Source organism: Thiothrix fructosivorans (assembly GCF_017349355.1).
Lineage (GTDB): Bacteria > Pseudomonadota > Gammaproteobacteria > Thiotrichales > Thiotrichaceae > Thiothrix > Thiothrix fructosivorans.
This window is the reverse complement of sequence record NZ_JAFMPM010000005.1, coordinates 288,358-346,028: the sequence shown is the minus strand read 5'-3', so window position 1 is coordinate 346,028 and position 57,671 is coordinate 288,358. Positions and strand designations below refer to the sequence as shown.

Genomic DNA, 57,671 nt, shown 5'->3' with positions numbered 1-57,671 from the left:
AGCGCGGGCGAACGCTGGGAACTGCAACTCAAAGGCGCGGGGTCAACCCCCTATTCCCGCCGCGCTGACGGACGTGCCGTCTTGCGTTCTTCCGTGCGGGAATTCCTGTGCAGCGAAGCCATGCACCACCTCGGCCTTCCCACCACTCGCGCCCTCAGCCTCGTCGCCACGGGTGATGGTGTGGTGCGCGATATGTTCTACGACGGTAATGCGCAAGTTGAACCGGGGGCAATCGTCTGTCGCGTCGCCCCCTCCTTTACGCGCTTTGGCAATTTTGAACTGCCCGCCTCACGCGGCGACATCGGTTTGCTGGAACAATTAGTGGATTTCACCATTGCACGCGATTACCCCGAACTGCACGGCGATATGCAGGAAAAACGTGGGCAATGGTTCTTAGAAATTTGCCGCCGCACAGCGGTAATGATTGCACATTGGATGCGCGTCGGCTTCGTGCATGGCGTGATGAATACGGACAATATGTCGATTCTCGGCTTGACCATCGACTACGGCCCTTACGGCTGGCTGGAAGATTACGACCCGCTGTGGACACCAAATACCACCGATGCGCAAGGCAAACGCTACAGTTATGGGCAACAACCCTACATCGGTCACTGGAATCTGACGCGGTTGCGGGATGCACTTGCCCCCGTGATCAGCGATGCCAGCGTGTTACAAGCGGGTTCGCAAGTGTATGCAGACACGTATAGCGAAACCTTCGGCACAATGCTGGCGGCTAAATTTGGCATACAGGAATTGTCGGATGATGACGCGCCGTGGATCAACCGTGCCTTTGAATTGCTACATATTTCAGAAGTCGATATGACGTTGTTTTTCCGCAACCTTGCCGACATTGACCCGCAAAACCCGACACTCGCACCGCTATACCCTGCGTTCTATCGTGATGATTTATGGCAGAAACACGCGAGCGAGTGGGAACAATGGTTGCAGCAATACAGCGACCGCTTGCGGCAAGATAACCTACCTGTTGCGCAACGGCAGCAACGCATGAATGCCGTCAATCCACGCTTTGTGCTGCGCAATTACCTTGCTCAACAAGCGATTGATCGCGCCACTGACGGGGATAATGGCATGTTGTGGGAATTACTAGACGTGTTGCGCCGCCCCTATGCGGAGCAGCCGACTAACGCGCTGTTTGCCGAAAAACGCCCAGAATGGGCACGGCATAAGGCTGGCTGTTCCATGTTATCGTGCAGTTCATAAACACACGCAAGGTCACTTATTTTGCCGCAGGCTTGCGCATCGGAATCGCGCAGAAAGTGGTACATTGTTTGTTATTGCCGACATTCACTTCTAAACCCGCCACCCCCTTAGGTGGCGCTGGCGGTTTAGCCTGGACGCGAATGCTAGCCGCAGGCGGCGGCACAACTTCTTTCGTGGGTGCAGCTTCAGACGGAACTTCCGTTTGTTGCTGGAAAGGGTTGAGATTGGAAATGGTATCTGACACTGCATCAGGCAGTAACGAACATCCCGACAACGACACGCTGACAGCCAATGCCAGCGAACACCAAAACACATGACGCATATCTTGTTTCATCTTAAGTTTCCTGAATTTATCGATGCAATAGGGGCTTTGCTACACAATTTTTCAGGATTGTATCATTAAAGAGACAAGAAAGCCGTTGATTTTATTAATATGTGGCTATAAACATACAACCACTAGGTTTTAGGCTCAAACTGATCCGGGCGCACGGGCGGATTGAGTTCTCCATCCGCTAAATCAATATCCACCTGCTCGCCCTGCTGATTCAGCAACGGCAGCTCGTAATCGTTCCAACCACGCACGCCCGTCTTCATGGAATACACCTGTTGGTAGCCCATCCCATGCAGGGTTAGCGCCGCTAATGCCGTGCGATTGCCCGAACGGCAGACTAATACCACCGGCTTATCCCGCGCTTGCACCAAGGCGGGAATGGTATCGGAATAGCCCCAATCGCACGATGCCTCCAGAATCCCGCGCGGCACATGCAGGGAATCGGCAATATGCCCTGCGTTATATTCATCCGCCTCACGAATATCGACAATCAGTAAATCGGGATGCTGAGTGCGCATCTCCTCCACATCCCACGGCATCAACTCGTGGATTTGAGGCAACGCAGCAGCAACCAGCGCCGCAAAGGTTTTCTGGGACATAAGTGTTTCAATCATCTAAATCAAAGGGAAGAAGTCTTAATGTTCGGCGTTAGCGGCTTCTGAACGAATGCCGTGTTCGACCGCCATGACAGCCGCTGTAATTCGCGAACTAACGTTTAACTTACGCAGGATCGCTTTTACATGCAGCTTGACCGTACCATCAGAAATGCCGAGATTACGCGCAATCACTTTATTGCTTTGCCCTTCAGCTAATAACATGAGGATTTCGTATTCACGCGGGGTCAATTCAGAAAACGGGTTGGCAAGTTTCTCATCATTACCCCGCGCATCCCCACCCTGCACAACGCGGGCGAGTACGGGGGCAAGTTCAGGAGCAACCACGGTTTTGCCTGCGACAATTTCACGTAATGCCACGACTAATTCATCGGGTTCAATGTCTTTGAGCAAGTAACCCCGCGCCCCACTCCGCAAGGCTTCCACCAAATCATTTTCATTACTGCTAGTCGTCAACATCACCACCCGCAGGCTTGGGTGATTCTTGCGTAATTGCCGCAATACACTCAAACCATCCATTTGTGGCATTCGCATATCCAGCAATACGATGTCAGGCGCGAGATTCGCTGCCGCTATTAACCCCTCATCACCACTACCAACGGCAGCCACGACGCGAATACCGCGCCGCGTCAGTAAGTCTTCCAAACCTGCACGGAACAGGGTGTGATCATCAATCAGCAATACTTTTTCATTCATGTGGAGTCGCTTGTTACTGTGGTCATTCAGGCAGGTCACACACCAAATAAGTCAGAAAGCTTCTTAGTTGGCGGTGCTTCGAAGTTTAGTTGTATCAGTGTACCCTCACCCGGCTCACTTTCAAACTGTATCTCACCACCGATCTTTTCCGCCCGCTCCTGCATAATGCGTAAACCGATGTGTTCACCCGTCGTCGGGTTGGGTTCGGGCAGTGGGTCAGGCAAACCAATGCCATCATCTTCCACCAGAATGCTGCACCGCCCTTCTTCATTACTGTGCAACAGCAAGCGCACGGTGGACGCCTGACTGTGTTTACGGATATTGGTGAGTGATTCCTGCACAATGCGAATCACTTCCAGCTCTACCTCTCGGGACAAATCTTTCAATGCCCAATTGTGGTAGAAGAATACTTCCAACCCCGTTTCTAAGCGGAAACGTTCCGTCAAACGTTCCACCGCCCGCAGGATACCCTTGCCATCAATCGGCGCACGGAAATCCGTAATCAGGCTACGTAACTCGGCATAGGCTTCGTCGATGGTATTTTCCAATACCTCCAACTCGTGCCACATATCGGCTTCTGCACCGCGATTGAACGAGTCATCCAGTAGGCGCACTTTGAAACGCAAACTGGCAAGAGTTTGGGCAAGGGAATCGTGCAATTCGTGCGCCATGCGGGTACGTTCTTCCATGATTGAGAGCTTACGCATGTCTTCGTCGCTGTTGGCTTTTTCAATCGCCATGCCCAAATGCTGCCCAATACTCAGCAATAATTCGTCATCTTCGAGCTTGTCGTAACGCCCTTTGCGGATGAATAAATTGTAAACGCCTAACACCTTGTCACGGTATTGCAAAGGAATCGCCAGCATTTCGAGATCTTGATTGCCAATACACAAAGGCTGCCCAATGATCATGTTGCATTTTGCCACATCATTGCGCATCTTGATGTCGCGCTCACCTGCCGCACTGCCGCATAAACAACTGGGTGAAGGCAGTGTCTCTTCGAGTTTAATAGCATTCACATTCAGACCAAGGCTCGACACCAAACGCAAATTACCTTCGCGATCAAACAGACGCACCGTCACGGCTTCCGCTTTGATCACATCTTTGAGGGTTTGCAAAAAACACTTCAGCAAGTCTTCCAGACCATCGGCACGATTCACACAACTCGCCACTTCATACAGGATGCTGAGGTGACGTTTTTTCTGAGCGAGGTACTTTTCTTGCCTATCCATACGCTTTTGCTGCATTCGCGACAGCGCATGGTAATCTTCGGTAATCGCGTTGATTTGCTCACGAATTTTGCGCGAAGGGCAGCTTTTACCGGAAATTAGCATCCGCGCACTCAAATCGCCTTTACGTAAACGAATCGCCCAGCGTGACAATTCCGTGCCAAACCGCGAAAACTCCCGCCAGACCCAATACAGCAACGACAAGACACCAACACCCGCTACGATCCACAAGCCCGTCATCACAGGCGCGACCCAAGCGTAGTTGGCGTGGCTACTGGTTGCCCAGAAATACACTGCCCCAATCACCGTGAAGGTAAAAAACAGCACCAGCAAACTGATTTGTGCTTGCCAAGGCAGATCAATGACCGGGCGACCTTCTTGGCTCGCCCAGTACGTATTGCGGGAGGTAGAAGCAACCGTGTCATCAACCTCCGCTGGCTGTTTCAGCGTGGTGGAAATCGGCAGTTTGACGACGGTTTCTTGCATGGACTTATACCTGTGGAGCGCGGTAGTTTGGATCGTTCGGGTTCACGAATACGAACTCTAGTTTGCCATCAATTTCCACATAGTCCAATGTCATTCCTGCCACCAAAGGTTGGGAAGCAGCATCCACGACTAACACCACGCCTGCGGATTCGATGGTCTGGTCGCCGTCTTTGCTTTGATCATCAAAGCCCATCAGGTAATGGAAACCACCATCTGGCTTCTTTTGGATAGCAATGCGTAACGGCAAGCCAATGGCATTACCTTGTACCGAAGCAGTACGAACCTGGGTAGCGGCGGCGGGAGTAACGGTGATCATGCAGTAGTGTTCCTTTGAGTCTGGCGGATAAATTCAACAAAACGCTGCGCCCAGCGAAATTGCGAGGTGTCGCGCATGTGCGTGTAAGAGGCTAACAAATTGCGGTAGACCCAGCCATCGTGTTGACCGTCGATGCCGGTTCCGCGCCGCATACGGTAGGCGAATTTACCTGTTGCGGTCAAATTCTCAAGGCGCGAGTAGTGGAACTCATGCGCGTTGATGGTGTGCAGCGTGTCACCACCCGGCCACGGCATATCGGCGGTTTCCTGCAATTTCACGTAACCCCTGCCTTGGGGCTTGGGGTGCATGACCGCATCGCCGGGGATCACGCCGACCATATCCGCTTGCTGCCCATTCCAGATGATGCGGCGAGAAAGGTACATCAAGCCACCGCATTCGGCGTAAGTGGGCAAGCCGTTGTCGATGGCGGTGCGGATGGATTCGCGCATGGATGTATTCGCGGCGAGTTGCTGCATGTGGGTTTCGGGGAAACCACCGCCAATGAACAAGCCGTCGATGGCGGGCAAAGCTGTGTCTTGCAGAGTGTTGACGGGAACGAGGGTTCCGCCTGCTTGTTGGAGAGCTTCGAGGTCGCCGGGGTAGTAAAAACCGAAGGCGGGGTCTTGGCAGATACCGATGCGGAGCGGTGGAGAAGTAGGAATGTATGGGGAGGGTGCGATAAATCGCGTCCCTACATCCGCCGTCCGTTCCGCAATCCCCAACAACATCCCTAAATCCACCTGCTCCGCCACCAGCGCCCGAATCCGCGCAATCTGCGCCTCCGCCTCACCGCTCTCATTGCTGGGCATCAACCCCAGATGACGTTCCTCAATCTCCATTTCCGGGTTATTCTGCACCGCCCCCAACACCTTAATGTCGGTGTAATGCTCAACGGACTCACGCAGCTTGCTGGCATGACGCGCCCCACCCACACGGTTGAAGATAATTCCGGCAATATCCACTTCCCGATCAAATGCCTGATAACCCAGCAATAGCGGCGCTACCCCACGGGTCATCCCCCGCGAATCCACCACCAGAATAACGGGCGAACGGGTCAGTTTGGCAATGGCGGCATTGCTGTCAGTACCATCCAGCGCCATACCATCGTACAAGCCCTTATTCGCCTCGATCAGCGCAATATCAGCATCCAGCGAATAATGTTGCACCGTCTGGATAATCTCATCCGACATCATGGTATTGAAATCGAGGTTGTGGCAAGGACGCTGGCTGGCAGCACCAAGCCACAGCGGATCAATGTAATCAGGGCCTTTTTTGAACGGCTGTACCCGCAAGCCTTGAGCGTGCAAAGCAGCGCACAGACCAATCGAAAGCGTGGTCTTGCCTGAGGATTTGTGGGTCGCGGAGATGAAGATTCTTGCCATGCCGATATTCTAACGCAACTCCAGTATATTATTAAATGTTAATACTAGACTTAATCGCTCAGGCTTGCATAAATTCGTACTTTTTCAGCAAGCGGTACACATTGCGCTCACTAATCCCCAGCGTCCGCGCCACCTTGCCGCGATGCCCGTTGAATTTATCCAGCAACAAGTGTAGGTAATGTTTTTCCAGATCGTCCAACGTGGGTATCTGTTCAAAGTCCAAACTCACACCCTTGCTGGCGGGCGCAGCAGTAGTGGATACCACACCATCACTCAACATAATATGCCCCGGCAAAATCCGCGCCGTATCGCCTGACAGGATAATCGCCCGTTCCACCATGTTTTTGAGTTCACGAATATTCCCCGGCCAAGGGTACACCACCAGTTTTGCCAACGCCTCCTCGCTCAAGTGCTTGTTAACCCGCCGCGAAAAGTCGTGGTTATTGATGAAATGCTTCACCAATGCCGGAATATCGTCACTGCGTTGGCGCAACGGCGGCACGTAAATGGTAAAGGCATTCAGGCGGTAAAACAGATCCGCCCGGAACGTGCCTTCCTGCGACATTGCCAGTAAATCGCGGTTGGTGGCGGCAACTACCCGCACATTGGCACTCAAATCACGCGTACCACCCAGCCGCCGGAAGCGTCCGGTTTCCAGCACCCGTAACAACTTGGCTTGGATGGCGGGGGTAATTTCGCCGATTTCATCCAGAAACAGCGTGCCACCTTCGGCACTTTCGATCAGCCCTTTTTTCTGGCGGTCAGCACCGGTAAACGCGCCTTTTTCATGCCCGAACAGTTCCGACTCAAACAGGTTTTCCTGCATGGTGCAGCAATCCAAGGCGACGAAACTGCGGCTGGCGACTTGGCTGCGTTCGTGGATTTCGCGAGCAACCAATTCCTTACCGACCCCGCTTTCGCCCTGAATCAGCACCGTCATCATGCTGGGGGCAACCGCACCAATCATGTTTTCCACCTCCTTCAAGGCAGGGCTTTGCCCGACCATGAAGGACTTGCGCTTTTGCACCTGCTCTTTGAGGTAGAGAAATTCCTGTTTCATGCTGTGCGCGTCCAGCACTTTGCGGATCATCAGTTGCAACTCGTCCAGATTCACCGGCTTGAGCAAGTATTCAGCCGCTCCCGCCTGCATTGCCCCGACCGCCTCCTTGACGCTGCCATAAGCGGTAATAATGATCACCGGGCAATCCCCGACCAATTGCGGCAAAATATCGCGCCCCCGCGCATCCGGTAACTGGCAATCCAGCAACACCAGATGCGGGTCATGCTGTTGCAAATACGCCTGCGCCGCCGCCCACGAATGTACCCCGGTTGCCGCGTGCCCCATCCGGTTGAGCTGCCCCACCATCAGGCGGTTTAGGGTTACGTCGTCGTCAATCACCAATACCAAGGGAATCATGCTGCCTCCTGAGTCACGTTTGGCACGTCATCCGCATCCGGGAAATGCAGCACAAATGCCGTCTTGCCCGCCGCATGTTCAGCCACCTGTATTTGCCCGCCATGTTGTTTGACCAGCGTGCGGGTAATGGTCAGCCCCAGCCCTGTGCCGCGTTGGTCATGGCGACGGCTGAAAAACGGGTCGAAAATATGTGCCAAAATCGCGTCGGGAATACCCGTGCCAGTGTCTTCCACCCGAATCTCAACCGTAGCACCCTGTTTGCGGGTGATGACACGCAATTCGCCGCCCGCTGGCATAGCGTGGAAGGCATTTTGTGCCAAATTCAGGATAATCATACGCACATCGTTATCCGCCGCGAGGATGCGCGGATTGCTTGAATCCAGTTGCAACGCTTCGCCAATCCCCTGTTGTTCACGCTCGAAACGCAACAGCGACAGGGTTTCGCGAATCACACCGTTCACCTCCACCAATTCGGGATGACCGCTGGCAAGCGTGCCAAGCTTCATCAGACGGCGGGTCACGTTGAGGCATTGCTCCACTTGTTCGTCTACCAAATGCAGGTAATCTTTCAGCTCCGTGACATTTTCCTGTGAAGTATCCAGTATCTGGTCGCTGGCTTGCAGCGCAATGCGCACCGATGCCAACGGGTTGTGGATTTCGTGGGCAACACCGGCTGCCAGTTCACCCAGCGAGGCAAGTTTTTGTTCGTGCGAATACTGCACGGCTTTGTCCAGATCGCGTACTGATTCCACCACCAGACATTCTGAGGCAACCGCTTCCCCAGCAACCACGGGTAAACGCGCCGCGTAGACTTCGGTGGATAACAAGGACGTATCCGCCCGATGCAGGGTTTCCATGAATTTCAGGGTTGGTTGTTCGGCACTCAGCATCGCCAGCGGGCAACTACGCAACGATGGCGGGCAAGGCGTGTCGCGCTGGTAAGTGACCTTATAACAGTACTGCTGGCGCAAGGTTTCCGGGCAGGCAACACCACATTGTTCCGCATAAGCACGGTTTGCCAGCACAATCTGGAAATACGGGTCGATCACCCGCACTCCGTCCGGCACTGCATCAATCAAACCTTGCAGGAACTGTTCGCGGCTTTGCAGCACCTGATGGCTGTGTTGCAAGCGTTCTGCCATGTGGTTGAAAGTGCTGGCGAGGTTAGCCATTTCATCCTTGCCACGCACGGGGACGCGGGCGGCGAGATTGCCTTGCGACAAGGCATGGCTGGCGGTATCGAGGCTGCTGATCGGTTGCAACACATAACGCCGCATAAACCACCATGCCGCGCCCGCGCTAAACAGCACTGCAACCGCTCCTGCACCGGTCAACATCAGGATGTTTACCCAACCTTTCTCGCGAATCGGCGCAGCATCGTAATCCACCACCAGAATGCCGTTGACGGGGTGGGATGCGGGATTACCGTGGCATTGCATACATTCCGGCTTGTTCCTGACCGGGTGGAAAGTACGCAGTAATTCACCGCCCGCGTTCGGGGTAAAGAAACGGGTCACAGGTTCGAGCGGCAGGTTCGCGGGAGTGCAGTTCGGGCAAAATTGCTGAATGATGGCGGCTTCCGTTTGCCCCAAACGTTGTGGTTGCGACGCAAAGCGCACCTCACCCGCCGGATTGAGGATCATCACTTCTTTCACCCCCTCCTGCTTACCCAAGTCGCTGATAATATCGCGCAAACCGGGCAAGTCGCGGCGCAACATGGCGCGTTCCAGCGACGACTTCAGCAACAGACTCACCGAATGCGAGGCTTGGGTACGCTCATCCGCAATCTGCGCACTGTAGAAATAGTAAAACATCAGCAAAAAACACACCGACACCAGCCCCAATACCCCAAACAGGAAGACGATAAAGCGGCGGCTCAGGTGTTGCGTAGGCATAGGCACGAAATAACTCCCTATTTTAGTAATAACGAGTGTAGCGCACATTATGACAAAATGTCTCGATCAACTTCTGGCGTGACAAGATGTCATTCACATGATGACATCTTGTCATAAGCTCATGGTCTACAAGATTTAAAATCAACCAGAAAATAACAAATAAATCTTTATTTATTAAATAGTTATGTTTTATTTTCAGCATCTGGCACAGTTCCTGCTATATGGCAAGTGGATGAAGGATATGAGAGAGGAGAGAACTCGACATGCGAATGCACCATTTCCTGTTCGCACTGCTGGCTACTACAGCACAGGCAGGCGAGATTACCTATATCGCAGGCACAAACCCGGCTGAACGTCCCGCCACTGCTCCCGCCATTACTGAGGTCCAGAAAGATGCGGCTTGGTACGCAACCGCGTTAACTGGCGTGGCACAACCTTACCCCGCTTCGCTGCACTTTCTGGAAAATCAGGGCAATTGGTTTAGCCCCTTCACCCATGCTGGCATGACTCCGCCTTACGATCTGCGCGGCTGGCATACCGACAAGTAAAGTTCCAAAACGTAACCGTTAGTTAACCTTTCAATGGAGACTTCAAATGAAACAGTTTGTTAAAAAAACCTTGGCTATGTTGGTCGGTGCGATGCTGCTTTCCCCGTAGTGTTTGCTGAACAACAACAAGGCATGGGCGGCATGTCAGGCATGAACGGGATGTCTGGCATGGGTGGGATGCAAGGCATGAACGGCATGGGTGGCATGCAAGGCATGAACGGGATGTCTGGCATGGGTGGCATGAATGGGATGCAAGGCATGGATGGCATGTCGGGGATGAACGGAATGTCCGGCATGGGCGGTATGAACGGCATGTCTGGGATGAACGGAATGTCCGGCATGGGCGGCATGTCGGGGATGTCTGGTAACAAAGTTTGTACCAAATGGGTTCCTGTTCAAACAGGCATGTCGGGGATGAACGGAATGTCCGGTATGGGTGGCATGTCAGGTATGAACGGAATGTCTGGCATGAATGGCATGAATGGCATGTCGGGGATGAACGGAATGTCCGGCATGGATGGCATGTCAGGTATGAACGGCATGTCCGGCATGGGTGGGATGCAAGGCATGAATGGCATGTCTGGGATGAACGGCATGTCCGGTATGGGTGGGATGCAAGGCATGAATGGCATGTCTGGGATGAACGGCATGGGTGGGATGAACGGAATGTCCGGCATGAACGGAATGTCCGGCATGAATGGTATGTCGGGAATGAGCGGCAACCCAGCAATGGTCTGTGTTGAATGGGCTGATGCCCAAAGTGGGATGTCAGGGATGAACGGAATGGGCGGCATGAATGGCATGTCTGGGATGAACGGCATGTCCGGCATGGGCGGCATGAATGGCATGTCCGGCATGGGCGGCATGAATGGCATGTCAGGTATGAACGGCATGGGCGGCATGAATGGCATGTCTGGGATGAACGGCATGTCAGGTATGAACGGCATGTCTGGGATGCAAGGCATGGATGGTATGAGTGGCATGAACGGAATGTCCGGCATGGGCGGTATGAACGGCATGTCTGGGATGCAAGGTCAAACGTGGACACCACCAGCTAAATAAAAAATTCCCCTCACCCCAGCCTCTCTCCTGCCAAGGGAGAGAGGCTTTTACCAAGGAGTCACATTCATGAATGCAGGTACGGATAAATGGTGGGTCGGCGTACTCGCTCTTGTCATTGCGGTTGTGGGAGGGTTCAGCGTACATTTCATGTCAAACTCCAATAGCGCACCCGCCGCTGAACCCAGCACCGCCACTACAACCACTACAAAAACAACAACAGCAGCACCGCAACCAGAAGCACCCGCGACACCCACAGTAGCCGCCGCGCCCCCAATTACCAGCGATTACCAAAGCGCCCGCTACGACCCCATCCATTTCAAACCTGCCATCGACAAAGCCACGGATGCCGACTGCCTGAAATGCCATCAGGAAGTGTTGGATACCAACACCCGTGACGCTTCCCCCGCAGGTTTAAAAAAGGTCAGCACCCTCGCGTGGTATCAAACCCTCGATACCTACGACGGCGAGCAAATGACCTTCCACCAACGTCACCTGACTGCGCCTTTCATCAAAAAAGTTGCCAATATGAGCTGCACCACCTGCCATCAGGGTAATAACCCCCGCGACGAAGTGTCCGGCACGGCGGCTGACAGCCCAACCGATTTAACCATGCGCAAAATGGTTGACCCGAATACCTGTTTGATGTGCCACGGGCAATTTCCCTACCAGAACATGGGCTTGCCAGGGCCTTGGCATGAAAGCGGTGTCGGCTTCCAGAACAACTGTTTACTCTGCCATGCAGCGATCCGCACCACCCGCCACAAGGTCAATTTCCTCAATGCCGCAGGGATTGAACAAGAAGGTGTTGCCAACAGCGATTCTTGCTACGGCTGCCACGGCGGACGCGCATGGTATCGCACCAGTTTCCCCTACCCCCGCCACGCTTGGCCGGGAGCAGGCGCAACCGTCCCTGAATGGGCGAAAGACCGCCCCACCGAATCCGACCTACGTTTCTTGATTGAAGGGAGCAAGCCATGAGTGAACCAAGCTGGCAAGACAAGCTGAAATCCGCCCTGAAGATGGATCGGCGCAGCTTCCTCAAAACCACCGCAGTCGGTTCTGCCGCCATTGCAGCGGGTGGGCTGACGCTCAAACCCAAGGAAGCCAAGGCGTTTGCGTATGAACCTTACCCACGCGACAACGACCTGACCACAGTCGTCACCAGTTGCGCCCACAATTGCGGGTCGCGCCACATGCTGGTGGCACATAAAAAAGGCGACGTAATCGTGCGCCTTTCCACCGACGATGGGCGTTACCAGAAAGGCGGCGAATTCGGCAAAGATACCTTTGAAGAACCGCAAATGCGTGCCTGTTTACGCGGACGTTCCTACCGTTCGCGCCTGTATTCGCAGGAACGCCTGCTCTACCCCATGATCAGCACTGGCAAGCGTGGCGAAGGCAAATTCAAACGCGCTTCATGGGATGCAGCACTTGATCACGTCGCTGGCAAGATGGAGGAGCTGAAAAGCAAATACGGTCCCACCGCCCTGCTCGATCAGGCTTATGCTGGTGCATCTTATGGCGTGCTGCACAAATCCGACCAGATCGAAGGTTTGCAGGCACGTTTCTTAGGTATGTACGGCTGCCGCACCAGTTCATGGTCAGTGCCGTCGTATGAGGGAACGAAATTCAGCTCCAAACCACCTTCGGTACGATTGAGGATGGCAACGAAGATGACACGTTTGCGCATTCCAAACTGATCATTATGTGGGGCTGGAATCCGGCGTATACCTTCCACGGCGGCAACACCTTCTACTACATGCGCATGGCGAAGCAGAACGGCTGCAAGTTTGTGCTGGTTGACCCGCAATACACCGATTCCGCGTCTGCGTATGATGCGTGGTGGATTCCGATCCGCCCCAATACCGATGCGGCAATGATGGCAGGGATGGCGCACCACATTTTTACCAGCAACCTGCAAGACCAGAACTTCATCAACAAATTTGTGCAGGGCATGGATGCAGGCACAATGCCCGACTGGGCGAAGGACAAGGAAAACTTCAAGGATTACATCCTCGGCAAATACGACAACACCCCGAAAAGCCCGGAATGGGCAGCAGAAATCTGCGGTGTTTCCGCCGACGATATTAAGAAACTGGCGCAATTATACGCCACCACCAAACCCGCCGCGCTCAAAGCCTCATGGGCGCCGGGGCGCAATGCCTATGGCGAACAATACAACCGCATGGCAGCGGCGTTGCAGTCCATGACCGGCAATATCGGCATCCTCGGTGGTTGTGCGGAAGGCATCGGCAAGGCATGGCACGCCGAAGGGGTTGCCTACCCTTACGATGAATTCGCCAATGTGTTTTACGAATCCATCAAATCGGATCGTTGGGCGCACTGCGTGTTGAACTACCCGAATGTGAAGCGCGAGGAAATCGGCTTATGGCCGGGTGGCAAGGCGGGTGATGGAGTGATTCCCAATATTCGCGGCATTTTCTGGCAAGGCTCAGACTGGTTTAACCAGCTCACCAATATCAATAAAGAAATTCAGGCAATCAACAAGCTGGACTTGGTGGTGTGCAATGATTCCACCATTACCCCGTCCGGCTTGTATGCGGATGTGTTGTTCCCTATCGCCACCCATTTTGAACGCCATGACGTGGCGTTGCCGTGGTACAAGGGGCATTACTACATCCACCGCCCTAAAGTGATTGAACCGCTAGGTGAAAGTAAAACCGACCTGCAAATCTACACCGAACTGGCTTACCGGCTAGGCGGTGATCAGTTTGGCAAGCGTTATAATCCCAAAGCCAACCGCGATTACTTCCTATACAACGATGCTGTGGATAACGCTTACCTGCAAGAATGGTGGGAACACAAAGTCATGGCACACCAACACGTTGACATGTCGTGGGCAGAATTCCAGAAATACGGCATCTACAAATTCAAGCTGGATCGCCCCCACGTTGCGTTTCAGGATAACGTGGAAAAAGGCGTGCCGTGGCCTACTGCGTCCGGCAAGATCGAAATCTTTTCGGGACAGTTGGCACAATACGATGACTGGACAAAAACGGCTTACGGCTATGAAATTCCTGCCATCCCCAAATGGATTGAGCCGTTTGAATACTTGGGCGACAAGGAAAAGACCGCCAAACACCCGTTCCATTTAATTTCGCCGCACCCGCGCCACCGTACCCATTCGATTTTCAACAATATCGGCTGGCTGCGCGAAACCTACGAACAGGAAGTCACCATCAACGCTTCCGATGCCAAAAAGCTCGGCATCAAGACGGGCGATACCGTGGAGGTGTTCAATGATCGTGGCAAGGTGGTGGTTCCCGCGTATGTGACCGAACGCTGTATGCCCGGCGTGCTGGTGATCTACGAAGGCGCGTGGCTGGATCTGGATGAAAACGGTATCGACCGTTCCGGCAACCCCGACATGCTGACGCTGGACGAACCCAGCCCCGCTGGTTCGTTTGCCTATAACACGGTGCTGGCAAGTATCCAGAAAACCGACCTTGCACACAAACCCGGTTGGGACAGGCTGGCAACTGCCCGCAGCCATGTGTTCCGGCGTGACCTGTAATCTTTCGAGGAGAATTCCCTATGGCAAACGAGCCAGTACCCAAGAATCCCGTATTACAGGACAAAGCCACCATCAAGGAAGCCATCGTGCGGCACAAAAAAGAGGTTTACACGCCTGTTGTGCCTACCCAGCAGTTGGGTTTCATCCACAATAATGTGGATTGCATTGGTTGCCGCGCTTGCGAAATTGCCTGTAAGGACAAAAACGGTCTAGCACCGGGGCCACGTTTCCGCCGCGTGATGTACGTGGAAGGCGGCACTTACCCAGCGGTGTATGCCTACAAGGTCAATATGTCGTGCAACCATTGCGCCGAACCCGCGTGTTTGCCGACCTGCCCGACGGGGGCGATTTACAAGCGCAAAAAAGATGGCATCGTCGATATTGATTCCAGCCTGTGCATTGGCTGCCGCCGCTGTGAAGCCGCTTGCCCGTATGGTGCGCCGCAATTCATCCCCGAACAGAACATCGTCTCCAAGTGCAATATGTGTGTGGATGAGATTGATGCGGGGCGCAAACCGTATTGCGTGATGGCGTGCATGATGCGGGTGCTCGATATTGGTCCCATCGACAAGCTGCGCGAAGCCACTTACCCCACCAAGGCAATGGCTCCACACGAAAAGGATAAGCTGGTACGTCAGGTCAAAAGCATGGCAGACCCGGAATTGACTAACCCTTCCATCGTGTTTATCGCGCATAGCAATGGGCGGGTGGATGCAGTGGATGCACCCAAAGAACCACCCAAGGAGCCGAAGTAATGCTGGATATAGCCAATGACTTACGGTTGCTGGCGGATTTGCACGCCACGGAATTGACGCGGGAACAGGTTCATTCGGACACCCTGCGCGATGATCTCGCTTGCGACTTCGCCGACATCTACCTCCACGGCAAATTCCACAGTTCGCCGCAAGAATCGGTGTGGCTGGACGATGAGGAACTGGTGTGCCAGCAACCGATGTTCGAGGTACGCGAATGGTATGCGCGGCACGGCTTGGCTGTCCCCAACTGGCGAATCATGGCGGATGACCATCTGGTGAACCAGTTGCTGTTCGTGGCCTTCTTGCTGGAAAAAGCCACTGTGGAGAATAACCCGCAATTGTTGGCAGAAGCCGCCCGCTTTCTGGATGAACACCTATTGCGCTGGCTGTTACCGTTTGCGCAACGGGTGGCGCAACGCTGTGCCACCGCATTTTATGCCGAGTTGGCGCAGGAAACGGCGGTATATGTCGAACATACCCGTGATTTGCTGGCGGAAACGCTCGGTGTACCACGCCTGAGCCATGAAGAAATCGAAGCGCAGTTGCGGGCGCAACAACTGACAGCATCACACCCCCAGCCAGTGAAATTCTACCCCGGCGTTGCGCCAAGCTGGTAAGCCATGAGTTTGTCACCGGGTTGGCTGCAACAATTAAAGCGGGAATGGACGATCCCGGAAGTGATTGCTGAACGTTGCGTCCACAGCCTTTGCGAAGTGGCAAGTTGTGCACGTTGCGTGGAGGCTTGCCCGCGTGAGGCGTGGTCGCTGGATGATGCCAGCCTGAAAATTGATACGGCGCGTTGTGATGGCTGCGGCTTGTGTGTCGTGGCTTGTACTGAGTCGGCGTTAGTGGGGCATAGCCCGGTGGTGGAGGTCACGCCCGTGATCAATCGCCGTCAGTTTTTGCGCAAAGCACTGACGTTTTCCGCCGAGCAAAGCATGGCGCTACCCGTGGCTTTGCCGTTAATTCCCTTCGTACCGACGTTTAGCGTGGCAAAGTGTAATGGCTGTGATGCGTGTGTGCAGCTTTGCCCACATCAGGCGTTGCAATTGGAGAAGCGCGATGATGGGCAAGCCCTTGCTTACCAGATTCAGGCAGAACGTTGCACGGGATGTGGGATTTGTGTGGATGTGTGTGAGCGGGATGCGGTTGAGGTTAGGCCGATGGAGCAGGCGACAAGCGGCGAGGCAATTCCTTTGGTGCAGGCGCGTTGTAAGGCATGTGGCAGCCGTTTTCACTATCCGGCTGATGGCAATCCGGCACGGCAATATTGCCGAATTTGCGCTCAAACTAACCATCATCGGCAGTTGTTTCAGGTGTATTAATCACGACCGCTCCCGAAACTTCCGCCCCGCAAACGCCGCCAACATCCCGCGCAAGATATTCATCTCACTCACCGTCACCCCCGCCCGCCCAAACAGCCGCCGCATCCGCCGCATCAACAAACGCGGGTTTTCCGGGTCAAGAAAGCGCGTATCAATCATCGACTGCTCAAGGTGCGTATAAAACCCCTCCATCGCCTCACCACTCGCCAATGCCTCATCCGCATCAGCAATGCCAGCTTCTGTCGGAGTTGCCATCCGCACCGCCGTCGAACATTCATACGTCAGCACCTGAATCGCCATCGCAATATTCAGCGACAGAAAATCAAACGCCATCGGGATATGCACCAGCGTATTGCAATGATCCAGCTCTTCATTGGTCAAGCCCGTGCGTTCACGCCCAAACACCAGCGCAATTTTCTGCTGCTGCGGCAAATGTTCCGCCACAAACGTGCCGCATTCCCGCGCATCCATCTGCGGCCATTGCAAAGTACGTTCAGAACGCGCACTCGCCCCGATCACGATCTGGCAATCCGCCAGCGCATCCTGCAAAGTCGGCACGATTTTCGCCTGCTCAATAATGTCATTCGCGCCGGATGCCAGCGCAAAGGTTTCCTGTGAAAACGGCTTACGCGGCGATACCAAACGCAAGTCCTTAATCCCCATCACTTTCATGGCACGCGCCGCCGAACCAATATTACCGGGGTGCGAGGTTTCCACCATGACGATGCGCAGGTTTTCCAAGGCAGGTGTGTACATCAGTGTATTGCTCACAGTTCACCGAGATAAGCGGCTTGGACAGCGGGGTCATCCGCAAGGGTCTGGGATGCGCCGCTCAAGGTAATTTCGCCGTGTTCCATCACATAACCGCGCTGGCTAATGCCGAGTGCCAGCCGCACATTCTGTTCCACAAGCAAAATGGTAATACCCTGTTTGGCAATGGTTTGGATAATGCTGTAAATCGTCTGCACCATGATCGGCGCAAGCCCCATGCTGGGTTCGTCGAGCATCAGCAATTTCGGTTTGGAAAGCATCGCACGCGCCAGCGCCAGCATTTGCTGTTCGCCGCCAGACAGCAACCCCGCCTGTTGCTGATGACGTTCCGCCAGCCGAGGTAACAGCGCGTAGATGTCGTTGATTTCGCGCTGCACATTGGCGCGGTCGGTACGGTTGTACGCGCCCATCAGCAGGTTTTCCAACACTGTCATGCGGGTGAAAATACCGCGCCCTTCCGGCACAAGCGCCAAATTCAAGGCCGCAATCTGGTAGGCAGGCATCGCATTCAAGCGTTTGCCATCAAACATCATCTCGCCAGAATGCGCGGGTAACAAACCACTCAAAGTTTTCAGCGTAGTGGTCTTACCCGCACCGTTCGCCCCGATCAGGCACACAGTTTCACCTTGCTGCACCTCAAAGCTAATGCTTTTAACGGCACGAATACTGTCGTAATTAACGCACAGGTTTTGCACGGAAAGCAGGTTCATACAACAACCTCCCCGCCCAAATAGGCCGCAATCACTTTCGGATCGTGGCGCACGACATCGGGCGTACCTTCGGCAATTTTCTGCCCGTAATCCAGCACGACTAAGCGGTCGCAAATACCCATGACCAGTTTCACATCGTGCTCAATCAGCATCAGGGTTAAACCTTCCTCACGCAAACTCACCATCAGGTCACGCAAAGCGTTTTTCTCGTTAGGATTCATGCCAGCGGCAGGTTCGTCGAGTGCCAGCAATTTCGGTTCGCTGGCTAACGCACGCGCAATTTCCAAACGGCGTTGGTCGCCATACGACAAGTTTTTTGCCAACGTGTGGGTATGCTTGCCAATCCCAACGCGGGTGAGCAATTGCTGGGCATAAGCCATGCAATCCCGCTCTTCCTTGCGGTTGTGCGCCGTGTGCAGCAATGCCGCGAGTACGCCGGACGTGGTGCGCGTATGCCGCCCCACCATCACGTTTTCCAGCGCGGTCATATTGTGGAACAAACGGATATTCTGGAAGGTACGTGCAAAACCTGCTTTGAGGATTTCGTGCGGTTTACGCCGATACAAGGACGTACCCACCAAATCAATCGCGCCCGTGTCCGGCTGATACAACCCGGTCAGCGCATTGAACAGCGTGGTTTTACCCGCCCCATTCGGGCCAATCACCCCGAAGATTTCACCCTTACGCACCGTAAAACTGACATCGGTGAGCGCCTTAATACCGCCAAAATGTTTGGAGACATTGGCAACGCGGAGCAAATCGCTCATGTGGCATCCTCCGCCAATTCTTGCCGCCGTAGTTTGGAGGGCAGCAAACCTGCCGGACGCAACAGCATCATCAATACCAACGCAATTCCAAACAACAACATGCGCAAATCTGCCGGATCAATAAATACTTCGCCAAACACAGCCCGCTGCAAATCGCCGGTATAGCGCAAGGCTTCCGGGATCATCGTCACCAGCAACGCGCCTAAAATCACCCCGTAAATATTGCCCATGCCCCCCAGCACAATCATGCTGAGGATCATGATGGATTCCATCAAATTAAAACTTTCCGGGCTAACAAAGCCTTGGAAGCTGGCAAACAAACCGCCGCTCAAACCACCAAAGGTTGCACCCATTGCAAACGCCAATAGCTTGATGTTACGGGTATTGATGCCCGCCGCTGCCGCCGCCATTTCATCTTCACGGATTGCCACCCACGCCCGCCCGATGCGCGAATTTTCTAGCCGCATACACACAAATACCACCAATGCCACAAACAGCAAAAACAGGTAGTAATACAAATGCGGGGAAGAAAACGTGATACCGAAAATTTCTTGCGTCTTGCCCAATGAAAGCCCCGCAATCGTGACCGGCTCAATCTGGGTAATGCCTTGCGGCCCATTGGTAATGTTGACCGGCGCGTTCAAATTATTCAGGAAAATACGGATAATTTCCCCGAAACCCAGCGTCACAATCGCCAAATAATCCCCGCGTAAGCGCAGCGTCGGCGTTCCCAGCAATACCCCAAACAAACCTGCAATCGCAGCCCCCGTGGGCAAAATCACCCAAAACGGCAAATTCAGCCCAAAATGCGGCGAAGCCAGTAATGCCCAACAATACGCCCCCACCGCATAGAACGCGACGTAGCCCAAATCCAACAAGCCCGCGTAACCCACCACGATATTCAGCCCCAAAGCCAACATGATGTAGAGCAACGCAAAATCGAGAATCCGCAGCCACGATTTACCGAGGCTGGCTTCCACCATAAACGGCAGCAATACCAACCCCAGCAATAATAAAACGGCGGTCAGCCAAGCCTTGCCTTTCAAGTAATCAAGCACGTTCAACGCTTCTACTCCCCAGCAAGCCTGATGGTTTCAGTGTTAATACTAAGATCAACACCAAGAAGGCGAAAATATCTTGATAGTGACTTCCCAAGAAACCGCCGGTCAAATCGCCAATATAACCCGCGCCCAAGGCTTCGAGTACCCCCAGCAATAAGCCGCCGAGCATCGCACCCGCAAGGTTGCCGATCCCGCCCAAGACCGCCGCCGAGAAGGCTTTCAAACCCAATAAAAAGCCCATGTAATAATGGGCTTGTCCGTAATTTGCACTGACCATCACACCCGCAATCGCTGCGAGTGCCGAGCCAATAATAAACGTCGAGGAAATCACCGCGTTAACGTTAACCCCCATCAATTGCGCCACTGCTGGCGCTTGCGCGGTTGCCCGCATCGCCCGCCCTAAGCGGGTACGGTTCACCAAGGTCACCAAGCCAAACATAATGACCACGGTCAATACCAGAATGGCAATTTGCACATCGGTAATGGATGCGCCAAACACATTATGCCGCCCTTGCGGCAACAACGTGGTGGGGAACGCAATGTATTGCTTACCCCAAATCAGCATTGCCACATTTTGCAACACAATCGACAGGCCAATCGCGGTAATCAACGGTGCAAGCCGTGGGGCATGACGTAGCGGACGATACGCCACCCGCTCTATCGAATACCCCAGCAACATACACGCAGGTATCGCCACCAGCAGACCTGCTAACACAATCATAATACCCGGCAAATCGGGGGCTACCCCAAACAATGCGCCAATGACCGCCAAAGCAATCATCGACCCCATCATGGTGGTTTCACCGTGGGCAAAATTGATCAATTCCAGAATGCCGTAAACCAATGTGTAGCCAAGCGCAACCAAGGCATACACACTGCCCAGCACTAATCCGTTAACAAGCTGCTGTGCGAAAATATCCATTATGGCTGAACCGTCTCCAATGTTTCCCACTTACCGCCCTTCACGGTGTACAGCGTGATTGGCCCAGAGGTTAAGTCGCCCTTAGCATCAAAACTGATTTTGCCGGTGACACCTTCAAGGCTGGTTTTGCCCAGTTCAGGCAGGTATTTGGTAGGGTCAGTGGAATTGGCGCGTTTCATTGCATCAACCATCACGTAAGCCGCGTCATACGCATACGGTGCATATAACTGGATTTGTCCGTACTTTTCTTCAAACTTCTTTTTGAAATCCGCGCCCTTTGGCATTTTTTCAATCGGCAAACCGGGGATGGAAGCAATCGCACCGTCCGCATCTGCCCCTGCCAACTCAATGAATTTAGGGGTTTGCATCCCGTCACCACCGAGTAATTGTGCCTTCATACCCAGTTGGCGCATTTGCTTGGCAATCGGTGCTGCTTGTGGATCCATCCCGCCGAAGAAAATCACATCAGGCGTTTTACCTTTGATGGACGTCAGAATCGCGCTGAAATCGGTAGCCTTGTCGTTGGTGTGTTCAACCGCAACCACTTCTGCACCGGCTGCTTTAGCGGCTTTTTCAACTTCAGCCGCCAGACCTTGCCCGTAAGCCGTTTGGTCATCGATGATCGCGACTTTCTTGCCCAGTTTTGCGGCATAAGCACCCAATACTTTGCCTTGTTGTTCGTCATTGGTCATGACGCGGAACGCGGTTTTGTAACCTTGGGCGGTGTATTTGATGGCAGTGGCAGAGGGGGAGATTTGTGGAATGTTGTTGTCGGAATAGACCTTTGAGGCGGGGATGGTTGCGCCGGAATTCAAATGTCCGACGACGCCAACGATGCCTTCGTCAATCATGCGCTGCGCAACGATGGTAGCGGTTTTCGGGTCGGCTTGGTCGTCTTCGCTCATGACTTCAAAGGTAACTACTTTGCCGTCAATCGTGGGCTTAGTCGCGTTGATTTCGTCAATCGCCAAGCGCACGCCGTTATCGTTGTCTTTACCGATATGTGCTTGAGGTCCTGTCAGTGGAGAAGATTGACCAATTTTAACGGTGACAGCATCTTCAGCATGGGCAGTCATGCTCAGGCTCAACGCCAAAGCAACACTCAGTGCAAGCAATGTGGATTTCATCTCTCTTTCTCCTTTGATTTATGCGGGTTCTTTGAGCGTAGTCAAAGCGGTTTGATCTTACTATGCCAGACGCAATTGAGCCAATCATCTAATAGCATTAATGTCGCTTCATGATACGGTCTTTTTCACGTCCCCAATCGCGCTCTTTTTCGCTCTCACGTTTGTCGTGTTGTTGTTTGCCTTTGCCTAAGCCGATTTCGAGTTTGACGCGGTTATTTTTCCAATACAACGCCAGCGGCACAACGGCATAACCTTTGCGATCCACCGCGACATTGATTTTAAAAATCTCATTGCCGTGCAGCAGCAATTTACGGGTACGGGTGGACTCTGGGATGATATGCGTGGAGGCGGAGAGCAAGGCGCTAATGTGCGCTCCAAATAAAAACATCTCGCCCTTATCATTAATCACGTAGCTTTCTTTGAGTTGCACACGCCCTTCACGCAGACTTTTGATTTCCCAACCTTGCAAGACCATGCCCGCCTCGTAGGTTTGTTCAATGTAATAGTCGTGGCGTGCCTGTTTGTTCAGGGCAATGGTTTTTTGACCGGGGGTACTTTTCTTTTTGGGTGTCTTTGCCATGATCGTGTTAAAGGTTACGAAAACGTGAAATGATACGCGGGTTTTGCGTCAATTTGCACACCTTTGTCAGCAAGCCGTATGATCGGACGCTTTGTGACGACAGAATAAGGATTTCCTATGCGCCCAAGCTCGCTCAGTTCCATCCTCGATAAAGAATTTCTCGGCACGTTGGCGGGGCATCACACCCCCGTGATGTTGTGGGGTGCACCCGGTGTCGGCAAGTCGCAAATCATTGCACAAGTTGGCGTGCGGCATGGCATACCCGTGATTGACGTGCGCTTGTCGCAGATGGAACCAAGCGACTTACGCGGCATCCCTTTCCGTGACAACGCACTGGTGGAATGGGCAATCCCGTCCATGCTGCCCAATGAGGAACGCCACGGTAAACAAGGCATCCTGTTTCTGGATGAAATCACCTCCGCCGTACCCAGCGTGTCCGCCGCCGCCTACCAGTTGATTTTGGATCGGCGACTCGGCGATTACCGCGTACCGGATGGCTGGGCAATTTTTGCAGCAGGCAATCGCCAAGGCGACCGAGGCGTGACTTACACCATGCCTGCCCCGCTGGCGAACCGCTTTTCACACTTTGAAGTCGATTTAAATCTGGATGACTGGGTAGCATGGGCGTACAAAAATAATATCGACGAACGCATTATCGGCTTTTTGCGCTTCCGCCCCGAACAGTTGTTTAAATTTGATCCGGCACATAATCCGGTCGCGTTTCCGACCCCGCGTTCATGGGAATTTGCGCATCGGGCGTTGCAAAAATTTAGCGATTCACCCGCCTTGTTGCTGGGAACGTTGCAAGCCTGCGTGGGACCTGCTGCGGGGATTGAGCTGAAAGCGTTTGTGGATAGCCTCGATCAAATGCCGGATTTGGATGCGATTTTGCGTGGCGAAGACATCAAAGCGCCCAAGGAAGTGGATTTGCAATACGCGGTCGCGTCGTCGCTAGTGGGTCGGGCGATTCGCGCCAAAGGCACACCGGAAGCCGCCGTGGTTTACGGACATATCCTCAACTACGCCAAGGCATTTCCGTTGAAGGAAATGGGCGTGATGTTGGTGTCGGATATGCTGCGGGCGGTGGGCGATGAGATGTTCGCGATTCCAGCATTTGCGCAGTGGGCGCAATCGATTGGCGACATTATGTTGTACGACTAAAGAAAATCCCCATGCTTTCTTGACCCCACGTAATGAAACTGAAGCCAATCCAGCGTACAGTTAAACGAATAAGTAACTGACTGTGGAGCGTATTGAATGACAACTAACAACCCTCGCTTTATCAGCCTGCTAACGCGGGAAACGCTAGCGCTGGTACTAGCAGGTGGGCGCGGCTCACGTTTATATGAACTGACTGACCGCCGTGCTAAGCCTGCCGTCTATTTCGGGGGGAAATTTCGCATTATTGACTTTCCGCTGTCCAATTGCGTCAACTCCGGTATTCGCAAAATCGGTGTTTTGACCCAATACAAAGCGCATTCCCTGATCCGCCATCTGGTGCATGGCTGGTCGAATTTCCGCACTGAATTGGGCGAATTCGTGGAAGTATTGCCTGCTTCGCAACGCACCACGGGCAACTGGTATGCAGGCACAGCCGATGCGATTTACCAAAACCTCGACATTGTGGAAACCTTGCGCCCCAAATACGTATTGGTGCTGTCAGGCGACCATGTTTACAAAATGGATTATGGCGAAATGCTGGCTTACCACGTCGAAAACGGCGCGGATATGACCGTGGCGTGCGTGGGTGTATCGCTAGAAGAGGCCAAAGGCTTTGGCGTGATGACGGTGGATGACAACCACCGCGTAGTGGCTTTCGATGAAAAACCTGAGCATCCACAACCGATGCCGGGATCGAGCGATACCGCACTAGCCTCGATGGGTAACTATATTTTTAACACCGATTTTCTGTTTGAACAATTGCATAAAGATGCTGAAAATCCCGATTCTAGCCGTGATTTTGGTAAAGACATTATCCCGTCCATCATTGCTGAACACGCCGTGTATGCTTACCCGTTCCGTGATCCAATCACTGGCAAACAACCATACTGGCGCGATGTGGGTACGATTGATGCCTTCTGGGAAGCCAATATGGAATTGGTCTCCGTCAACCCAGAACTGAATTTGTATGACGAAACATGGCCGATTCTCACCTATCACCGTCAGTTACCCTCCGCCAAATTCGTGTTCCGCGATCCGGGTCGCGAAGGCAAAGCGCTGGATTCAGTGGTTTCCGCAGGGTGCGTTATTTCGGGCGCAAGCGTGATCAATTCATTGCTGTTTTCGAACGTCAAAGTGCATTCGTACAGCACTGTACAAGACTCGGTAGTCTTACCTGAAGCGCAAATTGGGCGACACTGCCGCATTACGCGAGCGGTAATTGATCGGGGTTGTCAATTACCCGCAGGTACGGTAATTGGCGAAGATCGCGAATTGGATGCGAAACGTTTCCGTGTTACCCCCAATGGCATTACCTTAGTCACGCCGGAAATGCTGGGGCAAAAGGGTTCAGCCAGTGTTGGTTAAACCCACAAGCTTTTCAACTGACGTAACGCCATAATACCGCCATGCTTTAACGCATCTTTACGTGGCTGTTGACCAACCGGAGTTGGGGTTATCCCCAACTTACGGCGCAGCAAGCCATTCAATTTATATAGCCGTGCAATCCGATCAGACTGTTCTGAATGGAACGTGATGCTGAACGATACCGACACTTCCTTGCCATTCTGCACCCAATGCGGTGCATTGATTGGCACAAACAAACCATCACCGGGTTTCAGGGTAAACGTGTGCGCCTTGGCTTGGAACGCCTCCTGAAACGGCTGGTTACGGTGTGATGACGCATACACGTACTTTTCTTCAATCGCTGCTTCCGGCAGGATGCCACGGTCGTATTTATCGAATTGGTGCATGGTTTTCTCGCCACGAATTTGCAGCAAGAAATTATATTCTGGGTCAAAATGAAACGGCGTAACACTGTCCGGTGACGTAATAAAAATGAAAGCTGCCCGATCATGCAAGCCGCTCAATGATTGCGCTGCATGAGGGTACAGTTCATCCAAACACGCATCCAGCAAGGCTTTGTAGATAGGCTCACGCTCCACATGCTTCAACACCAACCACGATTGGCAATGTTCAATGCGTTCGATGGTTTCCTCAATACTCAAACCATTACGCGGGGTCGCAGCGGGATCTTGCCCCGGTACGAGTGTGCCCGCGTTGTACTCCACGCTATCTGCGGGCATTCGCCGACTCAATGCCAGCAACGCGGGTAATGCAAACGCCCCCAAACTCGCCAAATGGTGTTGCAGCGTAAAGCCGCTGTCAGGAAAATGTTGGTTAAAACGTTTCGGTTGAATCGTTAAACACTTCACACGCGTGTGCCTTGGTAATACTGGTAAACCGTTTTGACAAACTGCATGGTATGCAATAAGGGCTTGCTCAACACGCGCGGAGTACTCAGGTGAAAGTTCACCATCTTGCGACGCTCAGGCCATAAATGGTCGATCATTGGATGATTGGGAATCGCGCAGGAATCCATCCATTCCAGCGGTGTGTCATCAAGGGTGCGATAAATATTTTCTAGCTCCAGCAAGACACCGGGCGAATACGCCGCATAATCCTCGTGGTAAGCAATTTTCAGCGCGTAACTGCCATGCGTTGCACTGGTCAGGTTTAACTTGACGGCAATCGGTTTACCATCCAATAACAAGCGCAACATCATCAGTTGTCCGTGAGCTGCTGCATTACGGATCAAGTTTTCCGCAAATTCACGTTCTCCGTAAGCGCAACTCATCGCGGTCAAGGCACGTCCTTTCCAACCTTTTTCCTCTAGGTGTAAAAAATCCTTGATCCAATCACTCAAACCCTGCCCTTGCCCTGGCAGTAAGGCTTGAAATTCAACCTTACCAAGATCCTCAAGCCGTCGCCGCAAACGGCTGTATTCTTTGCGTTTCTTTTTGCGTTGATGCGTCGTTACATAATCTTCACCAGAAATACCCGCTGTCAATAACGCCCGTGCCCACGTATCACGTTCATTCAATAAACAGCCATGTTGTTGAGCGCACAGCCGTAAATGTCGAGCAAACTCACCGTCAGCGGGCACTTTATTGAGTGAAAACGCCAATGCCCCTGAATGCTCATGCAGCCAGTCAAACAAGGCTTGCAAGGTTTCGGTGGCATACAACTTATGTACCAAGGGCGTACCCAACGGACAATGCGGATGCAACCAGTTAAGCCAATGGCAGGCGGGGAATTTTTGGTAGGTATGCTGTTGTATCATGGGAAACAGCCCCGTTAAACGGGAGTGTGCCGCATCTGACCAGACAAGCAAGACAGCCACGTTATCCTGAGTGGCTAACGCCTCTAACGCGGGTAACAATGCCCAACTTTCGTAGAAAACGTTAGGTTCAAGGGATTCGCGTGTGAGTACATCCCATGCTGGGACAATATCACGCAATTCACGGCGAGCGGTTACAAGTTGCGTAATCAATTGAATACCCGTTTATAGTTATTGAATGACCATATTGGGATGATTGTGCGCTTAATGAGGCAGGCTGTTTAAGCGCATACCGGATAAACGGAATGAAATCGGCGACAACAAAAAAGCGTGCCGAAGCACGCTTTTTTATTCTTCACAAGGGAGGATAACGCTTAAGCAGCAATCCACTCTTTGTAAGCTTCCGTGTCTTTTTCCTGACCAGCCGCATAGCCTGCTTCGTAGGCCTCTGTCAGGCGCTGCTCTTCACGCATGGGATTGAGCAGGTAGCCACCTTGCCAGCCTTGCAGGAACTCAGCGTCAACGCCCGCTTTTTCCATTTCTACCACAGCGTTGTAATACTGCATATTCATTTGTCATGTCCTCTCTAAATCAAAAATGAAAATAAACGTGGTGCTTTTACGCCGCAGCACGCAGTGTTTCCAGTGCCTTGCCACTATCGAGCATGGCACGTACCGCATCAGCGGCCTCCTGTATCGAACCATAACGGCTCAAATGCGCCAGACAGATCGAGGCGGAGTATACCAGACTGTCGTACATCAAACCTTTTTCGCCAGCGAGGGCTGCCATGCCCAGCTCAGCCGCTTTCGCTGCCAGTGCATCGCTATCCACCGTGGTTGCAATCTCATCACCAATCAGCGGTGCAGCAGGCAAATCATCCGGCAATGGCACAGCACGAACGTCTGCTTGCAGCCCAAACTCTTTGGGATCAAGATCGCGTTGCTGCTCTTCGCCCTGCGCATAATAATAAAACAGCTTGCCTGCTTGTTGCAGGGAAGGAATCACGCCACCTTCCACACCGCGCACAAACATGGCGCTATCAAAACCTGCCTGACGTGCCAGTGACGCATAAATCGGCGGATAGGCTTTATGCACATAGCCGCCCATGCAATGCGTTTTCACCCGACCACGAATCGGCCCTAACATGGTTTCCACCGTGGTCAGCACTTGACGCTTGATCATGCGCTGCCGAATCGGAATCAAATCATGCAAACCGGGGGCAAACTGACGCTGGTCAAGGTATGCCCAACCAATACGCTCCAATTGCGCTACCGCTTCCGCTGGCGTCAAATTCACATTGAGGCCAGCCGCTTTCAAAATCTTGTGGTGGGTCGCACCAAACTTAGGCCCTACTTGCTCTAAGCCGTGCAAGACCGCGTGTACGCCCATTGCCGCCAATACGACGGGCACAAACGTGGAAGCCGGTACGCCGCGTGTATAACCGTCATATGGGTCAGACACGTCCAGCACCTCATCCACATTGGCGGTGCTGATCGCCGAAGTATCAATCAAGGCTTGCAACGTGCCACGGTTTTCTTCATCGGTTTCACGCTTCATACGCAACGCAATAAAGTAAACCGCGACCTGCACAGGGTCAGCCTCACCACTCAGAATGTGGCGCATGGCGTAATAGGCATCCTCATAGCTCAGATCCTTGCTGTATTCAGGACCTGTCGCTACTTTTTGAATGCACTGACGCATGTGCAGTTTCAAATTACGGTCGGTGTTTGTATCAGTCATCGTGGCATTTTCCATATCGCGGAAGTTTAAGAAGCGCGTCCCTGTTTCTAAATATCCCTCTAGGGGTAAAACGCACGTTCCAGTGGGCTATTTCGGAACAGAGCGTAGAATGCGCTAAGATTAGTGTCCGATTTTACGTTCAAGGAGATTCCCGTGTCACAAACCGATAATGAGTCTATGGATTTCGCCAGCGGCATGGCAGCCTTTGAAGCCAAGCATTTTTCCCGCGCCATGCAAATGCTTTCCCCCTTTGCCAGCCAAGGCGATCACATCGCGCAACACTTGTGCGCCATTATGTGCCAAAACGGTCTGGGTGTGGTGCGTAACGATGCGAAAGCCTTTGAACTCATGCAAGCTTCTGCCGAACAAGGTTACGGGCTAGCGCAACACGGCTTAGGCTTTATGTACTTAGAAGGTGAATGCGCTCCCAAAAACGGCGCAGAAGCGGCTAAATGGTTTCGCAAAGCAGGCGCACAAGGGCTACAAGGCTCACTCACCACACTGGCGCTCATGTACCGCCAAGGCAATGGTGTTCCACAAGACGAGGCTGAAGCACAGCGTCTTTATAAACTCGCAGGATTTGAGGATATAGAGTAAACCACAGACCCAACCTGAACCCTTAATGAAGCGTTATAAGACATAAAAATCAGCGAATTATGTTTATAAATAAAATTAATAAATTAAGTACTGATTCAGCACAAACCCGTAAGATGCACGGCATGGATGAAGGGCGTACAGCAATAACAATAAGCCTGGCTAACGATGGATGTTATGAAAAAGCCAGTCGGCTCAAGCATTAATGAATGCCAAGCCGACCTTAATGTTTAACTATCTGCAAGGGTGAGCAGACCCAACACAGATAACAATCATAACAATAAGCGATATTTCGCAACGTGTACCGAGCGATAACTATAACAAGAAAGGCTCGGTTTTTCCTTTTTAATTCCGATCAACTGCACGATTCAGTGCAAACCTCACGCCGCCTGCACCGCGATTTGTTTTGAGGTATGCGTTACCCGATTTTGCTGATCCACATACACCAATTGCGGCTGATGAACATTGGCTTGCGCTTCAGAAAAACCTGCATACGTGCAGATAATAATCAAATCACCCGTGCTAGCCTTATGCGCTGCTGCACCATTGATCGAAATAATCCCACTACCCGCTTCCGCACGAATGGCATACGTTGAAAAACGTTCACCGTTGGTAATGTTGTAAATATGCAGTTGCTCATATTCACGAATATTCCCGATGCGTAGCAAGTTATCATCAATCGCGCAAGAACCTTCATAGTCCAACTCAGCATGAGTGACAGTAACACGGTGCAGTTTGGATTTAAGAAGCGTCAGCTCCATGGCGGTTCCTCCGTAACGTTCAGTCAAGTATTTGGCAAGGCAATACTATTATGATGTTTCTGTTAATTTTTTCAATGTTAAAGCGATATTATCAATGAGGCGTGCTTTGCCCAGCCATGCTGAACCTAGCACCACCAAATCGTCATCCCCTGCTTGCGCGGGCAACAAATCCACTGCACGCCGAATTTCCACATAATCCGGTTGGAAACTGCGTGATGCTAGCGACTGCATTGCCTCGACCTGTAAAGAGGCGTAATCCTGCCTACCTTTGTGCAGCGCGTCAACCACTTCCCGTAGGGTCAACTGCAATCCGGCGGCAAGTTTCCGCTCAGCGGTGGTGAGGTAGCCATTCCGCGAACTCAACGCCAATCCATCCGCCTCACGCACCGTCGGCAAACCTTCAATATGGATGTCCATATCCAAGTCACGCACCATCTGACGAATTAACATCAATTGCTGAAAATCCTTCTCGCCAAACACCGCCACATCCGGCTGTACCAAATGAAACAACTTGCACACAACGGTAGAAACGCCCGTGAAATGACCGGGACGCGAAGCCCCTTCAAGCAACGCACTAATCCCCGGCACGTCGACCTTGGTTGCCAGGCCACCCGTTGGATACATCAGTACAGACGTTGGTGTAAACACCAAATCCGCCCCACCCGCTTGCAACTTGCTGCAATCTTCCGCAAGAGTACGCGGATACGCCGCCAAATCTTCCTTGCGATCAAATTGAGTCGGGTTCACAAAAATGGATACCACTACTTTGCTGCCCAGTTCCTGCGCCCGTTTCACCAAGGCGATATGCCCCGCGTGTAAGTTGCCCATTGTAGGCACAAAAGCAATAGTTTCACCCGCTCTGCGCCAACTCTTAAGTTCTTCTCGCAAAGCGTCAATGGCTTGAACAATAATCATGGGGTGCTCTTTAGAAAAAACAGTGTTGATCGGCGGGGAATGTACCTGCTTTGACGGCCTGCACATACGCAACTACGGCTTGCGGAATCGTTGCCCCTGTACCGATAAAATCTTGGGAAAACTTCGGCGCACGCGGTGAAATACCCAACATATCGTGTAAGACCAGCACTTGCCCGTCACATTCGCGCCCCGCACCAATCCCGATGGTCGGAATCTCTAGCGCTTGGGTAATCTGTGCTGCCAGCGCGACGGGAACGCATTCCAACACCAACATATCCGCCCCCGCATCTTGCAGGGCTTTGGCGTCATCGAGCATTTGCTTAGCAACGGCTTCATCACGCCCTTGCACCCGATAACCACCAAGTTTATGAACCGATTGCGGTTGCAAACCCAAATGCGCACACACCGGCACGCCATGATGAGCCAGTTGTCTGACGGTAGCGACTTGCGGCGCACCGCCTTCTAATTTCACCATGTGTGCGCCGCTTTCCTGCATCAAACGGGCGCTATTACGCAACGCCAGTTCCGGCGAGGTATAGCTCATGAAAGGTAGATCACCAATCACCAAGGCGCGTTGGCTGGTTTTGGTGACAGCACGGGTGTGATAAATCATCTCATCCATCGTCACGGGAACGGTGGTTTCGTGACCTTGGATGACCATGCCCAAGGAATCGCCCACGAGAATGACATCGACCCCTTGCGCGTCGAGCACTTTGGCAAAACTGGCATCGTAAGCCGTCAGCATGACGATCTTTTCACCCTCACGTTTCATCTTACGCAAGGTTGTTACGGTCACGCGCGGCTCAGGTTTAGTACTCATGCGGCTTGTCTCCCAGAATCCGTTAAATGTTGCGGTGCAGTTTAACACACCGCAACATTTCAGCTAGTTAACCTGAGCCTTACCAGCAGTTCCCTGAATTTACACAAGCAACGAGAACTTCGCTCAAAAAGGAAATTAACATATGCTTCATAGAAGGTGGCGGATTGGAGGTGCTTTCCTCCAACGTAGATACATCATGATCAGCACTGACGGGAATAGGAATCGGCGCACCATCTCGCTCTAATGGATAGAACGCAGGCGTTACCGTCGGAACGGATTTGCCCACCACGGATGACGGCATAGTGTCGAGACTGCCTGCTGTTGCAGAGCAAGCGGAGAGTGACAGCGCCAACGCGAACGTCATGGCAATTGTTGGAATTGTTTTCATGGGATGTCTCCATATATTTTGTTTATCAGCGAGACGAAGATTAGCTTAACCCTAGTTAAACGAACAGCACTTTTGTTCATTTATGATTCAGGTTATAACTTATACAGAATTTGCATATTGCATAAATTTATTGCATATTGTTATCTTTAAATATATCGAACAATAACTAAACAAATGCAAGCAGATACACCTAATCGGCACATCCCGCAGGATGGCAAACGTCTCAAGGCGTTACGAAAAATTAAAGGGCTGAGTCAAGCAGGATTGGCGCAAGCATTACAGGCATTGATCAAGCCTTACATGAAAACGGGCTTCGTCATTCAACAACCTGACATCGCGCGGATTGAGCTGGAAAAGTCCACCCTAGACGTACCTGAATTGCTCGGCTATTCGCAATTTTTTGGTACGGATATAGACGATTTGCTAAAACCGCATTTTCGCTCCCTGCACAAAAACGCCTTCTGTTTGCAACAATTTTCGACGGATAGTGACGCAGATGACTACTTTACCCAGATGGAAGCAGCCGGTCGCATTCTGGCTTATAGCCACTTTCCCTCCTCTTTTTTCATGGGAAATCAGCCCACTAATCGCCGTTTTCAGCAAATTTCACAAACCGATTATTGCGAAACACACCTGCATACGCTGGATTCGCTGTTGAGTTTTATTTTCTCGCCGATCAGTCGCTACAGCTACGCGCAACGCAACAGCATTCTGGAACGCTATTTGGAGCATTTTCGGCAGCGCCACAACAAGCATTTATACTTTTTTTCGCGTGCGAATTTTCCCCCACACAGCCTGTTTCCGAATCTGGTCTTACTCCCAGAAAAGGCCACGTTACTGATGCTTGCGCCCATCATGCAGCAACAGCAAGGTGATATTTTTCTCGAAATCCATGACGAACCGATCTGCAAACAGGTGTACAATTTTTATTTCCAAACCGTGCCGTTGCTGGAAGCAAGTATGCCCTTGCTGCGCATCGGTCGAGAAACACTAGCCCTGTTACAAGCTGGTGTTAGCATGGAAAATGCCATTCGTTATTTTTATGATGAAGTGCAGAAGCGCAGCCCCGAAGATGCCGAAGCTGTGCTCCAAAACGTGGGTCAAGACATGCAGGACATCTTGATTGAATAACAGCGTGACAAGCTCAATAGACTCAAAAATCCTCTTGTTCAGCCTCCAATACTGAGAGGCTGATGTGCTTGCCGAGTTCTTCATCCAGCCCTTGCCAATCTTTATAATCTGCCAATTTCTCAGCAATCTTGGGCTTCATTTCGTGCGCTTCCATCTCATTGCGCATTTCTTTGACGGAGCTATACACCTTGCTCAAGTAATCGCGGTAATAGGTCAGCGTATTTTTGCTGCCCGTTGGCCCATGACCAGGAACAACTTTATCCACATCCAAGGTTAAGGCGTGCTCAGCGGCTTTAATGCTACCGACAAAACTGCCGTCATCCATACGCACAATACGCTTATTATTAATATTATCGCCGGTGAATAGCACTTTTTCGCCCACCACTTCGTACATCACATCCGTCGCCGAATGCACCTTTCCTTCAATAATGTGTGCTTTCAGTGTCAGATCGCCGACCTTGATTTCCTGTGCATTGACCAAGACTTCGGTAGGAATAATCGCCTCTGTACCTGCTGTCGCTTTCTCGGTCATGGTATCCATTGTGCTGATCCATTCTGCTGCCGCACCGTTGGTCGCCTCTTCAATCATGGTCGGGTGCGCGAAAAATTTCACGTCAGGATTTTCTTCCTTAAAGGCTTGATTACCCAACCAATGATCACCGTGTACGTGCGTGGTAAATACTTGCGTAATCGGCTTGTCAGTCACCTTACGAATGTGAGCTAACACGGCGCGACCGATGGCAGCACTCGAACCGGGGTCAATCACCGCGACTTCTTTATCGGTAACAATGAAACCAGGGTTATTCATAAAGCCTTGATTTTCTTTGTTCGGATAGCCCGTAGGCCCCTGAATCACATAAACGTGTTCGGAGATTTTTTCTGGTTTGTGCTTATCCAACAAATCTTGGTGTACGGGTTTGCTATCCGCCCCCGCATTGAAGCCGAGACTCAATAACAAGCTGGTTGATAACACGACCGCGCTCTTAGGTAATTTTTTCATGACGATTCTCCTCTCAACGGTGTTTTTGGTCAGGGTGAGTGTATCCGATTACCGGAATTAGCTGAAATTTCTGTGGGTTTGTCTACAATAGGCGGCTTTATTGAGTCAGCACGCTGGTAGGCTTTATACATGCAACATAACAATAGTCATCGCAAGGGCATTATCCTCGCAGGCGGCAGTGGCACACGCCTCTATCCGCTCACTCGCGCCGTCAGCAAACAACTGATGCCAATCTATGACAAACCGATGATCTATTACCCGCTGACCGTGTTAATGCTCGCCGGTATCCGCGATATTCTGATCATCACCACCCCTGAAGATTCGGCACAATTCCAATACTTGCTGGACGATGGAGCACAATGGGGACTGAACATTGAATACGCGGTGCAACCCTCACCCGATGGTTTGGCGCAAGCCTTTATCATCGGTGCGGATTTTCTTGGCAATTCACCTGCGACGCTGATTCTGGGTGACAACATTTACTACGGTGAAGGCTTATCCAGCCGCCTGCAAACCGTTGCTCAACAAATCACTGGCGCAACCGTATTCGCTTACTATGTCAAAGACCCCGAACGCTACGGTGTCGCCGAATTCGATGCTAACGGCAAAGCGCTCAGCATTGAAGAAAAGCCTACTAATCCACGTTCTAATTACGCAGTAACGGGCTTGTATTTCTACGATAATCAGATTGTGGATGTGGCACGTGAAGTTCGTCCTTCCCCCCGTGGCGAATTAGAAATCACCACCGTCAACCAAATGTATCTGGAACGCGGGCAGTTGCAAGTGGAAATGCTCAAACGCGGCACAGCATGGCTAGATACCGGCACACACGCTTCCCTGCTGGATGCTTCCAACTACATCCGCGTCATCGAGGAACGCCAAGGGCTGAAAATTGCCTGCCCCGAAGAAGTCGCGTGGCGCATGGGTTATATCGGTGACGAACAATTACTACAACTCGCTGAACCCTTGAAAAAGAGTGGTTACGGCGTATACCTCACGGAATTGCTGAAATGAAGATTATCCCCACCACCATTCCCGACGTACTCATTCTCGAACCGCAGGTGTTTGGTGATGCACGCGGCTTTTTTCTGGAAACCTGGAATAGCAAAACGTTTGCGGATGCGGGTTTAAACCTGAACTTCGTGCAAGACAATCACAGCCGCTCCGGTCAAGGCATTTTGCGCGGAATGCACTACCAAATCCAAAACCCGCAAGGCAAGCTCGTGCGTGTCACCAGCGGCAAAGTGTTTGATGTGGCGGTGGATTTACGCCAATCCTCACCGACCTTCGGGCAATGGGCTGGCGCAGAACTGTCCGCCGACAATCACCGCATGTTATGGATTCCGCCCGGTTTTGCGCACGGCTTTTACGTGATGAGCCAATCGGCAGATTTTTTGTACAAATGCACCGACTTTTATGCCCCTGCTTACGACCGCAGTTTGCGCTGGGATGACCCAACCGTGGGCATCGAATGGCCGCTGGTCAACAGCGCACAGCCCACGATTTCTGCCAAAGATGAAGCGGGTAAAAACTGGCAAGAGGCGGACAAATTCGCATGAAAATATTACTCACTGGCGCACACGGACAACTCGGTTCGGAATTGCAAGCCACCTGCCCTGCGGGTATCACCCTGATCGCGACGGATCGGGATACGCTGGATATTACCGATCCGCAACAGGTTATCAATGCACTGGAACAACATCGCCCAGATGTCGTCATCAACGGTGCTGCTTATACCGCCGTCGATAAAGCAGAAACGGACAGCGCCAACGCCTACCTGATCAACCACGCCGCCGCGCACGTTTTTGCAGCACAAGCAGCCTTGTTTGATTATTACCTGCTGCAAATCTCGACCGATTTTGTGTTTGATGGGCTGCAATCCACGCCTTACCTGCCGAATGCCATCGCCAAACCATTAGGGGTTTACGGTGCAAGCAAGCTAGCAGGCGAACAAGCTGTACAATCCGCCTGTCCCAGCGCGGCTATTGTGCGCACCTCATGGCTGTATTCGGCTTACGGCAATAATTTCGTCAAAACCATGTTGCGCCTGATGCGCGAACGCGATGCCCTTGGCGTGGTCGCCGATCAAGTCGGCACACCGACGTGGACAGGTACACTCGCGGCAACGCTGTGGTCATTCGTCGCGCAAAAACCACAGGGCATCTTGCACTGCGCCGATAATGGTGTGGCAAGCTGGTACGATTTCACTGTTGCCATTCAGGAAGAAGCACTGGCGCTTGGCTTGCTCGACAAAGCCATTCCCATCAAGCCGCTGCGTACCGATGAATACCCAACGCCAGCCCGTCGCCCCGCCTTCAGCGTGATGGATAGACGCGCAACCGAAACATTACTGGGCTACACTCTACCGCATTGGCGCACTAGCTTGCGGCAGATGCTTACTCAATTGAAACAACAAAACGTAACAGCATGACAACGACATACACACCTCATCACGTGCTCGTCACTGGCGGCGCGGGCTTTATCGGCACAAATTTTGTGCATTTTTGGTTGCAACAATACCCAGACACCCGCTTGGTGATTTTGGATGCGCTGACCTACGCCGGACGCTACGAAAATCTGCAACCGTTGGAAGGACAAGCCAATTTTCGCTTCGTGCATGGCGATATTTTGGATCAACCGCTGGTAGAACAATTGCTGCGCGAGGAAACCATCGACACGATTGTGCATTTCGCCGCCGAATCTCACGTTGACCGCTCGATTTACGGCCCCGATGCGTTCCTGAAAACCAATATCGACGGCACGCACAGCTTGCTGAAAGCGGCGAAAACCGTGTGGTTGGATGAGAAACCGGGGTTTGTACACCGTTTCCATCACGTTTCCACCGATGAAGTGTATGGCACGTTGTCCGCCACCGATCCTGCCTTCACCGAAATCACGCCCTACGCACCAAATTCACCTTATGCTGCCAGCAAAGCCGCGTCTGATCACGTAGTACGCGCCTACCAGCACACCTACGGTTTGCAGACCACGACCAGCAATTGCTCCAACAATTACGGGCCGTATCAGTACCCCGAAAAGCTGATTCCGCTGGCGATTTCCAACCTATTGCAAGGCAAACCCGTGCCGATTTATGGCGATGGGCAACAAATTCGCGACTGGTTATACGTCGACGATCATAACCGTGGTATTGACCTGATTATCCGCACCGGACGTATCGGCGAAACCTACAATATCGGTGGTAATAATGAACAGGCTAATCTGAGTCTGATCCACGAATTATGCGCGTTGCTGGATGTACGTTTCCCAGATTCGCCACACGTACCGCACAATCAACACATTGTGTACGTGACCGACCGTCCGGGGCATGACCGCCGTTACGCCATTGATAACAGCAAGATTTGCAGCGAATTAGGTTATGTCCCTGCTGAAACCTTCCAAAGTGGCTTGGCGAAAACGCTGGATTGGTATTTGAGTCACCCCGATTTCTGGCAAGGCGATGTCAAGCTGTTTGGTACACACGCCCCTTCGACTACGCTCAGGGAGCAGGCTTAATGCAATGCCGTATTTGTGGCAGTAACGGCGCACACCGCCACTATGTCGCCAAGGAAATGATGCTGGGCTTGCGCGATGAACACCGTTATTTTCAGTGTGCGGGTTGTGACTGCCTGCAAATCGAGCATATTCCTGCCAATATTGCGGACTATTACCCCGACAATTACTATTCCTACAGCGATGCAACCAAGGCGGGCAATCCGGTTAAACAAGCATTGACCAAATTACGGGATCGTTACGAAGTCACGGGTAAGTGCTTGATTGGGCGGGTGATGCACTTCTGGATGCCGAATGCCAAACTGGCAACCTTGCGCCCACTCCACTTAACTCAAGCATCGCAAGTGCTGGATGTGGGCTGTGGCGCGGGGCACTTGCTGCATTCGTTGCGTGAGTTGGGTTTTCACAACCTGTTGGGCATCGATCCGTTCAATCAAGCGGATATTGCCTACCCCAACGGTTTGCGGGTTGAGAAGCGCGATATTTTCAGCGAGCAAGGGCAATGGGATGCAGTGATGTTTCACCATTCGTTTGAGCATTTGCCGAATCAACGTACCAATCTGGGGCAGGCATTCAATATTCTCAAACCGGGCGGTATGGCGTTGGTACGTATTCCTACGGTGTCATCGTATGTGTGGCAAGAATACGGCGTGAATTGGGTGCAATTGGATGCACCACGCCATTTGTACCTGCATTCGGTGAAAAGTATGCAAGCATTGGCGGAACAGGCAGGCTTCATTACCGAAAAAGTGGTGTTCGACTCGAATGCACTGCAATTTTGGGGCAGCAAGCAGTACGAGCAAGACATTCCACTGCGTGACCCACGTTCATGGGCAGAATCACCGGAACATTTGCTGTTTACCGCCAAAGAAATGCGTGAATTTGAGCAACGTTCCCGCGAATTGAATGCGATTAACCAAGGGGATCAGGCAGCGTTTTACTTGAGAAAGCCTGCATGAGTGACAAACCGAAACTGCTTGCTATTTCCTCACCGGGTGGGCATTGGATTCAGCTTAATCGGCTGAGTGCAGAGCTGGAAAATCGTTATCAGGTGGTCTATGCGATGCCTGCGGCGTTGTTCACTTCGACTTCGCTCAGTGAACGGAAGGTGTATGCGGTAACGGATGTGAGTGCGGATGATAAGTGGCGCTTGATCCCATGCGCGTTACAGGTGTTGTATATCCTCGTGAAAGAACGTCCAAAAGCGATTCTTTCCACAGGCGCAGCACCTGGTGCGGTCGCTATTTGGTTGGGTAGTTTGCTCGGTATTCGCACTATATGGGTGGATAGCATTGCGAATGTGAAGCAAATTTCCCGCGCAGGGCGCTTGGCAAAAAAACGTGCCGACGTGTTCTTGACGCAATGGGAACACTTGAGCAATGGTGAGGATATTCTGTTCAAAGGAGCCGTGCTGTGATTTTCGTCGCCGTCGGGACGCAGTTTCCGTTTGATCGCCTAATCCGCGTGGTGGATGAATGGGCGGCACAACACGAAGTCGCGGGCATGGCGCAAATTGCAGGCGGTGAATATTTGCCGCAACGTTTGCAATGGGAACGTTTCATGACCACTGCCGTGTTCAATCAGCACTTGCAAGCGGCGGATTTGATTATTTCCCATGCAGGGATGGGCAATATTATTACTGCCCTCGAACACCGCAAACCCATTATTGTCATGAACCGTCAACACGCACTGGGCGAACACCGCAACGATCACCAACTCGACGGACTAGCGTGGATGGGGCAATTGCCGGGTGTGTATACCGCTTCCACACAAGACGAATTGTATGCGCTACTGGCACGACGGCATGAGTTGCAGGTTACTCCACTCGCTGCTGATGCGCGACGACAAGCATTGGTAGATTTCATCGACCAAGCTATTCGCAGATGAGCAAGACACGCTCATTATTGCATACCAGCATCCACTCCACCGTTAGCCGTTTCTTGGGCGTGGGGCTTAACTATACCGTCATTCTGATACTCACCAATACCTTGAGTACCGATGAATCAGGCATGGTTTTGTTGTTGATGGTGTTGATTCCGGCAGCAGCCTTGTTTAGCCGTTTAGGAGTGGAACAGTGGCTTGTCCGCGATGTGGCACGTTTGCCAGCAACGGATACACGCTTGCAGGCGGCGTATTTGCGTGATGCCTACAAGCTGGTGTTATTGAGCAGCGGTATTTTCATTGCGCTCTGGTTGGTGTGCATTCCTGCCATCCAACAGCGGCTGTTTGATAATGCTATTCACACCGTGCCGTTGTGGTTGGCGGCTGTCGGTATTTTATTGTTTAACGTGGTCATGATGAATGCGGCTTTTCTGAAAGCCGTGCATCACACTTCACCGTCGCTGCTGGTGCAAAACAGTTTGCCAGCGGTGACGTTTTTGGTATTAATCGGGCTGTTCTGGCAATTGCTGACGGTAAATCAAACCCACCTATTGTTGTATAGCGGCTCACTCTTGCTCGCAGGGCTGTTGTCGTTTTGGTGGTTGCGTCCGTGGTGGCGGGATTTATTCGTGCGCCAAAATTCGCGTTGGTCGGTGCGTGAAGTATGGCAACACTCACTTCCACTCGCACCCGTTTCCCTCTTGGCGTTTTTGCTGTTATGGGCAGATACGTTACTGACCGGTTGGTTGCTCAATAACCATGATGTCGCGTTGTACAGCGTCGCAGCACGTTTATCGTTTGTCAGCTTGTTCTTTCTGGGAGCAATGGATGCCACGATTTACCCGCGTTTATTGCGCATTCACCAGCAACAACCAGAGCGCGTGCAAGGTTTCTTCTGGAAAGCGACCGCGTTAGTAGCCGGTATTTTAGGGAGTGTAACCTTGCTGCTCTTGCTGTTAAGTGATGTGTTATTGGCATTGTTTAAACCCGAATACCTGCAAGCGGGTACGGCATTAAGCATTCTCCTGCTCGCGCAACTGATCAGAGCATTGAGTTTGACGTTCTCGTTCATGTTCATTATTAAAGAACAAGTGCGTTATCTGAACATCCTGCTCGGCACGGCATTAGGCGTGGATATTGCAGCGAATCTGCTGCTGATTCCGCCATACGGTATTGCGGGTGCGGCATCGGCTACACTGTTGGCAAATCTGGTGCTAACGGGTGGCGTAGTGGTGCTATTTTTCAAAAATCACCTGCTAACAAGACATTGACGACTACACTAGGAAGACCATGCTAAGACTCATCGCCATCCTGTTTATCGTCTCGCTGTTTATCCCCTTTGAATTTTATGTCATGGCGGGGTCAGTGCGGATTGAAGCCTACCGCATCGTGCTAGGATTAGGCTTGCTGTATGCCGTGTTCAATTTCCGCCAAGCCCTGCAACGAGCGGATCTGGTCGATATTCTACTTATCGCTTTAACAGTCATGGTGTTTGCAAGTTTCTGGCACAACCACGGGCTGCAAAAAGCGGTGGAATCCACGGGGATTTTCGCTATTGAAACCTTGGGGGCTTTTTATCTAGCACGCCTATTTATTACCACGCCGCAACGCTTTTACTGGGTCAACCAAACGTTTATCACATTGCTAGCGGTGCTGACGCTTCTCGCGTTTTATGAAGCCTTCACTCAACACCGTATTCTGCATGAAATAGCCGAAAAAATTACTGGACACCACGCGCTCGACCCGCGCTTATACACCCAAGATTATGTTCGCAACGGCATCATGCGGGCGACCAGCCTATTTGAGCACCCGATTCTATACGGAACACTGATGGCGTTATTTTTCCCTTTCGCCATCCTATTAGTACTGCGTTATCGGGGTACGGAGCATGTCCTAAAGTTAGGCGGCTTAACCCTTTCGATGATACTGACACTCTCCTCCGCCCCCTTACTGGCAATTATCTTTCAAGGATTTACCGCCATTTTGGTGAAATTCTGGCAAAACGCACGGCAATTTTGGCTGTCGATGTTTTTTGGTGGGCTGGCAACAGCATTATTGATCGAAGCTTTTTCCAATCGAGGCTTTTTCGGCATCCTCATTTCTTACCTGACCTTCAACCCGAATACGGGCTACTTCCGCATTTTGCAATGGGAATACACCGCCGACGACATTCGTGACAATCTGATTTTAGGGATCGCGCATCACGATTGGACGCGCCCCTATTGGATGGAATGGATGGGCAATAGTATTGACAGCTTCTGGTTATTGCTGATTTTGCAGCATGGCGTATTCGCGTTAACGCTGCTGTTACTCGCCTGTCTATACGCGATTTTTAATACTCTGAATCTGGCGCACCACCATTGTGAGCAACACCGCTGGATGGTATCCGCGTGGATCATGTCGTTCATGTCACTGATTTTGGTTGGCTTTACGGTGGACTATTTCGGAAAATTGCAACCGATGTTCTTCTTTATGCTCGGCGCAATCGGTTGGGCGCACTACTATCCTTTATCGAACCGTCAGGCAGAAGAATTGGCATCGGAGGATAACTCCGTGAATACTAGCGCACCTGACAAGCACAGCAATGGCGGTACACCATGAGATTACGTTTCATCAATCAAAGAGTTTTTATGTGGCTCGTGGGTTTCCGCGATGGGTTGCTGTGGTTGCGCACTTGGTATTTCCGCAAGCTGTATGGCATGAACATTGCGCCCGATGTACGCATTTCTTTCAAAGCCCGCTTGGATAAAACCAATCCACGTTGCGTGGAGATCAGGGAAAAAACCTACATCGCATTTGATACGATTATTCTTGCGCATGATTACGCCACGCGACGGCATGGCGGACAATTCGAGCAAAAAACTCGCATTGGTGCTAACTGTTTTATCGGTTGCGGTGCTATTATTTTACCCGGTGTCAGCATCGGCGATCAGGTCATTGTCGGTGCGGGCAGTGTTGTCACTAAAGACGTTCCGGCACAGTCCATTGTGGCGGGTAATCCAGCAAAAGTGGTGCGTTCCGGCATCCAGACCATTGCTTACGGGAGATTGGTATGAGTACCGCCACACCGGAAGTCAGCATTATTCTGGTTTCCTACAACACCTCAAGCTATATCCGGCGAGCTTTGGAATCGCTATTTCGCGAAACCCATCTGACCACGTTTGAAGTCATCGTGGTGGATAACGCCTCTAGCGATGGGTCGGTCGCGATGATTCGCCAGTTTTTCCCGCAAGTTACCTTGATTGAATCCGGTGCAAACATTGGCTTTGCAGGCGGCGTGCAACTGGGTGCACAACAAGCCACCGGCAACTATTTGTTATTACTGAACCCAGATACCGTTATTTTGAATGATGCGGTTGACCATTTACTGCATTTTGCCAGACTCTACCCCGCCAATGGCATTTGGAGCGGAGTCACACTCAATAACGATATGAGCTTGAATACGCAACACGCGTGGCATAAACCGAATTTATCCGACTTATTCTATAGCGCAACAGGTTTAAGCAAACTCTTTAACAAGAGCTGCTTTTTCAATCATGCCAATTACGGTTGCTGGGAACGTGACAGCATTAAGGAAGTCGACATCGTGTCTGGTTGCTTCTTCCTCACTACTCGCGAATTGTGGGACACACTCGGCGGCTTGGATGCCACATTCTTCATGTATGCCGAAGAAGCCGATTATTGCTTACGCGCCAAAGCCTTGGGATACCAACCCATTGTTAGCCCCGATGCACGCATTGTCCATCATGGCGGCGTCAGCCACAGCCACTTTTCAGGCAAGCAAATCAAGCTTTTAAAAGGCAAAGTGGAATTAGTTAATCGCCACATTACTGACTGGCAACGCCCGCTCTACAAAGGCTTGCTGTACCTCTATGTCTTCAACAAATACGCACTGCATAGCTTATTGAAACCGCGTTCAGAACAATGCCGTGAATGGCAAGTGGTCTTCGCGCAACGCCACGATTGGTTGCAGGGGTATCGTTAATGGCGAGTGTGATTGTTCCCGCCCACAATGAGGCTAGTGTCATCCGCCGCTGTCTGGATAGTTTGCAGGGACAAGCGGGCTTGGATAGCCTGATTGTTGCTTGCAACGGATGTACCGATAATACCGCCGAAATTGTACGCAATGAATACCCGCAAGCAATCTGCCTTGATATTGCCACACCTTCCAAAGTGAATGCATTAAATGAGGCAGAAAAACACGTCACGACATGGCCAGTCTTTTATATTGATGCAGACACACACTTATCAACCCATGCCATTCAAACCGTGACGCAAGCCTTAGCGGCTGATCAGGGATTCTTGTTGGCAGCACCTGAACCGGAAATTGATACCTCGCGTTCCTCTTGGCTGGTGAAACAGTATTACCGTGTGTGGTTGCAATTGCCTTACATTCAGGATGGCGTGGTTGCCACCTGTAGCTACGTCATTACACAAGCAGGACGCCAACGTTTTGATGCATTTCCGGCGGTTATTAATGACGATGGCTTTGTACGCTGTCAATTTGAACGGCAAGAACGCGGCAATATCAGTGGCGCAAAAATATTTATAAGTGCTCCACAAGATTTAAATTCATTAATAAAAATCAAGACGAGAGCACGCTTAGGCAATATGCAGTTAACCGCAGAAAAACTGTGTACTAAAGCTGATAAGAAACCTTACTCTAGTATTTTACTCAACAAATTACTCAGCCGGGAATTTCTGCCTACACTGGTATACCTGTCCATTGCAAGTTTCATCCGTTGGCGTGCAGGTCGACAGTATCACCACCTGCAAACTTATACGTGGGAAAAAGATCAATCTTCACGCCAAACCAACTGACCTTAGGAACCCACCGAATGTGCGAAACAAGCCACCGTTTGTATTTTTTTTACGACAAAACTCAGCAATGTAAGCTATATTAAGGGGCAGTTTAGTTAGCCCTTGAGTGTCTCAGCAGATGACGTGTTGTTTTTATACATCACGCTAAGATTTTCGTGTAGGCTACCAAGCCTGCTTGTTGACAATAAACTCCATGATGGTTTCTGGTGCCCCCATCGTCAGAGGATAACGGTTGAATGAAAAATTTGAAGGCAAACAATAAAATCAGCTCAGAACTGATCTACCGTAGCGCAGATACGCTCGTTATTCTAGGTATCCTAGTTCTTGCCTCTTTGCATTCTAGCAATTACAACATCCAAGGCTATTTAATAGTCGGCTTGGGTGCAGCGCTATTGTTCGGTTTGGTCGGGCGTTTTACCGATATTTATACCTCGTGGAGTGGGCGACCCTTTTTCCGCGATGAAGTTATCCGTATCATTGTGACCTGGTTAGTGACGTTTTTGTTCCTCATTTTCATTATTTTTTCGGTAAAAACATCAGAAGATTTTTCACGATTCGTTTTAATAAGCTGGTTAATCACCACCCCCATCTTACTCATCGCGAGCCGCTATGCGCTACGTAGCCTACAAGCCTCACTCAAACGTATTGGCCTCAACAATCATACGATTGTGATTGCAGGCATTACCGAACAAGGTTTACGGTTTGCGGAAATGATCGACAGCCAACCCGACTCAGGCTTCCATATTGCAGGATTTTACAGCACTGAAGAAGACGGCAAGGCTATCGAATTACCCAGCCAATACGCACATCTCGGTAATAAAGCCGCTATGATCGAAGCGGCTCGCACAGGGGAATGGGATCAGATTTACCTTGCCCCAACGTCTGGACAATCAGAAGCGTCCATGCATCTCATCAACGAATTAGCCGACACCATTACCCCTATCCGCCTGATACCGGATAATTTTACCAACTCACTCTTACACAGCCGCTACATGGAAATTGCTGAAACCCCTATTTTGCGTATTTACGATGCACCGATGTCGGCACAACGTGCCCTGATCAAACGTATCGAAGATTTATTGCTGGGTATGTTCCTGCTATTGTTGGTATCGCCCCTGATGATTGGCATTGCCCTTGCCATCAAACTGACCTCGCGTGGTCCGATTCTATTCAAACAAACCCGCCACGGCTTCCGAGGGGAAAAATTCCAAGTATTAAAATTCCGCACCATGAGCGTATGTGAAAATGGTGGCAGTATCCGTCAAGCCACCCGTAATGATTGTCGTATTACGCGTGTAGGCGCATTCCTGCGCAAAACTTCCTTAGATGAACTGCCCCAATTTTTAAATGTCTTGCAAGGTCACATGTCGATTGTAGGACCACGCCCACACGCCGTCGCCCACAACGAAGAATACCGCCAACTCATCCCCGGTTATATGCGCCGTCATTTGATGAAACCCGGCATTACGGGCTGGGCGCAAGTCAACGGCTGGCGCGGCGAAACCGATACGCTGTTCAAAATGGAAAAGCGAGTGGAATTGGATATGGAATACATCCGTAGCTGGAGTCTGACGTTGGATCTTAGAATTATTTTGGTGACAGCCTTCAAAACCCTGCACGATAAAAATGCCTACTAAGACGCAGCCGTGAGAATCGAACAGCTTACGTTTACGCGCTACATTGCTGCGCTCACGGTGGTGTTTTTTCACTATGGCATCACCGTTTTTCCCGCAAACGTACCATGGCTCACGCCGTTGTTAGCAGCGGGGCCAATTGCCGTCAGTTACTTTTACGTATTGTCAGGTTTTATTATGGCGATTGCCTATTATCGCCCTGATAAACAGGCTCGCCCTCTGAATGCCCAGCGCTATTGGTGGGCGCGGGTCGCCCGTATTTACCCCGTCTACCTCTTAGCCCTGTTACTGATGATTGCTGCCAAATACCATAGCAGCGGCAGCGATCCTGTAACCGTCATCCTCAGTTTCAGCATGTTACAGGCATGGATTCCAGGTTATCCGCTAAGCCTGAATGCACCGGGTTGGTCACTCTCGGTAGAAGCCTTTTTCTATCTGTGCTTCCCGCTCTTGGTCTTGTGGGTGCAACACCATCATTTAAGCCACTTGAGCCTTGCCGCCGTGATATTGTGGTTAAGCACACAAGTTGCGCATACTTTCCTGCTCAATACAGCGTACTACACGCCGCATGGGTTGCTGCACGACTTCATTTTTTACAACCCACTGCTGCATTTAAACACCTTTCTCATCGGTTTTGTCGCGGGCGCATGGTTGCTGGAAGGCAAACTACAATTCCTAAGTGCACCACTCCTCAATCGACTAGCGTTAATGGGTACTACCCTGCTGACGGCTGGCGTACTGATTATGCGTCCACCACTCATGACTTACAGCGGTATCCAGTTTGATTACACCAATGGTTTGATCGCGCCGCTCTTTCTGCTATTGATTATCTTATTGGCATTAAATACAGGGAAAACGCGCCGCACCTTACAACATCCGTGGCTGGTACTCCTCGGCGAAGCCAGTTTTTCGTTGTATATCTTGCAAAAACCCGTACACGGTATTTATGAAAAACTCATGCCCGCCAGCATTGACCCACAGGGCGCACTGCACTTTTACCTATTTCTTATCCTATTAACGAGTAGCGCATTGTTTTCGTACTGGTTTTTTGAAACACCGCTACGCCGCTTCATCAACAACTTTGTTAACCGCTCCCCGTAAGAATTGCTACAATCGGGCGCTCAATTTCAACTGACACAACAGATCAATCACTATCATGCAAAACGACAAGCGTCCTACTAGCCAACAGGCTCAGCGCAGCCCTGCTTACGCACCTGATTTGCTAAAAGCTGCGGATACCCTCGATTTACGCGAATTTGGGCGCACACTGTTTCGCCGTAGACGCATGATTTTACTGGTCACAAGCATTATTATTCTATTGGCTTTGCTGATCACCTTGTTTAGTAAACCGGTTTACCGCGCCACTGCTACGCTGCAAATTGAACGCGAATCCACCAAAGTCGTGAATATTGACTTTCTTGGCGCAGGTGACATCCGCGATACCCGCGACTTCTATCAAACCCAATTTGAGCTAATTCGTAGCCGCGCACTGGCTTCACAAGTGATCACTAGCCTGAAGTTAGAAGAAAAACTTGCCAGCACCTCCCTACTAAGCCAATTCAAAGCATGGTTCAGTACTACCGATGCCAGTAATAAGCAAACAGCCATCGAAGACTTATTGCTGGAAAATCTCACCGTCGAACCCGTTAAAAACTCGCGTTTAGTTGCTGTTAGCTATACCTCATCCGATGCAACACAAGCCGCAGAAATTGCCAATGCCGTGGTTAGCACCTTCAAAAACATGAATACTGACCGCCGTCTTTCTGCCACCACCGATGCCGAAAACTACCTCGACAAAACGGTACAAGAAACCAAAGCACGCTTGGATAAATCCGAACAACGCTTAAACCAATACGCGCGTGACCACGAAATCTTCCAACTGGATGACGAAGAATCGACTACTTCATCCAAAGCTCTCAAAGAACTTTCCGAAGAACTCATTCAAGTCCAAAAGCAACGCATTGAACAAGAAAGTAAACACGACATTCTGGCTGACAAGAACCGTCCACTCGCCGATCGGGTCGGGGTATTGGATAAGGATGCCCCCTACCTGCAAGCATTGGGGCAAAAACTCGACAAGCTCAAAGCACAACAAGAAAAACAACCGATTGCTAATATCGCCGAACAAATCAAAAAGCTCGAAACCGACATCGAAATCGAAGTCGCCGCGAAAGGTGATTCCCTCAAAGGTGAGTTGGAAGCCGCCAAACGCAAAGAAGATTTGATCCGCGAAGGTATTTCCAAAGCCAAAACCGAAGCCATGCAAGAGCAGGACACAACCATCGCTTACAGCACCCTCAAGCGCGAAGTCACCACCAACCAAGAACTCTACCAAAACCTGCAACAACGCTTAAAAGAGGTCAATATTGCGGGTGGTGTCGCAGCAAACAATATTGCGGTGATTGATCCCGCACAAACGCCCCTGAAGAAATTCAAGCCGAACCTTAGCAGCAACTTGCTCTTCGGTACGTTGCTGGGTTTGTTACTGGGAATCTCCGCCGCATTCATGCGCGAATTCCTTGACGATACCGTGAAAGACATTAATGAGTTGGAACGCACCACCCAACTACCCGTGCTAGGGGTGATGGCAGAAACAGCAGGCACAACGGCAGCACAACTTGCCACCAGTACCCTCAGCAAACCCCGTTCCGCCATCGCCGAAGCCTTCCGCTCGCTGCGCACTAGCCTGCGCTTCTTGCAGCAAACCGATACGACACCCTTGATTGTCGTCACCAGTGCCAGCCCGAACGAAGGTAAAACCACTACGGCTAGCAACCTTGCCTGTGCATATGCTTCAGCAGGTAATCGGGTTTTGCTGGTGGATGCGGATCTGCGTAATCCATCCCTGCACAAAACCTTAGGGATTCACGCCAGCAAGGGGCTGGCGAATTATTTATCGGGTGCATTGGATAGTCGAGATCTGATCCAAATGACGGACATCCCCAATTTATACCTCTTGCCCGCAGGCACACTGCCCGATGACCCTGCCGAATTGTTGTCATCTCCACACATGCAAACCTTGCTGGATAGTGTGAAACGTGACTTTGATCAGATTATCATCGACAGTCCACCCGTATTGGGCTTGGCGGATGCACTAATTCTCGCGGAATTATCATCCGCAACATTGCTCACAGTACGGGCGGAATATACCCGCATGGCAACGTTGCAAAATGCCCTAACCCGCTTACGTCGCGCCAATGCACCGCTCACGGGCATTTTGCTCAACCGCGTGGACCTTGATAATGGCTATGGCAACGACTATGGCGGTTACGTCTATCAGGCGGAAGACCATCAAACCAAACCCAGTACCGGCGGCAAATGGCTCGCTGCATTGAAAAAACTGTAATTCCCGCCGACCACAGGTAAAATGGTGCAATTGAATCACGAGGAGATCACGTAGTGCCCGTTGCATTAGCCTTACATGTTTTATCAGTCGTCATTTGGGTTGGCGGTATGTTCTTTGCTTACATGGCGTTACGCCCAGTGGCGGCGACTGTTCTCGAACCACCGCAACGCCTTACTTTGTGGTCAGGCGTATTTGGGCGCTTTTTCCCATGGGTCTGGGGTGCAATTATTACCATTCTAGTATCCGGTTATTGGATGCTATTAGGACCGTTCGGCGGTTTCGCGAATGCACCGGTATTCGTGCATATCATGAATGGGCTAGGGCTGATCATGATGCTGATTTTCATGCATGTTTATTTTGCTCCGTACCCGAAATTACGCAAAGCCGTCGCCGCACAAAGCTGGTCTGATGGTGGCAAAGCACTCGCGCAAATCCGTGTCATGGTAGGTATCAATACGATTATTGGCGTAACCACCGTGCTGGTTGCGGCGGGCGGTCGCTATTTTCTATGAATGATGTCTTACGTTTACAGGACGTGGGGGTGAACAGTGTCGCCTCCCTACTCTCCCGTTACGGTTTGCAACTGGACATCGTACCCGATGCACAACCCATTCCCGGCAGCTATTGGCATGAAGACGAAGCAGGCATTATTGGTCTGAGCGTTTTCGTGCGTCAAGACACGCCACTGCATTCGCTCTTGCACGAAAGCTGTCACACCATTTGTATGGATGAAACACGCCGCGCCGTGCTGCACACGGATGCGTGCGGGGAATACAGCGAAGAAGATGCCGTGTGTTACCTGCAAATTTTATTGGCGGATTGTGTCGCAGGGTTTGGGCGGGAACGTGCATGGCAAGACATGGATACATGGGGTTACACCTTCCGCCTCGGCTCAGCAAAACGCTGGTTTCAGGAAGATGCGGAAGACGCTCGTGCTTGGTTAATCCAACACAGCTTACTCACCCCCACGGATGACATTATGTTCCAGTTGCGCCAGACATAACGCTTGCCACCAGCCAAAACAATGCCATGAGCAACGGCTGGTGCAACAAGTAAACCGCCAAACTGTGCTTACCCAGCCATGCTAACCCTTGCGTCCATCCCCAGCGTGGCAAGGGATGCAAATACCAACGGCAAATCCCAAGATTGTTGCCCACATAGACACCCAGCAACATCACTCCAAACCACGGCAATAAAGGCGTGTAGTCTTTGGTGCTGCTAACCACCGTTCCCAACCCCAACCATTGCAACCAGGCAGCATTGAAAAAAGGATCGGCCCACCACGGTAACGCAATACACAACACGCCCAGCAACACATTCAACCCACCCAACCGCAAAAACGGCACAGCCAGCAAACTAGCCACGACCATGAAATGCAGCACGCCAAAAAATATCCAGCTTGTCGGAAACAGCGCATAACTGCCTGCACTGACCAGCGCGGCACTTGCCAACAATAAACCTTCACGTCGCCAAAAGCGTTGCCAATGCAACCCCTGCCGACTCGCCAAAGCCAAACTCATGCCTGCAACGCCCACAAACAGCGTCACAATGACGCGCTGGAACGCAGGCCAGAAATCACTGTGCAATAAATCGAGTTGGAGAAGATTGAAATGATTCAGGTCATACGCACTATGGAAGACCAACATCAGTAAGACAGCCAAACCGCGTAGTGCGTCCGGCAACTCAAGGCGGGCCCCCCCCCCCCCACGGGAGAGGAAGGCTTAGAAAGCAGCAAGTGAATCTTAGTTCTTGGACTTGTCGACGATCTTCTGAATCCACGGCATCATGGAACGCAGCTTGCCACCTGTGACTTCGATGGGGTGTGCCGCGTTGTTACGACGGTACGCGGTCATGGATGGGTAGTTAGAAGCCCCTTCCAGAATGAAGTTCTTGGCGTACTCACCGTTCTGAATATCTTTGAGCGCTTGGCGCATGGCTGCACGCGATTGCTCGTTAATGACTTTAGGGCCAGTCACATACTCACCATACTCCGCATTATTGGAGATGGAGTAGTTCATGTTGGCAATGCCGCCTTCGTACATCAGATCAACAATCAGCTTCAGCTCATGCAAGCACTCGAAGTACGCCATTTCTGGTGCATAACCAGCTTCAGTCAGGGTTTCAAAGCCCATTTTGACCAGTTCAACCGCGCCACCACACAGCACCGCTTGTTCGCCGAACAGGTCGGTTTCGGTTTCATCTTTGAAGGTAGTTTCGATGATACCCGTGCGACCACCACCGATAGCAGATGCATAAGACAGCGCCAAGGCTTTCGCATTGCCAGAGGCATCTTGCTGAACAGCAATCAGGTCAGGGATACCGCCGCCTTTGACAAACTCAGAACGCACGGTATGACCCGGTGCTTTAGGCGCAATCATGATCACGTCCAAGTCAGCGCGTGGCACAACTTGGTTGTAGTGAATCGCAAAACCGTGTGCAAATGCCAAAGTAGCACCTTGCTTCAGGTTTGGCTGAATTTCATCACGGTACAATTGGCTTTGGAATTCATCCGGGGTCAGGATCATGATCACATCAGCCGCTGCGACTGCTTCAGCCACAGGTGCAACTTTCAAACCAGCGTTCTGAGCCTTGGCAACAGACGGGGAGTTGCTACGCAAACCAACGGTAACATCTACGCCAGAATCTTTCAGGTTGCAAGCATGGGCGTGACCCTGTGAACCGTAACCAATGATGGCTACTTTCTTGCCGCGAATGATGGAAAGATCAGCGTCTTTATCGTAATACATGTTCAGTGCCATAAAGCCTTTTACCTTAAATCCAAACTATCAGAATCAATTAAATATGTAGGGATGCTTCGCCACGGGCAATGCCCATGCTGCCAGAACGTACCACTTCGATAATGCGGTAGTCTTTCAATGCATTCACGAACGCATCCAATTTGCTGCGGTCACCCGTCAGCTCAATGGTGTACGTTTTATCACTTACATCAATGATGTTGCCACGGAAAATATCCGCTAAGCGTTTGACCGCTTCACAAGCAGTATTCTTCTCGACGCCCACTTTGATGAACATCATTTCACGTTCCATGTGGGAATATTGGGAAAGATCCATGACCTTCACCACGTCAATCAGCTTGTTCAGTTGCTTGACGATTTGTTCCACAATCTCGTCGCTGCCGCGTGTGACCACAGTCAAACGCGACAGGGTTGCATCATCGGTCGGGGCAACCGTTAGGGACTCAATATTGTAGCCCCGCGCAGAGAATAATCCGGCAACACGCGACAACGCGCCCGCTTCATTCTCCATCAAAATGGAAATTACATGCCGCATTTTGTCACCTATACCAGAATCATTTCATTTTGACCTGCACCAGCAGGCACCATCGGGAATACATTGTTTTCGCGTTCGGTGATGAAGTCCATGAACACTAAACGGTCTTTCAACGCCAACGCTTCTTTCAATGCACCTTCCACGTCGCTCACCTTTTCGATACGCATCCCGACATGCCCGTAGGCTTCCGCGAGTTTCACGAAATCAGGCAGGGCTTCCATATAGGACATGGCGTAACGTTTCTGGTAGAAGAATTCTTGCCACTGACGCACCATACCGAGGTAGCCGTTGTTCAAGGAAATTACCTTAATCGGTAGGTGATATTGTAAGCACGTTGCTAGTTCCTGAATACACATCTGGATACTGCCATCACCCGTGATACACGCCACGGTTTCTTCAGGGAATGCCATTTGCACACCCATTGCTGCTGGCAAACCAAAGCCCATTGTGCCTAAACCACCGGAGTTGATCCAACGATTCGGCTTGCTGAATTTGTAGTATTGCGCTGCCCACATTTGGTGCTGACCTACATCAGAACAAATGTACGCATCGCCATTGGTGACTTCCCACCATTTTTCGACAACGAATTGCGCTTTGATGGCAGCATTCACATCCTGATTGTATTTCAGGCAATCCGCACCCTGCCATTCCTTGATTTGCTGCCACCACGCTGCCAGTGCAGCCGCATCGGGGCGTTCAGAACGGCTACGGAGTTCTTCCAGCATGTCAATAATGACGCTTTTAACATCACCAACAATCGGCACATCCACTTTGACGTTTTTGGAGATGGATGCAGGGTCAATGTCAACGTGAATGATTTTGGCGTAAGGGCAGAATTTTTCAATATTGCCAGTTACACGGTCATCAAAACGTGCGCCAATCGCAATCACTAAATCCGCATGGTGCATGGCGTTGTTGGCTTCATACGTACCGTGCATTCCCAACATACCAATGAACTGCTTGTCCATTGATGGGAAACCGCCTAAACCCATCAGGGTATTGGTAATCGGAAAGCCCAATTCATGCGCCAGTTCAGTCAGTTGATGCGCTGCACCCGACAACACCACACCACCACCGGTATACAGCACGGGTTTTTTCGCTTCCAACATCAGATCCAGAGCGCGGCGTACTTGGCGCTTATTGCCCTTGACCGTGGGATTGTAGGAACGCATGGTGATTTCTTTCGGGTAATGGAACTCACAACGTGCCGTGGTAATGTCCTTAGGAATATCCACCAAGACAGGACCGGGACGACCCGTGCTGGCGATATAGAAGGCTTTCTTAATGGTCGTTGCCAGATCGTTGACATCTGTCACCAAGAAGTTGTGTTTGACGCACGGGCGGGTAATGCCCACGATGTCAACCTCTTGAAACGCATCATTACCGATCAGTGCACGTGGCACTTGCCCAGTAAAGACCACCAACGGCACAGAGTCCAAGTAAGCATCCGCAATGCCGGTGACGGCATTGGTTGCACCGGGGCCGGATGTCACCAGCGCCACCCCTGGCTTGTTGGTTGCTTTTGCATAGCCTTCGGCTGCGTGTACAGCCCCCTGCTCATGTCTTACCAGAATGTGGTTGATTTTGTCATGCTGTTTGTACAATTCATCGTACAAAAACAAGACAGCCCCACCAGGATAACCGAAGATGGTATCAACCCCTTCTTCCTTAAGACACTCGACGAATATCTCAGCACCTGTTAGTTCCACTGTAAACTCCGTAAATCGCTAATGGCGAAGGAAAAGACTCGCATCATAATACGAATGGATTAGGGATTACACCCCAAAAAGTGTGCGAGTATTGATTTTTTAAGAAAGCAAACTGCGGAGACAAAAAAGCCACGTTGCATGACGTGGCTTCTTATATTTGGTGGCTACACCTAGATTCGAACTAGGGACCCCATCATTATGAGTGATGTAAATTGACTAAATCAATGACTTACATTGAACAGGACTGAACAAGCCAAGTCACGTAAAAATGCGGGTTACAGAGTATTTAGAGAAAAATCACCGTTCATTTTTGCTCAATCCGCATCAATCCTAACCAGCAAATCGCGTGACTAAGCGCGTGACTAAGAAATACAATGATGTGAACTAGGCAAAAAACGGCGGTTTAGTCACATGGCATTCACTATCAAATTGCTCGATTCACTCACTCCACAAGCAAAACCCTATCGGAAATTTGAAGGCAAGCAGCGGGCGGGCTTTGGGGTGCAAGTATCATCCGGTGGCAAAATCACTTTCATTTTTTTGTACCGTGAGCCGATAGCCAATAAGCAGCGCGTCATGACATTAGGTGGCTATTACGGCGTAGATCGTGACGGACAAGCCAAGAACGGCGGCTTATCGCTGAAAGAAGCCTATGCCGCGTATGCTGATGCAAAGCGCATCCACGAAGAGGGTAGAGACCCGCAAATAATCCGTGATGAAAAGCTAGTGCAAGAAAATGCGGCTCGACGTGCCGAACTCGAACGGCTTAGGCGTGAATCTTCTATGGGCAGTATTCAGCAATTACTCAATGCCTATGTTGCCGATATGAAGCTACAGGGAAAGCGCTCTTGGTTCGATGTAGAGCAATGCCTAAACAGCAACGTCTATGCCGCCATTCCAGCCACCACCAAAGCCAAAGACGTTTTACCCACTGACATTAGGGCGGTATTGGCGGCAATCATCAAGCGCGAAAAAATGACGATGGCAAACAAAGTACGGGCATACCTAAGCGCGGCGTTTGCTTTCGGTATCGAATGGGATAACGACGCTAAACGGCATTTTGAGGCGTTACGCTTCGGTATCAGCACTAACCCCGTGCGCGATGTGCCGAAGCCTGACAAACGCACTCACGCACGGGATAGGGCGTTATCCGGTGAAGAAGTGAAACACCTTTGGGATTTGCTTGATGATTGCGGCTTGCATCCCAAAACAGCGGTGGCAATACGGCTATTGTTTGCTTTGGGCGGTCAACGTGTCGAAGAAATATTAGGACTTCATGCTGATGATGTGGATATGCAAAATCAATACGTGACCTTGCTAGATACGAAGAATGGAAGCACTCACGTTGTGCCGTTTGGGGAAGTTGCCATTCCTCTGCTGCAAGAGCGCTTGTGTGATACCAGCACCAGCGGGGCATTGTTTGGCAAGATCAAAGGCAATGCCAGCGAGGATATGGGCTATCACACCCTTAGTCGGGCAATTAATCGCATTTGCAAGCGCACGGGAATGAATCCGTTTGTCCCTAAAGATATTCGACGCACCGTCAAGACGCTCATGGGCGAGGCGGGTATCAGCAAGGAAGATCGAGACCGCTTTCAAAATCACGCACTCACCGACGTATCCACCAAACACTATGACCGCTATTCGTACCTTGCCGAAAAACGGCGCACTAGCGCGGTATGGGATGCGTATTTGCAAAACATCCTTGCAGGTTCACCACAAGCAAACGTGGTGCAGTTGCGGGTAGTTGGTGGGTAGATTTTCCCGCGTTTCGTTCATTTCGTTTCTTCTCGAAGTCGCCTATACTTGAAAGCTCAAGGGGAATACGTTTGTGAGGAAATTAATGATATGACCGCCTTAATGAGTTACCAAATCCCGACACAAGAGGATGCTGCATTAGCAGTGGAGAGCAGTCGCTTGTTAGCGGCTTGTATCGGTAAAGGGGAAAGTGCCTGTTTGCGCCTCCATGATGGCAATGACGTAATGCAAGTGCCAGTCAAGGCTATACGCCTGTTGGTTGAAATTCTTGATGCTATGGCGCGTGGTGATGCGGTTTCTCTGATTCCCATACATCGGGAACTGACTACCCAAGAAGCCGCTAATATCCTGAATGTGTCACGTCCTTACTTAGTGAAGCTGATAGAAAGCGGTGAGATTCCATTTCACAAAAATGGGGTTAGGCGGAAAGTGCTGTTCAAGGATTTGATGGAATACAAGCAAAAACGTGATCGGGAAAGCATGGTTTTGCTGGATGAACTGACGGCAGAAGCGCAAGAACTGGATATGGGTTACTGATGATTGCAGGGCATAATTTTACGGTTTTGTATGATGCTTGTGTGCTTTATCCAGCGCCTTTGCGTGACTTGCTGGTGAGGCTGGCGCGAATGGATGTTTTTCAAGCGAAATGGACACACCAAATTCACGAAGAATGGATACGCAATGCCCTAAAGAACAATCCAAAGCTGACCCGTGAACGGCTGGGGGCGACTGCTAACAAGATGAATGAAGCAGTTATGGATTCACTGGTAACGAATTATGAGCCACTTATAGCGGGGCTAGAATTGCCAGATACGAACGATAGGCATGTATTGGCTGCTGCGATTAAAGGGCAAGCTGAAGTTATTGTGACGTTCAACCTGAAAGACTTCCCTCAGTCACATCTAAAGCCGTTCGACATTTGGGCGCAACACCCTGATGAATTTATTAGTCATCTGATAGACCTGTCGCCTGAAACCGTGTTGCTGGTGGCAAGGCAGCAACGGCTAAGCCTGAAAAATCCACCTCGAACAGTTGAAGAGTTTTTGGATACGCTATTACGCCAACAGTTACCCCGTACCGTGGCATTTTTGAAGCAACGCAAGGATTTGATTTAAGCATGGTACTTGAACACACTACCCCAGCGGGGCAAAGCGTTTTTTATGATCTATTTCCGGCTGCACAAGCGGCAAACCTGCTTATCCGTGCGCAATTGCTGGATGAACTGATTAAAGTTTTGCAGTCACGTTTCAGCACACAAGCAGAAGCGGCGGCGGCATAATCGTTTCTTCCAGCATCTAGCTCGACGGGGCGAAAAGCGGCGACCTTCAACCGCCTGATGCTGG

At 51.3% G+C, this 57,671-nt stretch carries 62 protein-coding genes and 1 tRNA gene (1 of these 63 running past the window's edge); 34 read left to right on the top strand and 29 right to left on the bottom strand.

The annotated features are described in order from the left end of the window. A protein-coding gene (locus J1836_RS02785; protein ID WP_207249360.1) for a protein adenylyltransferase SelO crosses the window boundary here: on the top strand, positions 1-1,221 show its 3' portion. It extends 339 nt beyond the left edge of the window; the window shows 1,221 of its 1,560 coding nt (coding positions 340-1,560); the start codon falls outside the window, past its left edge; its stop codon occupies positions 1,219-1,221. Positions 1,222-1,237: 16 nt separating this feature from the next. On the opposite strand, the gene J1836_RS02780 is transcribed toward J1836_RS02785, so the two are convergent. The 8 genes from J1836_RS02780 to J1836_RS02745 all read right to left on the bottom strand — a co-directional run bounded on the left by J1836_RS02780 (position 1,238) and on the right by J1836_RS02745 (position 9,587). Beyond that, complete coding sequence (locus tag J1836_RS02780; RefSeq protein WP_207249359.1) at positions 1,238-1,555, bottom strand: hypothetical protein; 318 nt, start codon at positions 1,553-1,555, stop codon at positions 1,238-1,240. Positions 1,556-1,677: 122 nt separating this feature from the next. Beyond that, positions 1,678-2,151 (bottom strand): rhodanese-like domain-containing protein, encoded by a 474-nt coding sequence (locus tag J1836_RS02775; protein ID WP_207249358.1) that lies wholly within the window; start codon positions 2,149-2,151, stop codon positions 1,678-1,680. 36 nt (positions 2,152-2,187) lie between these two features. After that, positions 2,188-2,862 carry a response regulator gene (locus J1836_RS02770; protein WP_207249357.1) on the bottom strand — a complete coding sequence of 225 codons (675 nt, stop codon included), beginning with the start codon at positions 2,860-2,862 and terminating at the stop codon, positions 2,188-2,190. A 35-nt stretch (positions 2,863-2,897) separates the two neighbouring features. Further along, complete coding sequence (locus J1836_RS02765) at positions 2,898-4,577, bottom strand: GAF domain-containing sensor histidine kinase (RefSeq protein WP_207249356.1); 1,680 nt, start codon at positions 4,575-4,577, stop codon at positions 2,898-2,900. Between the two features lie 4 nt (positions 4,578-4,581). Beyond that, the gene (locus J1836_RS02760; RefSeq protein ID WP_207249355.1) at positions 4,582-4,893 is read right to left on the bottom strand and encodes a HesB/IscA family protein; all 312 of its coding nucleotides are present in this window, start codon (positions 4,891-4,893) and stop codon (positions 4,582-4,584) included. After that, on the bottom strand, positions 4,890-6,275 hold the full coding sequence (locus J1836_RS02755; RefSeq protein ID WP_207249354.1) for a cobyrinic acid a,c-diamide synthase CobB: 1,386 nt from the start codon (positions 6,273-6,275) through the stop codon (positions 4,890-4,892). Before J1836_RS02755 ends, J1836_RS02760 begins: the two co-directional genes overlap by 4 nt. A 58-nt stretch (positions 6,276-6,333) precedes the next feature. Then, positions 6,334-7,692, bottom strand: a complete 1,359-nt coding sequence (locus tag J1836_RS02750) for a sigma-54-dependent transcriptional regulator (RefSeq protein ID WP_207249353.1) — start codon at positions 7,690-7,692, stop codon at positions 6,334-6,336. Continuing rightward, positions 7,689-9,587 carry an ATP-binding protein gene (locus J1836_RS02745; protein ID WP_207249647.1) on the bottom strand — a complete coding sequence of 633 codons (1,899 nt, stop codon included), beginning with the start codon at positions 9,585-9,587 and terminating at the stop codon, positions 7,689-7,691. Before J1836_RS02745 ends, J1836_RS02750 begins: the two co-directional genes overlap by 4 nt. Positions 9,588-9,850: 263 nt before the next feature. On the opposite strand from J1836_RS02745, the gene J1836_RS02740 reads away from it, so the two are divergent. From J1836_RS02740 to J1836_RS02710, 8 genes are all read left to right on the top strand, one after another. After that, positions 9,851-10,135, top strand: coding sequence for a hypothetical protein (locus J1836_RS02740; protein WP_207249352.1), 285 nt, complete (start codon positions 9,851-9,853; stop codon positions 10,133-10,135). A 108-nt stretch (positions 10,136-10,243) separates the two neighbouring features. Further along, positions 10,244-11,197 carry a hypothetical protein gene (locus tag J1836_RS02735; protein WP_207249351.1) on the top strand — a complete coding sequence of 318 codons (954 nt, stop codon included), beginning with the start codon at positions 10,244-10,246 and terminating at the stop codon, positions 11,195-11,197. 66 nt (positions 11,198-11,263) lie between these two features. Continuing rightward, positions 11,264-12,175, top strand: coding sequence for a hypothetical protein (locus tag J1836_RS02730; protein WP_207249350.1), 912 nt, complete (start codon positions 11,264-11,266; stop codon positions 12,173-12,175). Beyond that, positions 12,172-12,897 carry a molybdopterin-dependent oxidoreductase gene (locus J1836_RS21395; protein ID WP_242632671.1) on the top strand — a complete coding sequence of 242 codons (726 nt, stop codon included), beginning with the start codon at positions 12,172-12,174 and terminating at the stop codon, positions 12,895-12,897. Before J1836_RS02730 ends, J1836_RS21395 begins: the two co-directional genes overlap by 4 nt. A gap of 5 nt (positions 12,898-12,902) precedes the next feature. After that, positions 12,903-14,732, top strand: coding sequence for a molybdopterin-containing oxidoreductase family protein (locus J1836_RS02725; RefSeq protein WP_242632670.1), 1,830 nt, complete (start codon positions 12,903-12,905; stop codon positions 14,730-14,732). A 20-nt stretch (positions 14,733-14,752) separates the two neighbouring features. Then, positions 14,753-15,487, top strand: coding sequence for a 4Fe-4S dicluster domain-containing protein (locus J1836_RS02720; RefSeq protein ID WP_207249349.1), 735 nt, complete (start codon positions 14,753-14,755; stop codon positions 15,485-15,487). Further along, the gene (locus tag J1836_RS02715) at positions 15,487-16,104 is read left to right on the top strand and encodes a TorD/DmsD family molecular chaperone (RefSeq protein WP_207249348.1); all 618 of its coding nucleotides are present in this window, start codon (positions 15,487-15,489) and stop codon (positions 16,102-16,104) included. Before J1836_RS02720 ends, J1836_RS02715 begins: the two co-directional genes overlap by 1 nt. 3 nt (positions 16,105-16,107) lie before the next feature. Then, positions 16,108-16,812 carry a 4Fe-4S binding protein gene (locus tag J1836_RS02710; protein ID WP_207249347.1) on the top strand — a complete coding sequence of 235 codons (705 nt, stop codon included), beginning with the start codon at positions 16,108-16,110 and terminating at the stop codon, positions 16,810-16,812. On the opposite strand, the gene J1836_RS02705 is transcribed toward J1836_RS02710, so the two are convergent. From J1836_RS02705 to smpB, 7 genes are all read right to left on the bottom strand, one after another. Then, positions 16,813-17,568: an RNA methyltransferase gene (locus J1836_RS02705; RefSeq protein WP_207249346.1), complete on the bottom strand. Its 756-nt coding sequence runs from the start codon at positions 17,566-17,568 to the stop codon at positions 16,813-16,815. A gap of 11 nt (positions 17,569-17,579) precedes the next feature. Beyond that, entirely contained in the window at positions 17,580-18,293 is a 714-nt protein-coding gene (locus J1836_RS02700; protein ID WP_207249345.1) for an ABC transporter ATP-binding protein, read from the bottom strand. After that, positions 18,290-19,060, bottom strand: coding sequence for an ABC transporter ATP-binding protein (locus tag J1836_RS02695; protein ID WP_207249344.1), 771 nt, complete (start codon positions 19,058-19,060; stop codon positions 18,290-18,292). Before J1836_RS02695 ends, J1836_RS02700 begins: the two co-directional genes overlap by 4 nt. Continuing rightward, positions 19,057-20,043, bottom strand: a complete 987-nt coding sequence (locus J1836_RS02690) for an ABC transporter permease subunit (RefSeq protein WP_207249646.1) — start codon at positions 20,041-20,043, stop codon at positions 19,057-19,059. Before J1836_RS02690 ends, J1836_RS02695 begins: the two co-directional genes overlap by 4 nt. A 67-nt stretch (positions 20,044-20,110) precedes the next feature. Continuing rightward, positions 20,111-21,043: a branched-chain amino acid ABC transporter permease gene (locus J1836_RS02685; RefSeq protein ID WP_207249343.1), complete on the bottom strand. Its 933-nt coding sequence runs from the start codon at positions 21,041-21,043 to the stop codon at positions 20,111-20,113. Continuing rightward, positions 21,043-22,170: a branched-chain amino acid ABC transporter substrate-binding protein gene (locus J1836_RS02680; RefSeq protein ID WP_207249342.1), complete on the bottom strand. Its 1,128-nt coding sequence runs from the start codon at positions 22,168-22,170 to the stop codon at positions 21,043-21,045. Before J1836_RS02680 ends, J1836_RS02685 begins: the two co-directional genes overlap by 1 nt. Positions 22,171-22,267: 97 nt before the next feature. Then, on the bottom strand, positions 22,268-22,750 hold the full coding sequence (smpB, locus tag J1836_RS02675; protein ID WP_207249341.1) for an SsrA-binding protein SmpB: 483 nt from the start codon (positions 22,748-22,750) through the stop codon (positions 22,268-22,270). A 117-nt stretch (positions 22,751-22,867) separates the two neighbouring features. On the opposite strand from smpB, the gene J1836_RS02670 reads away from it, so the two are divergent. Further along, positions 22,868-23,911: an AAA family ATPase gene (locus J1836_RS02670; RefSeq protein WP_207249340.1), complete on the top strand. Its 1,044-nt coding sequence runs from the start codon at positions 22,868-22,870 to the stop codon at positions 23,909-23,911. A 96-nt stretch (positions 23,912-24,007) separates the two neighbouring features. Continuing rightward, entirely contained in the window at positions 24,008-25,276 is a 1,269-nt protein-coding gene (gene glgC, locus J1836_RS02665; RefSeq protein ID WP_207249339.1) for a glucose-1-phosphate adenylyltransferase, read from the top strand. On the opposite strand, the gene J1836_RS02660 is transcribed toward glgC, so the two are convergent. The 4 genes from J1836_RS02660 to J1836_RS02645 form a co-directional block, all read right to left on the bottom strand. Further along, positions 25,273-26,124: a cupin-like domain-containing protein gene (locus J1836_RS02660; RefSeq protein ID WP_207249338.1), complete on the bottom strand. Its 852-nt coding sequence runs from the start codon at positions 26,122-26,124 to the stop codon at positions 25,273-25,275. The two genes, glgC and J1836_RS02660, sit on opposite strands and share 4 nt — an antisense overlap. Then, entirely contained in the window at positions 26,121-27,242 is a 1,122-nt protein-coding gene (locus J1836_RS02655) for a GNAT family N-acetyltransferase (protein WP_207249337.1), read from the bottom strand. The genes J1836_RS02660 and J1836_RS02655 overlap by 4 nt, the downstream gene beginning before the upstream one ends. A gap of 161 nt (positions 27,243-27,403) precedes the next feature. Further along, positions 27,404-27,601 carry an Alvin_2107 family globule sulfur oxidation protein gene (locus tag J1836_RS02650; protein ID WP_207249336.1) on the bottom strand — a complete coding sequence of 66 codons (198 nt, stop codon included), beginning with the start codon at positions 27,599-27,601 and terminating at the stop codon, positions 27,404-27,406. A 46-nt stretch (positions 27,602-27,647) separates the two neighbouring features. Continuing rightward, positions 27,648-28,769, bottom strand: a complete 1,122-nt coding sequence (locus tag J1836_RS02645) for an anthranilate phosphoribosyltransferase (RefSeq protein WP_207249335.1) — start codon at positions 28,767-28,769, stop codon at positions 27,648-27,650. Between the two features lie 153 nt (positions 28,770-28,922). Between J1836_RS02645 and J1836_RS02640 the strand changes: the two genes are divergently transcribed. Next, positions 28,923-29,366 (top strand): tetratricopeptide repeat protein, encoded by a 444-nt coding sequence (locus J1836_RS02640; protein ID WP_242632669.1) that lies wholly within the window; start codon positions 28,923-28,925, stop codon positions 29,364-29,366. A gap of 377 nt (positions 29,367-29,743) precedes the next feature. Here J1836_RS02640 and panD read toward each other — a convergent pair whose 3' ends face one another. From panD to J1836_RS02620, 4 genes are all read right to left on the bottom strand, one after another. Further along, on the bottom strand, positions 29,744-30,124 hold the full coding sequence (gene panD / locus J1836_RS02635) for an aspartate 1-decarboxylase (protein WP_093067861.1): 381 nt from the start codon (positions 30,122-30,124) through the stop codon (positions 29,744-29,746). A gap of 48 nt (positions 30,125-30,172) precedes the next feature. Next, entirely contained in the window at positions 30,173-31,039 is an 867-nt protein-coding gene (gene panC / locus J1836_RS02630; RefSeq protein WP_207249334.1) for a pantoate--beta-alanine ligase, read from the bottom strand. A gap of 10 nt (positions 31,040-31,049) precedes the next feature. After that, positions 31,050-31,859 (bottom strand): 3-methyl-2-oxobutanoate hydroxymethyltransferase, encoded by an 810-nt coding sequence (gene panB, locus J1836_RS02625; RefSeq protein ID WP_207249333.1) that lies wholly within the window; start codon positions 31,857-31,859, stop codon positions 31,050-31,052. A gap of 79 nt (positions 31,860-31,938) precedes the next feature. Next, on the bottom strand, positions 31,939-32,247 hold the full coding sequence (locus tag J1836_RS02620) for a hypothetical protein (RefSeq protein ID WP_207249332.1): 309 nt from the start codon (positions 32,245-32,247) through the stop codon (positions 31,939-31,941). A 174-nt stretch (positions 32,248-32,421) separates the two neighbouring features. On the opposite strand from J1836_RS02620, the gene J1836_RS02615 reads away from it, so the two are divergent. Next, positions 32,422-33,378: a helix-turn-helix domain-containing protein gene (locus tag J1836_RS02615; protein WP_207249331.1), complete on the top strand. Its 957-nt coding sequence runs from the start codon at positions 32,422-32,424 to the stop codon at positions 33,376-33,378. 22 nt (positions 33,379-33,400) lie between these two features. Here J1836_RS02615 and J1836_RS02610 read toward each other — a convergent pair whose 3' ends face one another. Then, the gene (locus J1836_RS02610) at positions 33,401-34,378 is read right to left on the bottom strand and encodes an MBL fold metallo-hydrolase (RefSeq protein WP_207249330.1); all 978 of its coding nucleotides are present in this window, start codon (positions 34,376-34,378) and stop codon (positions 33,401-33,403) included. A gap of 129 nt (positions 34,379-34,507) precedes the next feature. On the opposite strand from J1836_RS02610, the gene rfbA reads away from it, so the two are divergent. From rfbA to J1836_RS02525, 17 genes are all read left to right on the top strand, one after another. After that, positions 34,508-35,392 (top strand): glucose-1-phosphate thymidylyltransferase RfbA, encoded by an 885-nt coding sequence (rfbA, locus tag J1836_RS02605; protein WP_207249329.1) that lies wholly within the window; start codon positions 34,508-34,510, stop codon positions 35,390-35,392. Next, entirely contained in the window at positions 35,389-35,937 is a 549-nt protein-coding gene (gene rfbC / locus J1836_RS02600; RefSeq protein WP_207249328.1) for a dTDP-4-dehydrorhamnose 3,5-epimerase, read from the top strand. The genes rfbA and rfbC overlap by 4 nt, the downstream gene beginning before the upstream one ends. After that, positions 35,934-36,809, top strand: a complete 876-nt coding sequence (gene rfbD / locus J1836_RS02595) for a dTDP-4-dehydrorhamnose reductase (protein WP_207249327.1) — start codon at positions 35,934-35,936, stop codon at positions 36,807-36,809. The genes rfbC and rfbD overlap by 4 nt, the downstream gene beginning before the upstream one ends. Then, a complete protein-coding gene (rfbB, locus tag J1836_RS02590; RefSeq protein WP_207249326.1) occupies positions 36,806-37,891 on the top strand; it encodes a dTDP-glucose 4,6-dehydratase in 1,086 nt (361 codons plus the stop codon). Before rfbD ends, rfbB begins: the two co-directional genes overlap by 4 nt. Beyond that, entirely contained in the window at positions 37,891-38,847 is a 957-nt protein-coding gene (locus J1836_RS02585; RefSeq protein ID WP_207249325.1) for a class I SAM-dependent methyltransferase, read from the top strand. Before rfbB ends, J1836_RS02585 begins: the two co-directional genes overlap by 1 nt. Next, positions 38,844-39,305, top strand: a complete 462-nt coding sequence (locus J1836_RS02580; protein WP_207249324.1) for a glycosyltransferase family protein — start codon at positions 38,844-38,846, stop codon at positions 39,303-39,305. Before J1836_RS02585 ends, J1836_RS02580 begins: the two co-directional genes overlap by 4 nt. Next, complete coding sequence (locus J1836_RS02575; RefSeq protein WP_207249323.1) at positions 39,302-39,775, top strand: glycosyltransferase; 474 nt, start codon at positions 39,302-39,304, stop codon at positions 39,773-39,775. The genes J1836_RS02580 and J1836_RS02575 overlap by 4 nt, the downstream gene beginning before the upstream one ends. Next, positions 39,772-41,040: a lipopolysaccharide biosynthesis protein gene (locus J1836_RS02570; RefSeq protein WP_207249322.1), complete on the top strand. Its 1,269-nt coding sequence runs from the start codon at positions 39,772-39,774 to the stop codon at positions 41,038-41,040. The genes J1836_RS02575 and J1836_RS02570 overlap by 4 nt, the downstream gene beginning before the upstream one ends. A 19-nt stretch (positions 41,041-41,059) precedes the next feature. Then, a complete protein-coding gene (locus J1836_RS02565; protein ID WP_207249321.1) occupies positions 41,060-42,370 on the top strand; it encodes an O-antigen ligase family protein in 1,311 nt (436 codons plus the stop codon). Next, positions 42,367-42,825, top strand: a complete 459-nt coding sequence (locus J1836_RS02560) for an acyltransferase (protein WP_207249320.1) — start codon at positions 42,367-42,369, stop codon at positions 42,823-42,825. Before J1836_RS02565 ends, J1836_RS02560 begins: the two co-directional genes overlap by 4 nt. Then, positions 42,822-43,754 carry a glycosyltransferase family 2 protein gene (locus J1836_RS02555; protein WP_207249319.1) on the top strand — a complete coding sequence of 311 codons (933 nt, stop codon included), beginning with the start codon at positions 42,822-42,824 and terminating at the stop codon, positions 43,752-43,754. The genes J1836_RS02560 and J1836_RS02555 overlap by 4 nt, the downstream gene beginning before the upstream one ends. Further along, complete coding sequence (locus J1836_RS02550; protein ID WP_207249318.1) at positions 43,754-44,590, top strand: glycosyltransferase; 837 nt, start codon at positions 43,754-43,756, stop codon at positions 44,588-44,590. The genes J1836_RS02555 and J1836_RS02550 overlap by 1 nt, the downstream gene beginning before the upstream one ends. A 236-nt stretch (positions 44,591-44,826) precedes the next feature. Then, positions 44,827-46,227, top strand: a complete 1,401-nt coding sequence (locus J1836_RS02545) for an undecaprenyl-phosphate glucose phosphotransferase (RefSeq protein WP_207249317.1) — start codon at positions 44,827-44,829, stop codon at positions 46,225-46,227. Positions 46,228-46,236: 9 nt separating this feature from the next. Then, the gene (locus tag J1836_RS02540; protein WP_207249316.1) at positions 46,237-47,325 is read left to right on the top strand and encodes an acyltransferase family protein; all 1,089 of its coding nucleotides are present in this window, start codon (positions 46,237-46,239) and stop codon (positions 47,323-47,325) included. A 55-nt stretch (positions 47,326-47,380) separates the two neighbouring features. Beyond that, positions 47,381-49,570, top strand: coding sequence for a GumC family protein (locus J1836_RS02535; protein WP_207249315.1), 2,190 nt, complete (start codon positions 47,381-47,383; stop codon positions 49,568-49,570). Between the two features lie 53 nt (positions 49,571-49,623). Continuing rightward, a complete protein-coding gene (locus tag J1836_RS02530; protein WP_207249314.1) occupies positions 49,624-50,082 on the top strand; it encodes a CopD family protein in 459 nt (152 codons plus the stop codon). Further along, positions 50,079-50,573 carry a hypothetical protein gene (locus tag J1836_RS02525; RefSeq protein ID WP_207249313.1) on the top strand — a complete coding sequence of 165 codons (495 nt, stop codon included), beginning with the start codon at positions 50,079-50,081 and terminating at the stop codon, positions 50,571-50,573. Before J1836_RS02530 ends, J1836_RS02525 begins: the two co-directional genes overlap by 4 nt. On the opposite strand, the gene J1836_RS02520 is transcribed toward J1836_RS02525, so the two are convergent. The 5 genes from J1836_RS02520 to J1836_RS02500 form a co-directional block, all read right to left on the bottom strand. Further along, the gene (locus tag J1836_RS02520) at positions 50,548-51,252 is read right to left on the bottom strand and encodes a heparan-alpha-glucosaminide N-acetyltransferase (protein WP_207249312.1); all 705 of its coding nucleotides are present in this window, start codon (positions 51,250-51,252) and stop codon (positions 50,548-50,550) included. The genes J1836_RS02525 and J1836_RS02520 overlap by 26 nt on opposite strands. A gap of 60 nt (positions 51,253-51,312) precedes the next feature. Then, positions 51,313-52,323: a ketol-acid reductoisomerase gene (gene ilvC, locus J1836_RS02515; RefSeq protein ID WP_207249644.1), complete on the bottom strand. Its 1,011-nt coding sequence runs from the start codon at positions 52,321-52,323 to the stop codon at positions 51,313-51,315. A 43-nt stretch (positions 52,324-52,366) separates the two neighbouring features. Beyond that, positions 52,367-52,861, bottom strand: coding sequence for an acetolactate synthase small subunit (ilvN, locus tag J1836_RS02510; RefSeq protein ID WP_207249311.1), 495 nt, complete (start codon positions 52,859-52,861; stop codon positions 52,367-52,369). An 8-nt stretch (positions 52,862-52,869) separates the two neighbouring features. After that, positions 52,870-54,570, bottom strand: a complete 1,701-nt coding sequence (gene ilvB / locus J1836_RS02505; RefSeq protein WP_207249310.1) for a biosynthetic-type acetolactate synthase large subunit — start codon at positions 54,568-54,570, stop codon at positions 52,870-52,872. A 158-nt stretch (positions 54,571-54,728) separates the two neighbouring features. Next, positions 54,729-54,799, bottom strand: a tRNA-Met gene (locus tag J1836_RS02500). 182 nt (positions 54,800-54,981) lie between these two features. Here J1836_RS02500 and J1836_RS02495 point away from each other — a divergent pair. From J1836_RS02495 to J1836_RS02480, 4 genes are all read left to right on the top strand, one after another. After that, the gene (locus J1836_RS02495) at positions 54,982-56,328 is read left to right on the top strand and encodes a tyrosine-type recombinase/integrase (protein WP_207249309.1); all 1,347 of its coding nucleotides are present in this window, start codon (positions 54,982-54,984) and stop codon (positions 56,326-56,328) included. Between the two features lie 90 nt (positions 56,329-56,418). After that, a complete protein-coding gene (locus J1836_RS02490; protein ID WP_207249308.1) occupies positions 56,419-56,865 on the top strand; it encodes a helix-turn-helix domain-containing protein in 447 nt (148 codons plus the stop codon). Continuing rightward, the gene (locus tag J1836_RS02485; RefSeq protein WP_207249307.1) at positions 56,865-57,443 is read left to right on the top strand and encodes a PIN domain-containing protein; all 579 of its coding nucleotides are present in this window, start codon (positions 56,865-56,867) and stop codon (positions 57,441-57,443) included. The genes J1836_RS02490 and J1836_RS02485 overlap by 1 nt, the downstream gene beginning before the upstream one ends. A gap of 2 nt (positions 57,444-57,445) precedes the next feature. Further along, positions 57,446-57,607 carry a helix-turn-helix domain-containing protein gene (locus tag J1836_RS02480; RefSeq protein ID WP_207249306.1) on the top strand — a complete coding sequence of 54 codons (162 nt, stop codon included), beginning with the start codon at positions 57,446-57,448 and terminating at the stop codon, positions 57,605-57,607. The last annotated feature ends 64 nt before the right edge of the window (positions 57,608-57,671 follow it).

Coding starts and splice junctions, on each gene's coding strand:
- rfbC (WP_207249328.1), top strand. CDS start 35,389: ATGAAGATTATCCCCACCACCATTCCCGACGTACTCATTCTCGAACCG.
- J1836_RS02725 (WP_242632670.1), top strand. CDS start 12,903: ATGTGGGGCTGGAATCCGGCGTATACCTTCCACGGCGGCAACACCTTC.
- panB (WP_207249333.1), bottom strand. CDS start 31,859: ATGAGTACTAAACCTGAGCCGCGCGTGACCGTAACAACCTTGCGTAAG.
- J1836_RS02525 (WP_207249313.1), top strand. CDS start 50,079: ATGAATGATGTCTTACGTTTACAGGACGTGGGGGTGAACAGTGTCGCC.
- J1836_RS02745 (WP_207249647.1), bottom strand. CDS start 9,587: ATGCCTACGCAACACCTGAGCCGCCGCTTTATCGTCTTCCTGTTTGGG.
- rfbD (WP_207249327.1), top strand. CDS start 35,934: ATGAAAATATTACTCACTGGCGCACACGGACAACTCGGTTCGGAATTG.
- J1836_RS02615 (WP_207249331.1), top strand. CDS start 32,422: ATGCAAGCAGATACACCTAATCGGCACATCCCGCAGGATGGCAAACGT.
- rfbB (WP_207249326.1), top strand. CDS start 36,806: ATGACAACGACATACACACCTCATCACGTGCTCGTCACTGGCGGCGCG.
- J1836_RS02780 (WP_207249359.1), bottom strand. CDS start 1,555: ATGAAACAAGATATGCGTCATGTGTTTTGGTGTTCGCTGGCATTGGCT.
- J1836_RS02580 (WP_207249324.1), top strand. CDS start 38,844: ATGAGTGACAAACCGAAACTGCTTGCTATTTCCTCACCGGGTGGGCAT.
- glgC (WP_207249339.1), top strand. CDS start 24,008: ATGACAACTAACAACCCTCGCTTTATCAGCCTGCTAACGCGGGAAACG.
- J1836_RS02565 (WP_207249321.1), top strand. CDS start 41,060: ATGCTAAGACTCATCGCCATCCTGTTTATCGTCTCGCTGTTTATCCCC.
- J1836_RS02715 (WP_207249348.1), top strand. CDS start 15,487: ATGCTGGATATAGCCAATGACTTACGGTTGCTGGCGGATTTGCACGCC.
- J1836_RS02545 (WP_207249317.1), top strand. CDS start 44,827: ATGAAAAATTTGAAGGCAAACAATAAAATCAGCTCAGAACTGATCTAC.
- J1836_RS02690 (WP_207249646.1), bottom strand. CDS start 20,043: ATGGTGGAAGCCAGCCTCGGTAAATCGTGGCTGCGGATTCTCGATTTT.
- J1836_RS02755 (WP_207249354.1), bottom strand. CDS start 6,275: ATGGCAAGAATCTTCATCTCCGCGACCCACAAATCCTCAGGCAAGACC.
- panD (WP_093067861.1), bottom strand. CDS start 30,124: ATGGAGCTGACGCTTCTTAAATCCAAACTGCACCGTGTTACTGTCACT.
- J1836_RS02570 (WP_207249322.1), top strand. CDS start 39,772: ATGAGCAAGACACGCTCATTATTGCATACCAGCATCCACTCCACCGTT.
- J1836_RS02535 (WP_207249315.1), top strand. CDS start 47,381: ATGCAAAACGACAAGCGTCCTACTAGCCAACAGGCTCAGCGCAGCCCT.
- J1836_RS02650 (WP_207249336.1), bottom strand. CDS start 27,601: ATGAATATGCAGTATTACAACGCTGTGGTAGAAATGGAAAAAGCGGGC.
- ilvN (WP_207249311.1), bottom strand. CDS start 52,861: ATGCGGCATGTAATTTCCATTTTGATGGAGAATGAAGCGGGCGCGTTG.
- J1836_RS02765 (WP_207249356.1), bottom strand. CDS start 4,577: ATGCAAGAAACCGTCGTCAAACTGCCGATTTCCACCACGCTGAAACAG.
- J1836_RS02750 (WP_207249353.1), bottom strand. CDS start 7,692: ATGATTCCCTTGGTATTGGTGATTGACGACGACGTAACCCTAAACCGC.
- J1836_RS02730 (WP_207249350.1), top strand. CDS start 11,264: ATGAATGCAGGTACGGATAAATGGTGGGTCGGCGTACTCGCTCTTGTC.
- J1836_RS02490 (WP_207249308.1), top strand. CDS start 56,419: ATGACCGCCTTAATGAGTTACCAAATCCCGACACAAGAGGATGCTGCA.
- J1836_RS02670 (WP_207249340.1), top strand. CDS start 22,868: ATGCGCCCAAGCTCGCTCAGTTCCATCCTCGATAAAGAATTTCTCGGC.
- rfbA (WP_207249329.1), top strand. CDS start 34,508: ATGCAACATAACAATAGTCATCGCAAGGGCATTATCCTCGCAGGCGGC.
- J1836_RS02585 (WP_207249325.1), top strand. CDS start 37,891: ATGCAATGCCGTATTTGTGGCAGTAACGGCGCACACCGCCACTATGTC.
- J1836_RS02610 (WP_207249330.1), bottom strand. CDS start 34,378: ATGAAAAAATTACCTAAGAGCGCGGTCGTGTTATCAACCAGCTTGTTA.
- panC (WP_207249334.1), bottom strand. CDS start 31,039: ATGATTATTGTTCAAGCCATTGACGCTTTGCGAGAAGAACTTAAGAGT.
- J1836_RS02485 (WP_207249307.1), top strand. CDS start 56,865: ATGATTGCAGGGCATAATTTTACGGTTTTGTATGATGCTTGTGTGCTT.
- J1836_RS02695 (WP_207249344.1), bottom strand. CDS start 19,060: ATGAGCGATTTGCTCCGCGTTGCCAATGTCTCCAAACATTTTGGCGGT.
- J1836_RS02740 (WP_207249352.1), top strand. CDS start 9,851: ATGCGAATGCACCATTTCCTGTTCGCACTGCTGGCTACTACAGCACAG.
- J1836_RS02770 (WP_207249357.1), bottom strand. CDS start 2,862: ATGAATGAAAAAGTATTGCTGATTGATGATCACACCCTGTTCCGTGCA.
- J1836_RS02685 (WP_207249343.1), bottom strand. CDS start 21,043: ATGGATATTTTCGCACAGCAGCTTGTTAACGGATTAGTGCTGGGCAGT.
- J1836_RS02555 (WP_207249319.1), top strand. CDS start 42,822: ATGAGTACCGCCACACCGGAAGTCAGCATTATTCTGGTTTCCTACAAC.
- J1836_RS02720 (WP_207249349.1), top strand. CDS start 14,753: ATGGCAAACGAGCCAGTACCCAAGAATCCCGTATTACAGGACAAAGCC.
- smpB (WP_207249341.1), bottom strand. CDS start 22,750: ATGGCAAAGACACCCAAAAAGAAAAGTACCCCCGGTCAAAAAACCATT.
- J1836_RS02480 (WP_207249306.1), top strand. CDS start 57,446: ATGGTACTTGAACACACTACCCCAGCGGGGCAAAGCGTTTTTTATGAT.
- J1836_RS02700 (WP_207249345.1), bottom strand. CDS start 18,293: ATGAACCTGCTTTCCGTGCAAAACCTGTGCGTTAATTACGACAGTATT.
- J1836_RS02550 (WP_207249318.1), top strand. CDS start 43,754: ATGGCGAGTGTGATTGTTCCCGCCCACAATGAGGCTAGTGTCATCCGC.
- J1836_RS02645 (WP_207249335.1), bottom strand. CDS start 28,769: ATGACTGATACAAACACCGACCGTAATTTGAAACTGCACATGCGTCAG.
- J1836_RS02620 (WP_207249332.1), bottom strand. CDS start 32,247: ATGAAAACAATTCCAACAATTGCCATGACGTTCGCGTTGGCGCTGTCA.
- J1836_RS02560 (WP_207249320.1), top strand. CDS start 42,367: ATGAGATTACGTTTCATCAATCAAAGAGTTTTTATGTGGCTCGTGGGT.
- J1836_RS02760 (WP_207249355.1), bottom strand. CDS start 4,893: ATGATCACCGTTACTCCCGCCGCCGCTACCCAGGTTCGTACTGCTTCG.
- J1836_RS21395 (WP_242632671.1), top strand. CDS start 12,172: ATGAGTGAACCAAGCTGGCAAGACAAGCTGAAATCCGCCCTGAAGATG.
- J1836_RS02775 (WP_207249358.1), bottom strand. CDS start 2,151: ATGTCCCAGAAAACCTTTGCGGCGCTGGTTGCTGCTGCGTTGCCTCAA.
- J1836_RS02680 (WP_207249342.1), bottom strand. CDS start 22,170: ATGAAATCCACATTGCTTGCACTGAGTGTTGCTTTGGCGTTGAGCCTG.
- J1836_RS02495 (WP_207249309.1), top strand. CDS start 54,982: ATGGCATTCACTATCAAATTGCTCGATTCACTCACTCCACAAGCAAAA.
- J1836_RS02710 (WP_207249347.1), top strand. CDS start 16,108: ATGAGTTTGTCACCGGGTTGGCTGCAACAATTAAAGCGGGAATGGACG.
- J1836_RS02705 (WP_207249346.1), bottom strand. CDS start 17,568: ATGTACACACCTGCCTTGGAAAACCTGCGCATCGTCATGGTGGAAACC.